This window comes from Ignavibacteriota bacterium, from assembly GCA_019637995.1.
In the GTDB taxonomy this organism is placed as follows: Bacteria; Bacteroidota; Ignavibacteria; order Kapaibacteriales; family UBA2268; genus JANJTB01.
Window position 1 is genome coordinate 1326443 of record JAHBUQ010000001.1, and the last position, 57671, is coordinate 1384113.

Below are 57671 nucleotides of genomic sequence, written 5' to 3' on the forward strand. Positions count from 1 at the left end.
TACTTGCTATGAAAACTCTTGATGCCGGAAGACTTGGTCTTGGAGCTGCTTGTCTCGGGGCTTGCAAAGAACTTTTGGAAATGTCCACTAAATATGCAAAAGAGCGCAAGCAATTCGGTGAGCCAATTGCAAATTTCCAGGCAATACAATTTATGATTGCAGAAATGACTACTCTAATTTACACTGCCGAATCACTTGTTTACCGTACTGCAGTCCTTTACGACAAGCATGAAATGCTCTCACGCCAAAGTGCAATGGTTAAATTATACTGCTCCGAAGCCCTTGACAAATGTGTTGATTATGCTATGCAAATTCATGGCGGTATGGGATTTTCGCGAGAATTACCTATTGAAAGGTTCTATCGTGACGCTCGTATAAACAGGATTTTTGAAGGAACAAGTGAAATTCAAAAGCTCGTAATAGCAAGAGATATTATCAAGCGAAATGGTATTGTTTAAGAGTACTTTTGAAATAGCTTGAATTATTAAATTGAATTGGTTTGCTCAAAAAAAATTATCTAAATAGTTTATTTTATCTGAGCGTTGTTGAAATGTCCTTTCAGACATTCTTCGACTTCGCTCAGGATAAACTTAGTGAAGCATTCGGGGCGTTTCAATAAATTCTTTTTTGCAGAACTCCGAAAGGTATTTGCAGAACTCCGAATGGTATTTGCAGAACTCCGAAAGGTTTTTGCAGAACTCCGAATGGTATTTACAGTACTCCGAATGGTTTTTGCAGAACTCCGAATGGTTTTTGCAGAACTCCGAATGGTTTTTGCAGAACTCCGAAAGGTTTTTGCAGAACTCCGAAAGGTTTTTGCAGAACTCCGAAAGGTTTTTGCAGAACTCCGAATGGTTTTTGCAGAACTCCGAATGAGTTTCGCAGAAAAAAATTGTAATTCTAACTAAAATACTACACATTTTGACCTAATCGAAACTCTTTCAACCGAAATCTGAACATAATTCATTAGGGAAATAATTTCTTTCAATTATAAAAATATATATTTCGAGCAGAAAGAAACTATTATTTAGTATTTCAAAACATATTCTGAATAAAATCTTAATCAAATCTAAGAAATAGCAAGACAAATTTTCAGGGTTCGGAGTTAGGGTTTCGGAAAAGCAACGTAGTTGTGTACCATTAATAGCAAATGGTATCGGTGCTGGGGGTTAGGACTTTGAAATAACAACGTAGTTGTGTACCATTAATAGCAAATGTTATCGGTGCTGGGGGTTAGGGCTTTGAAATAACAACGTAGTTGTGTACTATTAATAGCAAATGTTCTTGAAACGTTCCTATTTTTCTTTTAACTCTGAAAAAGTTGCATGTTTATAGAAAATATATTGCGGATAACTATGCGACCTCTTCGAGGTCGAATTGACGCCCTAAAAATTATTCTATAAACATCTGACCTCTTCGAGGTCAAATTGATACCCTAAACTTTATTTCTATAAACATCTTACTGCTAATAAGAATACTGCGAGGAAAATTATTATCTTTTTCATGTGCGTTTCTCCTATATTTTCTGTACTTTGTAAGTTAATGTATTGCTTCCCATTTGTAAACGTAGCATGTAGGTTTGTGGTGGTAGAGCTTCTATATTGATTTGTAGTAGTGGAGTATGGGGTATAATTCCATTCAGTATAACTCTTCCACTCAAATCAGTCAACTGCCATTGGCCATTGTAATATTTTTCATCAATATCAAGATTGATTGAGTTGATAGTGGGTTAGGGGTAGATGACCGGAATAATTGGATTTGGTTCATCGTCAACACTTACAACGTTCCAATCGAATTTGTAACCTTCAAATGAACCTGCAACATAGAGTGAATCATCAAGATAAAAAGGACCTGGTATATTTGAAAGTACAAAATCCAGTTTCTTATCATTAACAATATCATAAAATCTCTTATCATTGGAGGGAACCAAAGAATAAATAAAGTAATTATCATTTTGATTCAACAAAAAATAAAATACTCCATTTTCAACATTTGACATTTTAATATTCTTCACCACCTCTCTTTTGTCTGGGTCATATATTCGTATGTAAGAGTATGGTTTGTCATCTTCGGGTAATTTTATATTTTCAGAGTACGCCATCAGATTACTTTTATTAAAGAACTGATAAACAAGGAAATTGTTAACAGGTAATGCCATTTTCATTATCAATTCCCTGGTCTGTCTGTCGTATAAAAGAAAGTTGTTTTGAACAGCATCAGATGTTCTCTTAAAATGAAAAGCGAGGTATCTGCCATCATTTGAAAATACAGAACCGGGAGCTATGCTGTAAGCAGGTTCATCAGGTGTATTCGGAATTTTGTAACTCTCCTTCAATTCATTGGAATATATATTCCAAAAATTTAATGTATGAGTCTGTCTGACAAATTCAACTCTTGTTGAATCATCAGGTGCTATATAGCCATCAGTATAACGTCTGAATTGTATATCTTCGATATATTCAAGTGTGAATCTATCATATACTTTGCAAACTTCATCCTGATTATTTGAAACAAAGAATCTTTTTCCGGAATTATCAAGGTAGATATATTCCGGCATTTTGACATTGAATAATGTCTGCCCATTACTCAAGTCAATCAGAACATTATTACCGTTTACAACAGCAAGTTTGCCTTTCTTACAAAGCCATTGAAATGATAAATTTTCATTACTTCTGTCCCAAATCTTCGTGAGCTGAGCAAAAGAATCAGCAGTAGATGCGGCAAATAGTATTGCCACAAGCGATAAGAGCAAAGCTCTTGTTTTTAGTTGTTTCATGATATTCATGCCAGATATTTGTTAAATAACTTTTACTAAAATAACATATTTTATAATACCTAAACACTTCAAATACAAAAAAAGTTACAAATAATTTGCTTACTATAAATAATTAGTATTTTTTACTTTTTGGGGTCATCAAGTGGGAAATTCGAATTTATTGTCGAACACAAAGAGGACAAATTCTGAGAGAAAATGACGTGTTAATCAACAAAGGGCAACAGCCCTTTGCAACAAACAAAAGGGGCGATTTCTCGCCCCTTTAAGAATTAATATTAAAATCTATATTTACAGGATGTATTTACTAAGGTCTGTATTTTGGACAATATCTTTCAGCACATCCCGGACTTTTTCATCATTGATGATGATATTAAATGATTCGATATCATCAGGAGCCTTGAACATAATTTCTTCCAGCAGAGTTGACATAATTGTATGCAATCTCCTCGCTCCGATATTTGTAACTTCATCATTGACTTTTGCGGCAAGTGAAGCGATTTCTTTGATTCCTGTTTCATCAAAATTAAGCTCAATTCCTTCAGTCAGGATTAAAGCCTGATACTGTTTAATGAGTGCATTTTCGGGTTGAGTAAGAATTCTCACGAAATCCTCTTCAGTAAGGCTTTTAAGCTCAACCCTGATAGGAAAACGCCCCTGAAGTTCAGGCACTAAGTCTGATGGCTTGGAAACATGAAAAGCACCGGAAGCAATAAAAAGCACATGATCAGTATTTACCATACCGTATTTGGTATTTACCGAGCATCCTTCAACAATCGGCAGTAAATCCCTCTGAACACCTTCACGGGAAACATCAGGACCTGAGCCGGCTCCACTTCTGGATGCAATCTTGTCAATTTCATCAATGAATATTATACCTGAATTTTCGGCACGACGGAGTGCATCCCGAACAACAGCTTCCATATCAATGAGCTTGTCTGCTTCTTCTTTTTCGATTAAGAGTCGGGCTTCAGATACTTTCATCTTGCGAGCTTTTCTTTTCTTAGGCATCATATTGCCAAAAATATCCTGAAGATTCATCCCGATTTCATCCATACCCATCGGACCAAGTACGTGAAGATTCGGAGTCTGGTCAACCATCACTTCCACTTCAATAATTCTTTCATCCATTACTCCATTTTTGAGCATTTGACGAAATTTTTCACGTGTTGCAGAATTTTCTTCAATTTCATCTTCGCTTGCATTATCAAATGATGGAGATTTTTTCACAGGTGGAATTAAAATATCCAGTATGCGATTTTCGGCTGCTATAATTGCATCTCCTTTCTTTGATTCGAGGTGCTCATCTTTTACAATACCTACAGATTTTTCAGCCAAATCTCTGACCATAGATTCTACATCGCGACCAACATAACCAACTTCAGTAAATTTTGTAGCTTCAACTTTTACAAAAGGAGCGTTTGCAAGTTTGGCAAGACGTCGTGCAATTTCAGTTTTACCGACACCTGTAGGACCAATCATTATAATATTATTCGGCATAATTTCATGTTTGATTTCGCTTTCTACATTCTGGCGCCTCCAGCGGTTTCTGAGAGCAATAGCAACTGCTTTTTTTGCTGCATCCTGACCAATAATGAATTTATCAAGCTCTGATACAATTTGTTTGGGTGTCAAATATGATTTTCTGAGTGCTAATTTTTCTTCGTTATCGATTTTGTTCTCTATTAAATTTTCCATATCCGTTATTCTCATTTTTTAATTATTATCAAGTGTTTCAATAGTTAAATGACCGTTAGTATAGATGCATATTTCAGCTGCAATTTTCAGTGATTCTTCGACAATCTGTTTTGGCTCGTATCCAGTGTGATTCATTAAAGCGCGAGCGGCAGACAGAGCAAAAGGACCACCTGAACCGATAGCAATTATATTGTCTTCAGGTTCGATTACATCACCTGTACCACTTATTAGAAATACATCCTTATTATTCATTACAGCCAGCATTGCTTCAAGCCTTCTAAGGTAGCGGTCGGTTCGCCAGTCTTTTGCAAGTTCGATTGAAGCACGCTGGAGGTTGCCACGGTTTGATTCAATTTTTTCTTCAAACCTTTGAATTAGTGTAAAAGCGTCGGCAGTAGCACCTGCAAAACCAGCAAGAATAGTATTATTATATAGCAAACGCACTTTCTTTGCATTATGCTTCAAAACAGTATTGCCGAAACTGACCTGCCCATCAGAGCCCATAGCAGCTTTACCGTCTTTAAGAATGCCAATTACAGTGGTTGCATGTATTTGATTTAATTCAGACATTGTTATCCATAAATTATAATTCCAAAAAGGTATTGACGATTAAATATACATAATTGTATAAATTTATAAATAAAGAACCATAAATAACGTTTAATCATATTTAGAATTATAATTGAAATTATGTTTAATGAACAACTTATACACTTTAGAAAAACAATCTGAAAAATCCAAAGCCCGTGCAGGATTTCTCAATACTGACCATGGTATAATACCAACGCCGATATTTATGCCGGTTGGTACTGCAGGCACAGTCAAAGCCATTATGCAAAAGGATTTAATAGAACTTGATGCAAAAATTATATTAGGAAATACTTATCATTTGTATTTACGACCCGGCGATAATGTCATAAATCATTTCGGTGGCTTACACAAATTTATTAATTGGGACAGAGTTATACTTACAGATAGCGGCGGCTACCAAATATTCTCACTTCAGGATATGCGCAAACTAACTAAAGAAGGAGCCGAATTTAAATCGCATATTGATGGCTCGAAGCATTTCTTTTCTCCTGAATCTGTAGTTGATATCCAGCTTAACTTGGGTTCAGATATTTTGATGGTTTTAGATGAGTGTGTGCCATACCCTGCTGATGAGAATTATACTGCTAAATCAATGGAACTTTCACTTGACTGGGCTAAACGCTCAAAAGTACATTTCGATTCTTCCGAGCCCCTTTACGGTCACAAACAGTTTCAGTTTGGAATTGGTCAGGGCGGAATGTACCCGAATTTAAGGAAAGAATATATTGAGAGAATGATTGATATTGATTTTGATGGAAATGCAATAGGCGGACTTTCTGTGGGTGAGCCTACTGAAGTTATGTACGACCTTACCGATTTATCTACTGATTTTCTGCCTAAGGATAAGCCAAGATACTTAATGGGTGTTGGCACTCCCGAAAACCTTCTGGAGTGTATTGAGCGTGGTATTGATATGTTCGATTGTGTGCTTCCAACCCGCAATGCGCGTAACGGGCAGTTATTTACTTCACGTGGAAAGATTAATTTGAAGAATTCTCAGTATAAATTATCTGATGAGCCAATTGATGAAAATATTGATTCTTATGCAAGCAGAAATTTCTCACTCGGATATCTGAGGCATCTTTTCATTTCGCAGGAAATTTTGGCTTTGCAGCTTGCTACTATGCATAATATTGCTTTCTATCTGAATCTTGTCAGAACTGCAAGACAAGAAATTATTAATGATCATTATGAATCATGGAAGAAAGAAGCACTTGAAATCATGAATCAACCTAAGTAAATTATTATAAATAAATTAACTAAATCTGGCAATATATGAAAATCAACATTAGTATTTTATTTTATTCAATAATAATATTATCAGGGGTAATTTTCACCTCTAATATTATTAAAGCAGAGAATATTGAAGTTGATGATGCAATTCCAAAATATAAAAAAACAAGCGGAATTTCAGGCAATTTAAGCAGTATTGGCTCTGATTCAATGAATAATCTTCTTACTCTTTGGCTGGAAGGTTTTCAGAAATTCTATCCGAATGTACGAATTCAAATTGAAGGCAAAGGCTCGTCAACAGCTCCACCGGCATTAATAAGTGGCACTGCACAGCTTGGACCAATGTCAAGACCAATGAAAAAAGAAGAAATTGACAAATTTGAAAAAAAATTCGGTTATAAGCCGACTGAAATAAGGGTCGCTATTGATGCACTTGCTATCTATGTAAATAAAGATAATCCTTTGGAATCAATATCTATAGACAAAGTTGATGCTATATTTTCAAAAACAAGGCGAGGTGGTTTTAGAAGTAACATCTCAAAATGGGGAGAACTTGGATTGAAAGGGGATTACTGGTCAAACAGACCTATCAGTATTTACGGTAGAAATTCTGCTTCTGGAACTTACGGATTTTTCAAAGAGCATGCTTTATTCAAAGGCGATTTCAAGGATAATGTAAAAGAGCAACCCGGTTCGGCGTCTGTTGTTCAGGGAATAAGTTACGATAAATATGCTATCGGTTACAGTGGTATTGGCTACAGAACATCCGGTGTTAAAACACTACCGATCTCGAAAAGGTACAATTCCGAGCTTGAGGAACCAAGTTATCAGAATGTTCTGAAAGGTAAGTACCCGCTCAGCAGGTTTATGTTCATATATATTAATAAAGCTCCGAACAAAACTTTAGACCCGCTTGTAAAAGAGTTCCTGAGTTTTATTTTAAGTAATGAGGGGCAGTCAATCGTTGTTAAGGATGGTTTTTTACCAATGACTGCAAAAATAATTTACGATGAAATTAATAAAAAAATTAATTAAATGTTGCCTGAATTTAAAAATAAAAAATTTCTTAAGTTCAATTCACTAATTTCAGCTAAATTTAGTGATAAGTTTGCTACATTTATTATTTACTCAGGTGGCTTGGTCACAATAATTGCTGTAATCGGAATTCTTGCATTTGTTCTTTGGGAAGCATTCCCTCTAATTTCAAAAACAACCTCATCAAAAACTGCTGAAATTAAACTCCATAATTTCAGTAACAATCCAAAGGCACTACTTACCGGAGTGGATGAATACAAAGAGATTGCATATATTCTCAATGATAAAGGATACATTGATTTTTTTGATATGTCTGAAAATGAACTTATCAAGCGTGTTGAAATTGATAGTATTTACGGCAAGCAAATAAGTTCATGCAGCAAATCATTAAATGACAATTATGTCGCATTAGGAACAAGTGATGGATATATAGCTGCTATTTTTATTGCTTACAGTATTTCATTTGATGTAAATTCATTAAGAATTATTGAACCCAAAATTGAACTTGTTGACTATTTCCTTGCTGATACCAATCGCTTACCGATAAAAAAATCAATTTTCAGAGCACCATATCAGGATTTGAAAACTATATTTTATCAAAATTCTGATAACAAATTATTCCTGAAATCATTCAATATTGATAGAAATTTTCTTACAGGTGATGAATCAGTTGATATTTTCACAGCCGATATTCCCTTGAGTACAAATGACATTATTACATCTGTCAATATTGATGATATGAGCGAAAAATTGCTAATTGGAACTCTTAGCGGAAAAATTTTATATTATTCTTTGAAAAACCCTTACAATCCTCAATATATTCAAATAATTCACGATTTTAACAATCCAATTACTTCACTTACATTCATACTTGGTGACCAAACTTTTGTTGTAGGAAATTCAAAAGGAGAGCTTGAATCCTATACGCATTATCAGGACTCTGATAATCATCACGGATGGAAATTTGTGAAATTCAAGAAATTTCAAAGTCACAATGCCCCAATAACTTCAATTGCAGTATCTTCAAGAAATAAAAGCTTTATAGTTGGGGATAATATTGGAGATATTTTTTTATATCACCTTACAACAGGCGATAGAATTCTCGACCTTAACGGCAGAACCAATCATAAAGTTATAGATTTAGCTTTCGCTCCCAAAGCTGATGGTGCATCTGCATTACTTTCAGACGGCTCTCTTTTCAATTTCGATATCGAAGGTCAACATACTGAATTTACTTTTAAGACAGTATTTGGAAAAGTTCTCTATGAGGGTTATAAAGATGCTGATTATGTCTGGCAGTCCACAGGTGGTACTGATGATTTTGAGCCAAAGTTCTCGCTAATGCCATTGCTTTTCGGCACATTGAAAGGGACTTTTTTTGCCTTGCTTTTTGCTGTACCAATTGCACTTTTGGGTGCTATCTATACAGCACTTTTTATGAATAAAAAGGTTAGGGATTTTATAAAACCTACTATTGAAATGATGGCTGCATTGCCAAGCGTAGTTATTGGCTTTTTAGCGGGAATATGGTTAGCACCGATACTTGATAAATTTTTACCCGCAATGAATTTATTTATTATTATATCGCTTTTATTAACCACAATAGTCTTTATCATTAATTTTCTGCAGGTAAAAAATAATGAACGAATATTTATCAGGGAAGGTTACGAAATCGCAGCAATAATACCTGTAATTTTGATAAGTGGTTTTGCAGCATATTTATTAGGTGATTTTGTTGAAGTAGGATTTTTTGGTGGTGATTTCAAATTATGGCTTCTTAATAATTTTGATATTCAATATGAACAGAGAAACGGCATTGTAGTTGGGTTTGCTCTTGGTTTCGCAGTTATTCCGATTATTTATACAATAAGCGAAGATTCTCTTCATAATGTCCCAAAAAGTTTGACTTCGGCGGCTTTTGCTCTGGGAGCTGACAAATGGCAGACAGCACGCAGAGTAATAATTCCTACAGCCAGCCCCGGCATTTTTTCGGCTATAATGATTGGTTTTGGAAGGGCGATTGGAGAAACGATGATTGTACTGATGGCAACCGGAAATACACCGATTATGGATTGGAGTATTTTCAACGGAATGCGAACTTTATCAGCCAATATTGCTATTGAAATTCCCGAGGCACCTGTCGGTGGAACACTTTACAGAGTGCTGTTCCTTTCTGCTTCGCTGCTATTTGTTATTACTTTTATTATAAATACAGCCGCTGAACTTGTTCGCCAGAAACTCAGGAGAAAATATCAAAACCTTTAATTATGAATAACAAAATAAGTCATAGTGATATTTTTATTTGGTTTACCGGCATTGCGCTGGGTATTACTTTGATTATGATAGTCGGTATGCTGATTCTTATTATTGGCAATGGCTCAGATTATTACGTTCCGAAGCAGATTGTCAGTATTACTACTAATGACAATCAAGTTTTTCTCGGACAAATTATTAAGTTTCAAAACAGTGATTCAAAAAGTGGGACTGCCGAGATTGAGAATAATCATAGCAGGGTTCAGATTAGGGTTGCAAACCGTGATTATTACGGTTATGATTTCATTTGGCTGGATATGGAAGAAATTTTAGAAGTTGATTATACACCTGATGATGCATTTATAGTCGAGCGACTCGAATTTGGCAATTTCTTCGGTTATATTGAAGGTGTTTTGATTAATAATCACAAATATGAATATGGTTCAGAGCAATTTGAAAGCAAATTTGCCAAATATTTGGAATATTCAGAAAAGCTCAGAAATGAAATAAATCAAATTGAAAGCAATGAAATCAGCAGCGTAAATTTTCAGATTGATAAATCAAGAACAAAAATCAAAAAGCTGGATTATGAGCAGAGATTAAAAAATGTTGACAATTCTAAAGAAATTCGCCAGTTAGAAAATAATATCGAAATACTAAATAATAAATATTTTTTCTACAGAGATATAACTGATTCGCTTCTTAAAATAAGCTCGAATTATACTGTATTGCTGAGAGCTGCGAATGGTTATACAAAGTCACTGCCCCTGATACAAGTATTCAGGGCGTACCAGCCCAATATAATGAATTTTTGGGATAAAATTATATTTGCAATAGAAAAAATAATCAGTTTTATTTCAAGTGAGCCGCGTGAATCAAATACAGAAGGCGGAATTTTTCCGGCAATTTTCGGCACTGTACTTATGGTTATGTTGATGAGTCTTGCTGCTGTACCACTCGGCGTACTCACGGCACTGTATCTGCGTGAATATGCAAATCAGGTCTGGATGGTCAGGGTTGTTAGAATTGCCGTAAATAATCTCGCAGGAGTGCCATCAATAGTATTTGGCATATTCGGATTAGGATTCTTTATTTATACCGTTGGAGGAACAATTGACCAGCTATTCTTTCCGGAGAGTCTGCCTGCACCGACTTGGGGAACTGGCGGAATCTTATGGGCATCTCTGACTCTTGCACTCCTTACTGTACCGGTAGTGATAGTGTCAACCGAAGAAGCTTTAGAATCAATCCCACTTGGAATACGTGAAGCATCTATGGCTCTCGGAGCAACTAAATGGCAAACAACATACCGAATAATTTTACCTGCAGCTGCTCCAGGAATTATGACAGGTGTAATTCTTGCAATGGCAAGAGGTGCCGGTGAAGTTGCACCTCTAATGATAACAGGTGTTGTAAAATTGGCTCCGGCACTTCCTTTCGACTGGAATTTCCCTTTCTTTCATCTAGACAGAAAATTTATGCACCTCGGCTTTCATATTTATGACGTAGGCTTTCAATCGCCGAATATCGAAGCTGCCATTCCAATGGTTTATATGACTACTCTGCTTCTAATTCTGATAGTCTTGCTGCTAAATATCACTGCTATCACAATCAGAACACGCCTACGCCGGAAATTCAAAGGCATGGAAGAGATGAGTTAGAGTAATAACTGGTTTATATCATTCTTGGTAGTATATTATTAAAATAATTGTTATCTTTGCAATTATAAATTTTGACAAAACAAATATAGTTTGATCTATGGTAAAGTCAACAAGAATTAGTATGTATTTGCTTATACTTGGACTAAGTATCAGCTTGATTTCTTGTATTTATCCCGGTGTAAAATTAAAAGTTCCTGATTGCCCACAGCCCTCTCAAAATTGCTATCCACAGAAATGGAGCGGCAAACCAGAATACGACACTGTTAAAAATAATACCAGATCTACGGGATATTATTTTCAGATTGACAAAATAAAAGGTATCAATACTCCTGATGATGAGTGGCAGATTGCTTTCGTTAATGCTAATGAAGCATTGATTACTTTCAGCGAGTCGAATTTCAATAAAGTGATGACTGCCAGAAAAATTGCTGTAAATGAATTTGCTATCGAGAAAGGCATTAGAGGTCTTGAAGATGGGCATACAGGAATTTTTTCTATCAATAAAAACAAAGCCGCATATACAGTTTCTCCGAATAAAAATCCAAATTTTGTAAAAAAACATTACTATGATGAACTTGCCACTACTGAAAGTATTACCGGCAGGTCAAAAATATATATATCAAATTTTTCCGGAAGCAGACTCTCTGAAAGCTATGAATTTGATGACCCTGATTTGAAAGAGCTTGACTGGAACGGACATCCGGCATTGTCACCCGATGGCAAAGTGTTCTTTTTTGCATCAGATAAAGATGGCGGTGAAGGCGGTACAGATATTTGGCTTGCTATTTCGGACAAAAAAGGAGTATTTTACCGTTCATTCAATATTGGAAAAGTAATTAATTCCAAATGTGATGAGGTATCCCCTTTTGTTGCGTCAAATGGCAAGAGATTGTATTTTTCATCAGCCGGACATAATACTGTTGGCGGTTATGATATTTTCTATTCCGAAATTTACCCAAGTTTCTGGCTAGAAATTGACAAAATTGATGAGAAAACAGAATTTTCAAAGTATTTCAGTGTTCCTGTAAATTTAGGAACTCCTGTAAATACTCCTTATGACGAATTATTCCCAAGCAGTCCGGGCGATTGTAGCGAATTGCTGTACTACTCATCAAATCAGGCACAAAGTGCAAGCGGAATAATAGAATCAGCGGGCGGTTTTGACATTTATGTAATTCATAAATTGCCATTCACTACTGACAAAAAGCCTGAAACCAAACCAATTGATATTGCTAAAACTAATTTGGAAGAAACTAAAAAGCCTTTAGCGGAGCCGGAAACTATCAGTAAAAGTGAAATTACAGTTAAAGGTTCAGTTTATGACAAAAACACAAACCACCCGATTGATTCGGCTTTGGTAAGTGTAAGAAAAGAGCAATCTGATCAAGTTGAAATGGATATACATACAAACAGATTCGGTAAATTTGAATTTCCGATTGAAACGAATGTTCAGTATGAAATTACAGCCCAAAAAAATGAGTATTTTTTTGATTCAAAGCGTGTACTTTTACCTTCTGATTTTTCACAAGACACAGCAGATTTGAATTTTTATCTTCCTGAAATTGGTGAAATAAGGATAAATTTTCCGACTGATGAGTATAATAATCCTTACAAATATACACTTGATACAAATGGTATCGAAACAGGCAGATACTGGCTTGACGAGCTCAAACTTGTTGCCGGTAATATTATGCTTTCAGTTGACCGCATTGATAAAATTATACTTGTCGGGCATACTGATGATGTCGGAACTGATGATTACAATATGGGATTAGGTCAGAGACGAGTAAATTTTGTCATAGATGAATTAGTCAAAATCGGTGTTCCGAGAGAAATACTTTTTGCAAGGTCAGCAGGCGAAAGAGAGCCGCTTACTCGCAATTTGCAGGAAGACATAGTAACATTTAGAAAGAGACTCCGCCGCGTAACAATGGAAAAATTCTTCAAGTGATTTAATCTTTTTAAGTAAAGTATAATGGCACAAGTCAATTTCATTCTGACAGTAGCACCGAAGACTGTAAAAAGAATACCTCTGTCAATCTGTGATATCCTCGCCCCCAAAATAATGGGAAAAAATGATTTATTTATAATTATTTTGTAGAATGAAAGAAAATATTTTGTAATTTTGAAATGTGCAGAATAACAAAATTGAAAAAAGAATAAGGAGTAAAATTATGGTAGAACAAACCGCTGACTTTGCACCACGAAATGATGCAATGTACCCCCCTTGCTTTATCGGATTTGCCGGTAAGCTGCCTTTATTTAATTTTTTTCTTTATTAATTTAGGAGTTTCATTATGAAACACAAAATGTTTTTATTCGCTGTAGTTGTTTTATTATCAACTGCAAAACTTTTATCTCAGTTATCGCTTGAGGTGGTGTGGGAGAAACCACAGGCTGGGGTTATTGATGCTAAATTCTCACCGGACGGAAAGTTTATTTACTGTGCTATTGGTGCTGACATCAAAAAACTTGATGTTGCTACAGGGGAATTTGTTGCGACATTTAACAAGGGGGAATTAACAGATAAAAATATTTATCTTGAAATTTCTCCAGATGGAAAAACTATCATTACAGGTAACACAACTGGCAAAGGTGGTTTATATTTGTGGGATACTGAACTTGAAAAAGTTATTCGGGAATTCAAAGTAGATGGAATTTCAGAAAACCAAGAGCTTTATTTGGCTTCATTTTCTCAAGACAGCAGGCATATACTACTAACACTTTATACCAGATATCAGTATCCAAAATCACCAACCAATGAGATACTCCTTTTTGACTTGGTTGAAAATAAAGTAGTAAAAAAAGTACCCTTTGAGAGAATAGAGCAGATACAATATTCCAAAGACGGAAAATACTTTATTACAGGTACTGCTTATGAGCAATACCCAAGAATTACTCTTTGGGATGCAAAAGAAATGACAGTAATCAGAGAATACACAGACTTAGGAACAGACGATAACGGATTCAGAAAAATTCAATTATCCGACAACAATAAGCTGATTGGGCTTGCAACTCATAATTCTAATATTGTAAAAATATTAGAAACTGAAACAGGGAAAGTTGTGAAAACAAGTGACGATGGAACTACAAGTACCAATTTCAATTTGTTGCCAAATGATTATTATTTGATATATCAATGGCGAGGTGATGGTACTGTAGATTATGGGTTAAATATTTACAAGTATCCTGATATTTTTCAAAGTAGTGTGCAGCGTTATGGGTCAAATGTAATAATTTCAAAATCAATACAAAATGATGACGGTGATGAGAAAATTCTTGTGTTTCAAAGTAGTATGGCTTTATTAGCAAACTCAACAACTAATGTTAATGAGCCAGTAAACCACGAATATGTTATCACTGTTGAGCCAGAAAAAATATCAATAAATTTCGATAATGCTGACAGCATCAAAATTATTGATATTAATGGAAATATTCTTTTAGATAAGGTTGTAAGTGGCAATTCAACTTCCATACCAAACACTTATTCCCCAGGTACATACATTTGTGTAGTAAAATCAGGTAACAGAGAATATTCCCAGAAATTTCAGGTAGTGAGATAGGTTATGACAAAGTACATAATAATACTGTTGCTTTCAGTTACATCTCTAATAGCTCAGAATTTTGAACCCGGTCAACAATTATTCAAATGGGGACTGACCGGAGATTCTATATATATTTCGTCAGATTTGGAATATTTCCGGCAGACAAAGCCAATCTTAGGTTGGCATTGGGGTGGCTCTTATAAATTATCAAAATCATTACTCGTTAATCAAAATGATGCTTTTAGACATTGGGAAAACTGGGGTTTTACTATAAATGATTTCGTTGATAGTTGTCATATAATCCTGAAACCTGATGAATACTCGCATGCAGTAGGACCTGAAATTTTGAATGCCAGAGCGATTCAATTTGAGCCAACTTTGAGATTAGACCCCGCAGAACCAAATAAATTAGTAATAAGATCAGGTGATACAACAAGGCCTATATTTGGTTTTACATACATTCGAGGTCAAATTCTAAGTGACCCTACCCGTACAAATTTCAATCGGCTTATCATTGATAGTACTGCACTGATTGGTCAGGTAATTCTTGATAAACCTTGGCCCCCACACCAGTTTACAAGGTTTGGATGGAGTAAACCAAATGGAGTTAATGCTCAAAAAGTAAGAGACTCTTTCCTTTTAGACAAGATGTATCTATCTATCAATTTACGAAGAAGCTCTTTTGGCTATTCAGGAGATACTGTCCTAAAAATTGAATTACCATTTACAATGAAAGAAGGTCCAAGTGGCTTTTTAAGATTCGCGACTGTACCATCTAATACCATAACTGATACTTTGGAATTACAAAGAGGATGCTACAGAAAAGATGTTGTTGCACCAAACAATAACACAAGAGCATTAATTATCACTAAAAATATGATTCCTCAAGGTAATAAAGATATTACAATATCAGCATTGATTTTGTTTAATAATGAGATCGGTCCAGAACCAGAGCAAATTGGAAATATCCAATTAAACTTACATCATCCGGAAAAGGAACATTGCGACCCCAACTATATAGACAGCATAGGTATCAGAGTTACGTATATATCAGACAATCCTGTTATGATAGACTGGATACGACTTGAAAGTCCTCACGCAAAAGAGTTTCTGAAAGGAACTTTTGATAACAGCATTGCCACTCACGTTCAAGAGGATTTGAATAAGTACCTTGATAACTCTTATCAGAGTCGGGGGATTAAATTGTTCAGATATAATACCATAGTAGAAGGCGGTTTATTTAACTGGATTACAGAAAAATATTTTAACCGGCTAATCGGTAATATCGGCACTAACGAAGTAGGAGTATATTATCCATCGCATTATGAATACTATGTTAATCCTCCTGACAGATGGATTGGTTCATATCAAATGGCACCTAATGTTGCAACTTCTTACAGCCGAAAAAAATATGGTAAAGATGCTAATTCTGAAGCTCGAACTTTGGGGTTAATAAATGGATACAATGGCATAAATGATTCGCTTACTAACATATCATCTTATGAAACTTTTTTGCAATACTATAGCGATTCATTGTATATTTTACCAATTACATATTTTCTTGATAATATGGATATGACAAAATATGAGGGAGCTATAATTGGTTCTAATGGATGGAGAGCATCATTCCTTGGTCACTGGGAAGGACAGTTATTTAAAAATTATTTCAAGCCAGAGACAAACGGATTGTTGTTCTCAAATCTCATCTGGTGGTCTCAAAATTTTATTTTAAATGGAACAAAGGAGGATGTATTTACAAACAATCATTTTTACTTTTACCGTCCTCAAACTGCAGAAGAATTAAGACTTGCTTGCTTAACAAATCTAATTATAGGAAGCAAGGGGCTTATTTACGACGGTCCGGATACAGATACTAATGGTTACTACTTTTTTAAATTATATGATGGAAACAATCTTTCAAACTCTACAAGGGATTCATTGGAAGTTTTAAGCGATATGGAATTTCTTGATTCGGATGTTACAGGAAGTGATTGGATAAGGGAAGTAGGAGAGGTTAATCGTCTAAATGACTATATAATGCCTCTTGATACAATAGCATTATATCTTGAAAGACCAAAAGATAAGATTTATTTTGGTAGACGTACTCAAAGACTTGAATTAAGAAAAATACACGAATTTGTAAGAAATAATGAATATACGATAATGAAACTTCGACTACAATGTTGGTGGGCAAAAGGTTTCAAAAAGTGGTATATGCAGGATTCAAACATAACATATAACTTAATTGATAAGTACATTGATACGAACGCAATAAGAACAAGAGAAATTACAAATAGTGAACCGGAAGGTACTGCGCTTTATAATTTTATTGACAGTTCTTTTTACGATATAACTATTTTGAAATATGATACATTATCATTAAATGATGTGTTTTATATGGGAACAGTTAATCGAAGGACTTCTCCATTAATTTTAGAAAATGATACACTCAGGTTTTACAGCGGTGCAGAATTTGATAATTTTATGGATTTTGGTGGTACTTCCTTGACAGGTGAATTCAAACCCACTGATTACTGGCAGGATTTATACTGGAAACGTCAGGGCTGCCGAGAAATCACAATACCTACAAATATTATTGACCCATCAAAAAATATTTATTATAAAATAGAGGAATTAGCATATAATGAAGATTATTCTGAATCTCTTCCTTTCTGGAAAAAAGAGCAAATCAGAAACCGTGTCAAAATTACTATTCCTCAGGGTCAATCATTTGCTACTAAATATTTGCCGGGTGAAGGCAAGATGTTTAAAGTTAATATCATCAACGATAATACAGCGCCATTCGCAGGTGAGCTTGCTTTTAGCAATCAGACAAAAATCATTGCATATCCTGCGAATCAGACAAGCAATTATGATTTTGAGAAAGATGGTGATACATTAAATTTTTTCAAAGATGATTCGATGTATTATCATATCGTCTATGACCGGGCAATGCCAAATAATTTATCCAGAGTATATTACCGCCGCTCAGCCAAAGCTTATGACAGGACAGTAAATACAAAAATAATTGAGTGGGGACCGGAAATACTTGTATCGGATAAAATAGTATTTACAAAAGCAGACCACTTGCCAAGTATGCAGAGTGATACGGCTCTTAGTGTTGCAGGTATAGATATATCCTGTAAATACCCGTCAATAGTTGTAAGATATGATGATACGACACGTGTTTATATTGTATTTGGGTGCTCAATGCCTGCATATACTGACACGAGCCGTGTATTCATTGTAGAAAGTGTATTTCCTGCAGACACAAATTTTGTTTTTCCGGTAGGTCCGAATAATCTAAAGCCAATAACCTACGGATACACAGATGGAGATGCTATAGAAGCATTGGATAAGTGGGGTCCGCCAGCAATAAACGCAAGTTTTTTTGTGAACTACTACAGCTGGAGTGATTCAATATATGGTATAGGAGTAGGGTGCAAAAGTCCAGATGACAGAGGACTAATCACAAATAAGAAGTATATTAAATATGATTTAACAGGCGATTGCTGCCAGCCATCATTAAACACCTATTCCCGGTTAAATATTGAAGAAAATGAATGTGCATTGGTATTTAAGGAGCATAGCGAAGGACAGGACAGAATTATTTATAGCCGGCTAAGGATAGCAGCAAATGATAGCATAGATAACTATGTACCACTTCAATTCTGTGATACTGAGCCTTTTCATCAAATGTGCTGGTATGGACATGATAATAAAACCTCGCTAATCAATTTTTTCCAAATTCCACCTCAATTCAATTCTGAATATCCTGTGGTATATCGTCCGGTTGATTTTGCACGTCGTCCGGGTTTTGAAGTATCTGATTCACTTCGTTATTTAGGAGCAAGCTGGGACAGAGTTTACTGGCAGGCAGACGTGGCAGGTGATTATGGTTTTCAAAAGAGGATATTGCTGAAAAATATAGATATAAATGATAATCTGGATTGTTGGTATATGCTACCTTCATTACACTTATATATGCCATTCTATAGCTTGAACCATGCAAGTCCGGGTCCCGGCGCCCCATCAAGTAAAAAAGATTCAACTTTTCATCGTTTTGCATTATTTGACAGTTCTTTTGTGTTGAATTTTGTAAAACATGAATTATTTTCTGAGCCAAATTACAATTCTGATATTTATCAAGTAAATTTCAGTGCATGGTTAAACTATCTTGAAAGATGGAATAAAGAAGGTTGGGTACCATCTGATGGAGAAGTAGATTTACACTGGTGGTCATCTGTCGGTCAGGGCATATACCCGCATACGACACATACCCCCGTAATAACAGAAAATAAAGACTGGTTTATTCATAACCGAATATATCAGGCGACTAATAACGAAATCCGCACTAGTGCGCTATTATTTCTCAAGGGGGTTCAAGATAGAAAAACAATTTACCCAATGTTAAGGATTTCCGATTCTTCTTCTGTTTCAAAGCTATCTGAAATTTATTCTGTCAATAATAAAACCGGAAATAGATTTCAAACGCTGAAAATAAATGCCTTTACTAAAGACAAAAATGGGAAAATAATCCCTAAAGAAAGCATTGAGAGTGAATGGTTTAGAATTGATGATATAAAAGAACTCGCTTATTATACCTCAATTCAGGATACCTCTCTGTTTAGCATCGAATTAGAAAGATACGACCGTGGAAAATCAGTAAAAATTCCATTAAACAGGGATATGCAAGAGAAACTGAATTCCAAAAAGATAACACTTCTCAATGGCAAAAATCACTTGTACAGATTAAAACTTACAAAGAAAGACAAAAATGTCAATACTTGGGTAGATTTGGTCTTTGATGATTACCGTGACATCATGAGTGAATTTTCGGAATTAAGTACAAAAGAGCTTGGAAAAGTAAATAATGATGTAGTTGATTATACGCATCAAATAATTGATTTGTCTGAAAAGGATATGAATAATGACAATCCAATTCAACTTCAAATCTATCCAAACCCTGCTGATGATGCTTTTTATGTTGTTTCTACAATTTTGACTGAAGAAAATAACAATACTTTAGTAAAATATTCATTATTTAACTCCACAGGCGAAGAATTAATAAAATTTAGTGGTAAACCTGATGAAGTATTAATGATAAACAGCTCAAGCTTAGCAAACGGAATCTATTTTTTACGTGCTGAAAGCCCGTTATTAGAATCATCACTTCAAAATAATCACATAATAACCAAAACAATAATAATACGAAGGTAAAAATAATTGGAAACATTTATAATCCGGCAGATTACAATTACTGTAATTCATTATCTGCCGGAGATATTTCCCTCCGAAAAAGTTTAATAATATCATTTCTCAAATATCAATCATTTAACAATAAACTCCGTTTTAACCCCTGTAAATGTTACAAATTTCCCTTTTGTTTTTGATATATTATTTTCAGAAGATTATTGAATATTGTTCTTTGAAAATCGATTGATTTTATATGGAAAATCAGGATTTTCTGAATGAAATTATGGCTGATTTAATTGAGTTTTTAACTCTTACAACATCGGAAATGCCTCTTACAACGTCGGAAATGCCTCTTACAACATCGGAAATGCCTCTTACAACGTCGGAAATGCCTCTTACAACATCGGAAATGCCTCTTACAACGTCGGAAATGCTTCTTACAAGTAGTTCGTTTAAGCAAATTCTCTGTTTGAAAAGATATTATCTTTGTTTGTTTAAATAAAAACTCTGTACGAAGTGAGTATATGTCGGTATTTCTTCATAAAAATGATATTTGTTGTAATTTTGAGTGATTTTGTCCTTTTGAAATTTGTCTTTGTTCTATTGAAATTTGAGAGTATTTTGTAAAAAAAAAGCTGTTTCAAAAGTATTCTATTACTTATGAAACAGCTTTTAAAAAATAAATTCAATATTTATAAAATATTATCTCTTTGGGAGACTGTTTAAATATCTTTCCCACAAAGCGAGTTGCTCATCATTCAAAAGTTCAGCGATGGCAGCAAAAAATTCCTCACGACAGAGAATTAAGCCCTCACGAACTTCAATATTAATCGGATGGTTCTTTAATGCTTCCCTAACTCTTGTATTTAATTGATTAATAAGTCTTTCCGCTTGCTGTCTTGTAATTTCGCCTTCTCTGACCTGTTGCATTATATTGCGTCTCTCTGCATTAGCTCTTTCGACTATAGAACTGCGAACTGCATTGAGTTTTCTGAACCACTGATTTTCACAACTAATATGAGCAATCATCAAAGTGCGAATAGCAGCTATCTGCTCTTCATCAAGCTCCATAAGTCTGAATACGCGGGACAGTAATACTCTTTCTCTTACTTGAGGTGGTAATTTTCTCCCCTCAACATCACGCTCAGGACGGAGGTTTTCTTCGCTGAAAATACTAATATCTTTGTCAGGTGTTGCACCATCAAATGAAAAGTTGTCAAGGTTGTAGTCATAGACTATAAAAGACATTTCGCTGTCAGTATCTGTATTTGAAACACTTCCGTCATTACTGCATGATTGAAAAATCATCATTACTGCAAGCAAACTTACGATTGCTGAAATTAATTTAAACTTCATCTAAATCTCCAAAAAATATATTTTACAAACTTCTTACTACAAACATATACACATCAACATGAAATCGGTTGCAAAACTTTTTTAAAAGTGTAGGAATAAATTATATTCATCATTTTTAAAAAGGATTTTGTTACTTTATGACAATAAACGGATAAGTAGTTCTGCTATGACCTAATATTGCATTTGCGATATATCTTCCGGTATTGTTGATATTAATATTGAAATTATAAATCCCCGGCTCAATAAATCCTTGATGAAGTTTGAGCACTTCCCTACCTTCTATTGAATATATCGAAATTTCAGCTAAACCTGCTTTGAGAATTTCAATAGTCAGAACAGAATGACCAAAAGATGGATTAGGAGAAACATTTATTGATGACATACCGGGAATTGCATTCCTGACTGAGGTTTTCCTTGATTTGAGAATACCAAGCGGCAAGAATTGCTCACCAAATGTATTAAGTGTATCTTGTTTTTCAGCACCAAGCCATGTTTCGAGAAAATCAGCATAGATACGTCTGAAATCATAATCATGACGAATATTGCCATATTGGTCAAGGTCATATAAATCAGGTTTACCGTCAACTCTGTAATAACCACCTTCGATATTCTCGTCAGAGCCTCCAAATACAAACTGCATGGAGCCGGCACCATGGTCGGTACCACGGCTTCCGTTATCATAAGCTCTACGACCAAACTCTGAAATTGTCAAACCAGTAATCCTTTTGTGGAAACCCTGACGGACAGCGTCATCTAAAAATTCCGAAACAGCTCCGGCAAGTCGTGAAAGAAGTGTTGCATGAGCGCCTTTGTAATCTGACTGCATTTGCTGAGCGTGTGAGTCAAAGTTACTTAAATTCACATAGTAAATTTTGGTTTTAAGTCCACCTGAAATAAGCTGAGAGATAAGTTTAAATCTTTGCGACAGACCCTGTGAATAATTAATTGTAGGTTTATCCTTGCCATTCTGGAATGCATCAAAAACAGCTTTTGAATATAGCTCACTCTGGCTTGCAATAACATGAATAAAGTTGAACTCTTTTTCATTATTAGTATTTTCAGGTACATTGTATCTGTTGATTTTTGGAGTGAGTCCTTTTCCTAAAGTTGAAAACGTTTCAGGGGAGTTCAACGCGATACCCATGTGTCCAATATTTGATTTAAACAATAAGGGTACGGACGAACCTAATGCAATTGCAATTGGATGCTCAGGGATACCATCAGGATAATTTGTTAGTTTGCTTGCTACATATCTTCCAATCCAACCTTCAAGGAGTTTTTCATTTGGGTCGGAGCTATTAATACCACTGTGCCATATATCCCTTGAACGGAAATGAGACTGTGTCGGAGCATCGTAACCAATTCCCTGAACTATCGCAAGCCTTCCTTCATCAAGAAGCCGCAGGAAGCCGTCATTATGTACATCATCAACAAGTGCGGAATTCAGGTATAAATCTGATGTCCCGTAGCGGGTTGAATGTTCCTGAGGTATGAACAGATTTGTACGCAATCTTCGGTATTCATCTTCCTGCTCGTATGGAATGATAGTATTCAAGCCGTCATTACCTCCAAACAATTCGATGATAATCATAATATTATCATCATCGTCGGAAAACAACTCGTTATTGTCATAAGTTTTATAATCCGGTTTACCTCGGAGAATTGAAGGGGCTATTGCAATAGATGCAAGACCGGCAGCTGTACTTTTTATAAATGTTCTTCTTTTCATTTTTATTCTCATCTCCAGGATTAACACAAACTAAAATCAGGTACTAAAAATATTGACTTAATAATTTCTCGAATTACCTCAGCAGATTTTGCAGATTCCGAATCAATTTCAGACTTCCAGTTGCTTCCTCCCAGCGATTGATTAGCTATATCACGATGGAATGAAATTCTTTCATCATTAGGTATTACAGGCATCAAAAGCTGATAAAGCCCTGCAATTACGCCATCAATATTATCATAATTATTGAAATTTTTAATGATTTTGAATAAATTGGAATCACTTGTTCCGTTTAAAATATCGTTAGCAAACTTAATTCTCAATGGATAAGTTGTTGTACTTGTCCATGTACGGTATCCAATCCAGGAGCCGACATTTGGTGGGTTATAAAGTTCCATTTCAAGTTGATTGCAGGCATCTCTTGAAAGTAGAGTATTACCACTTCTGTAAACAGTATCAAGTGCACGTTGCAATCCAATGATATACTCCGGGGGTGTCTTAATCTGGCAACCCAATATTTGCGAATCATAAAAGTGCTTACTTGAAAAAAGCTGTCTGAAAACAGCACGAAGATTGAAATTGTTTGAAATTAAAGTCTGTGACATTTGTGAGATAACATCATCGGGTACATCACCGGGAGAACTGTAAACAAAATATCTGTAAATTTTATCACAAATAAATCGTGCTATTTGCTGAGGTCTTTGACTAAACAAAATATTTATTAAACCTTTAATTTCCTGCTCTTTTACCTGAAATTCACTATTGTCAAATTCGCTTCTTGCAGGAATAGTAACACCCATAATTTGTTTTGATTCAGTATCATGGTCAGCAGGTGAAAAGTATGAATTAAAAATGCCGTTAGGAGCAGGTTTGTACCTGTATGCAGCAGTTCTCCAGCCGGTCAGAACCCTTGAACCCTCGCGAATGTCACCCTCAGAATAATGCCCGATTCCCATTGTAAAGAGCTCAAGAAGCTCTCTCATAAAATTTTCATTTGGAAATTTTGCTGTACTGTAATTCAGGCTCTGATACAGAAGCATAGCGCCATCGAGTGTCATTTCGGTAGCAAGTTCTTTATAATTTCCGGCTCTGTATTTCCTCAGAAGCATATTGTTTCGATATAGCAGTGGTGGTGGTATCAGTGACAAAGTATCATACTCAAACTCAATACACCAAACCGTAGAGAGAAATAGAGTAAATTTCTCCTGAAAATAATCCTTCTCATTTCTCATTGTATCAAGCCACCAATCAACAAAATTGCGGTAGCGGGAATGAAGTTTTCCCTCAATATCGAATCTTATATCAAGTGGCAGACCATCGAGAGGGTTTTCCTCCTGAGTATCGAGCCAGCTCAGTGAAGATTCTCCATTATTAAGTGGGTCAGAATCCTCACCCAAAATTGTATCAACAGCATCAATTGCAAATTTTCCTTCAAAACTATCAAGCAGCTCGGGTGTGGGTCCAAGAGTTATACGTCTTAGAAGGTGAGCTGCCATATATCTGTCCAGAGGTTTTTCGTATTGGCTTAAATCGCCTGCAATTTCGGGAGGTTTTTCAAAATTTGAAATTGGTCTTCCGGTAAAAGACCTTCTCAAAAAATCTCTTCTATCCATAATTGACTCGCAAAGAAAATTAATTAGAACATATTATTATTTTATTGACGCAGAAATTTGGCAATATTGAAATAATTTAAAAAATATTTTTTTTATTTCAATAATAATCCGTATATTTGTAAGTGTCTAAGTATGTAATTTGAAATATTGATAATTTTTAGAATATTTTTCCGCCCTATACAAGCGTAATAATACCTGAATTAATCCTATATCAGCCATACAGCAGAAATTTCTGCAATTATTAATTTTATTTTTTTCGGAGTATCTTTTGAATATCTACGTAGGTAACCTTCCTTATGCTACAACAGGACAGGAATTAAACGAAATCTTCTCAGAATATGGAGAAGTGGCATCAGCTAAAATCATTATGGATCGCGAATCAGGCAGATCAAAAGGTTTTGGTTTTGTAGAAATGAGTGACGATTCTGCTAACAAAGCAATTGAAGACCTCAATGGCGCTGAGTACTATGGCAAACAATTAACAGTAAACGAAGCAAGAGAAAGAAAACCAGGTTTTGGTGGTAACGGCGGCGGCGGTTTTAATCGTGGCGGCAATAGCGGTGGCGGCGGTAATCGTGGCGGTGGCGGCGGTAACAGACGTTCCTGGTAATAAATATATCTATAGTGAATTACTAAGAGCCGACTTTATGTCGGCTTTTTTTATTTATTAAAGAATATAATTTTAATTAAAAAATTTCGTTCATACGTTTTTACATTTTTTGAGAGAATAAAACTATGAAGAAAATTGCAGTAATTCTAATTGCATTATTTACACTAAATATTTCTTTTTCATTGCAAGATGACAGATTAGACGAATTTTCATTCGAATCTTCCGAACTCAAACACGAAAGTACCCCTTATTTTGCTATAGCCGGCGGTGTTACATTTACATTCAATTTTGCAAATTTTGAAGAAATAAACAATCAATTAAAGAAAATTGGATTCGGTGTCGGAGATTTCAGCGGACAAGTCAGCCTTTGGGGTGGCGAAGGTTTCACAGGAATTGTTTACGTTCCTAATATGCGTGTTGGTTTCTTTAGTTATGGTGGTTCTTCATTCATCTCCAAAGATTTTCCGGCTGGAGATGAACCGGGTTTCAACCGTGAAGTAGAATATCAGGTAGGTCTTTCAGGATTATCAATTGAATATGCTTACGTTCCTTTAAAATCTTTTGCCATCGTTGGTGGCTTGTCGCTCGGAAGAGGTGATTTGACTATCAGTTCTTATGATACAAGAAGCGAATCAAACTGGGAAAATTTCTCACCTGAACCGGGATTAAATAATTCCCTTAATATGGCTTCTTCAAATTTTTGGGTGATCAAGCCAAATCTATATTTTGAATACGCACTTACAAACTTTTTGATGTTCAGAGCCGGCGCCTCTTATAATTACACATTAGGATATGACTGGAAACAAAATTACAACGCAAATCTGCAAGGTGTTCCGGACGGTTTGAATGCAAATGCACTACAACTTCAAGCAGGAATATTCCTCGGATTATTTAATTATTAAAATATTAAAAATCATTTTTCTATTTGAAAAAAAAGTATTATTTTTGTAATCTGTTTTTTTTACAAAAACAAATTCTAACCTCAGGGGGCCTGTAGCTCAGTCGGTTAGAGCAACGGACTCATAATCCGTTGGTCGGGGGTTCAAGTCCCTCCGGGCCCACAGAAAGCCAAGCATTAAGCTTGGCTTTTTTCTTTATATCCCGTGATTATACCTTGTTTTATAGTTAATTCTTTTATTTTGGTTGTTACTTTTTACATTAAATTATAGTTCTTTTTTTTATATTATTTTGTCCATATTTTGTCCATCAAAATATCATCTATCAAGTTTCAATGCTCATTCTTGAATATGATGCTTGATTACTTTTGCTAATTCTTTCAAACCTCTTTCTTTTCTGTAATGACCTTCCCTAACAGCCATAGAATGACCTGCTAAATCGCATATCACATCAAAGGGTAACATCAGTTCATTTTCCCACCAATATTCAGCTGTTGCTCTAAAAGTATGTATAGAACGAGAAACTCCGTTTATATGTTTGGGAATATTCAGTTTTTTCATTGCCTCGTTAAGATGAAACTGAGGTTGAGCTGGCGAATTCCATCTGAATACTTTTTTATTTCCAATTTTCTTAATTTCTTGAATTAAACTTAAAACCTCGGGGAAAAGAATTGTTCTATCATCTGGATTAACAATAGGAAAATATCGTTCAAAACCTCCTTTTCCAAGAATTTTAAATCCCATATCGTTAATATCATCCCACTTCAGATTTAATGCTTCCCCAATTCTTAGTCCGGTTTGAGATAGGAATTTAAATAAAAATCCATATTCAATCATATGAGGTTTTAAGAAGAAGTATTGAACAACAGCTTCAACTTCGTTCTTTTCAAATATTAACTTGTTAATCTTTTTGGGTACTTTAGGTATTCCTATAATATCAATTGGGTTTTTATCAATAAATTTTCTTTCTTTACAAAATTCAAAAAATCTTCTTAACTGGACAAGGTATTTTTTTCGTGTACTTGTCTTTAGTTTTGAATTGCTATTTTTTTGAACCAGATATTGTAAAATCTTTTCATATTCAAGAATCATATCGGAAGAAAAAAAATAGTTAAAAGTTCTCCTGTAAACCACTTTTACATTTATTGAATAATCTTTAAAGCGTGTATTTTTAAATTCTTTTATTGCTTCAAACAAAGTTTTGGGAGCTATAATTTCAGGTTCAATTTCAGTAAGTTGTGGATGTAAAAATATTTTTATTCTTTCCTCAAGAATTGCAATTGCTTCCTTCTTGTTTTTTTCAACCCATTTTAAATGAGTTGTTTGTCGCTTACCGCAAATCCGAGTTTGAATAATTCCATTTCTTGGCTCTAAGTATCCTATGTTATACTTGGAGCTTGTCCATCGTTCTTTACTTTTATTTACGGGTCTTGCCATAAAGTATCACCAAAAATCAGTTATATCAGGTTCGTTTTGAGAATCATCAAAACCATTCTCCAATAGTTCTGCTGACGATACAGTGCTTTCAGTATTACCATAAATAAGTTCAAACAGATGGCATTGAAACTTGAAGTGAGCTTTATGTAAAACTCCTTCAGCTTCAATGAAATCTTTGGTATGTTCTTTATAAAGATTTCCAATGTATGCAGGTGCTTCCATTAATCCATCGAAAGGATTGATTCTTTTCGTGGTTGCTTTAACAGAATCAACAAACCACCTTAGTAAGTCATCTTTTTTACTATCACTTTTAATTTCCACATCAAAATCTACTCCAAACGACTTACTTAATGCTTTATATCTTTGGACATAGTAATCAAAGAAAGGGTCGCTATCTTTGTATATAAGATAGTACTTATATGATTCAATCAAGTCTTTGTATGTATATGTTTTCATAAATATCCATTAATCTCAATGTTTCAAAACAATTCAAATTGCTACCTTAATTCTACCTTTTTCGGAAAATAGGAAGCTTTTATAACTAACAATTGCTGTTATACAATTATTGAACCAAACTTTTATGCACTGATTTTATCATATTTAGTGCATATCGAAAATACTTGCACTAATTCAGTGCATATCAATCTTCCTATTTGTTTTGTATTGGAACCAATTCAATCTTTAACTCCATTTTGAGAGCTTTGGCAACTTTATTCAGAAAACTTAGTGATGGAATGGTCTTTTTTAGTTCCATTCTGGCTATTACTGACTGTGTTGTTCCAATCTTATCGGCAGGTTCCTGCTGGGAATACCCGTATTTTTGACGAATTTGGTACAACTGCAGAACTATCCTATTTGCCAAGTCCAAATTAGAATATAACTCAGTAACTGCTTTATTGTTAAGCTGATAGAGCTTGATTTGGTTGATTATTTTATCTGCTTTTTTCATCGTTTTCTCTCAATTGTTTACATTACCTCACAATTTCAATAGCAATATTGTTATAATTTAGTTGACTGCTAAGTCATTGTAATATCATTGCATTATGACGATTTGTAAGCCAAAATATTCTTTACAATATACACATTTTATGTTCATTTTTCTTTTGTATTTCATTATAAAACACACCATTCAACATTTATTTCAATGGACCTAAAGGGTTGACATTAAATATCAATATTTACGCATGTTGTTTAATTTTTAGTAATCTAATAACTCTCCAAAATCTTTAAGCCATTCTTTTGCTTTTTGATAATTTGGCAATTGTATTGAAACAATATCCCAAAACTTTTTTGTGTGATTAGTTTCAATCAAATGAGTCAGTTCGTGGACAACAATGTAATCAATCACAAAAGATGGTGCTTTTATCAATCTCCAATTGAAATTAATATTATTTTTGGGTGTACAAGAACCCCAACGGTACTTCATATCCGTAATCATTAAACTATTATACTGGACACCCAAATTCTCAGCAAAATATCTAATCTTAGGTCTGATTTTTTCTTCAGCCTTGCTACGATACCAACTTTGTAATAATTGTTCGGCTGATTTCAAAGATTTTTTTGAAATGAAAAACTTACTTTTAAAATAAATGCAATCACTCTCATCATCAACTACTTCTAATTTATAATGACGTCCTAAATAGTAAACGGAACTCCCATTGATGAATTCTTTCGTTTGCTTTTCTTTATATTTTTGAGAATGATTCAACTTATTATAGAGCCAGAGCCTTTTCTGATTGACACATTTATCAATATATTCAATACTTGCATTTGGAGGAGCTTTAACAATAATTGTTTTGTCCCTCTCTACCGAAATAGTGATGTTCTTTCTTTTACGATATTCTATTTTATATGTTATATCCATTAATCTTCAGTTATAATTGTAAAATGATTATCTTTTGCCCAAAGCATCAATTCCGTTATAAACTTATTTCTTTCATCAAAAACTCTTTTAAAAATTTCAGGATATTTTTGTTTAAAATCTGGCGATATTAAAATATCTTGAATTGAAGCTTTTAGTTTATTCTGAGGGATTGTACTATTCCAAAATCCCTGTAACCTAATTTCTGATTCGATTTTGATAAATATTAATTGAGTTAGATTTACAATATAAGCTATTGAATCTTCTTCAAGGTCTTTATCCTCAAAGAATAAGGATTTAAGCTTTCTAAAAATCGGCATTTCTTTTCTAATATGAAGACCATAGGTTGGTTCTTTTTTTGCATTCTTCATTCGCTCTCGCAATTCTTCAAGTTTTTTATAAATCATTTCCCAATTGTTTTTGAATTCTTCAAGAATACTTGATAAAGATTCTGCAAATGAAGCGTGAAGATCAGGATCTTCATTGTAATTAATATTTATATGATGTCTAATTGCGTGTTCAATTTCAGAAGCTTTAGTTTTAGCTCGTTTTTTCTGCTGAACATGCTCCATGAATCTGTCGTCAAGAATTTCGATAGGTTTTATCTTTTGATAAATACCTTTTGAAACAAGATACTCGTCAGTGATTATTCTCAACTTCTCTGGAACTGATTTCATACTCAAACGATCATCTTTAAAATGAGCACCAGCTTGGATATTCACAGCTGAAAATAATTTAAAATCATCGTAATATTCCAAAGCTTCTTTTCTTGGAAACACAGAGTCCAAATTTTTACTGAATTTTTGAAATGCCAACATAAATTGAAATCTTATATCTTCATCATAAAACAAATCGTATATCGCATCCATATCAGATAAATCATTTATTCCGTGCTTTTTAACAAAATCCCATATTTCAGAATGTGCTTGCATTAAGTCGTTCAATTCACTCTCTTCATTCCCAAAAGTATCAATGATTTCCTTTTGTTCTCTTTCATCATAGTCGTCTAAGGCTTCTTTCAGATGATGACCAATTCCTACATAATCAACTATGAATCCTTTGGTTTTATTTTCTTCAATTCGGTTCACTCTTGCAACAGCTTGTAATAAATTGTGTGCCTTTATTATTCTGTCGATATAAAGAACTTGTTCTATCGGAGCATCAAAACCTGTTAAAAGCATGTTGTTGACAACAATTATTCCAATATTACCATCAATATTCTCTTCCTTATTTATTTTGTTATAAGGAATTTTAAAACTTGCAATAGATTTCTCGTGATAGTTATTGCTTGTAAAAGGTTTAATATGTGGTTTATCATTGAATAATCCGGAAACAACAACAGCAATTTCAAGTTTTCTTAATGTATCAATATCAATACAATAAGGATTTGAAAGATGTAATTGTTCAATTTCTTTCTTAATAGCTTGTTCCAAAGCTGATTTATATCTGGCGGCGGCATCTCTGGAATTTGCTACAATTTGAGCTTTAAATCCATTAGGAAAAACCTGAAATATATAATGTTTAATAATATCTGAAGCCTTGGCTTCAATTGTTGTTTGAGCTTCAAGGTATGCATCTCTAGTGCCAAAGCCAAGAATTTGAAGACGTTCCTCTATATTATAATCACTAAATACGTCTTCAAACCTTTTGTCAGCATCAGGTTTATTATCTATTTGAGCTTTATGTGTTCTTCCTTCATATACAATTTCTAAAGTAACCCCATCATCAATAGCTTGCCTCATTGTATATTTGTCTATATAATCCTTAAACTCCTTTTCTGTTTTATCTGTTGGGGTTCCTGTATATGCTATTCTTGCGGCATTAGGCAAAGCTTTATCCAAATTTGCTCCTAACTTTTTGTAAATTGACCGATGAGCTTCATCAATCATAATTAGAATATTTGGACTTGGATTGAGAATTGGGAATACGATTTCTAAATCTGAAGGTTGAAACTTATGAATCATACCCATTACCAAATCAGAGCTATCCGTTCTTAGGTATTCTTTTAATTTTGATATACTATCTGCTACATTTACCGTAAAACCTATACTCTGACTTGTTGTATTTAATTGGTCTTCGAGTTGAGTTCTATCAGTAATAAAGAGAACTTTATACTTTCTTAGTTGTTCATGATTGTACATTTCACGAACCATGAACATCATTGTGAGGGATTTTCCAGAACCTTGCGTATGCCAAATGATTCCGCTTTTTTCTAATCGGTTATTACCATTTAACATTTTTTGAACTGATTTCTTCACTGCTCGAAATTGTTGGTATCTACCAACAATTTTGATAGATTTTCCTTCACTATTCGTGCTAAATATTGTAAATGATTTGATAATACTCAGTAGATTATCATGCGACAACATTCCAAGTATTAATCGTTGCTGTTCATTGGGTGATGAATCGCCATGTTCCAAGGTATCAATACTGTATGGATATGGATCTGTCCAACGATAAAAATACTTTTCTATTTTTGTTGTAATTGTGCCAAACTTCGCTCTGTTCCTATCGGTTGCCACTATAAACTGATTATAATAAAAAAGTTGTTGATTACTTGACTTCTTATATGATTCCCCGGATTGACCTGAATAATCCATCAAGTCCTCAATTGCTTCACCAATAGGGTTGTTTTTCTTTGGAGATTTACATTCAATAACCACCAATGGCAAGCCGTTTACAAATAAAACAATATCAGGATATATAAAATTATCTGTTCCCGGAACTCTGAACTTCATTTGAGAAACTGCAAGAAATGCATTATTGTCAATATTTTTAAAATCAATATATCTGACTGTTGGGCTTGCTTCTCCGGTTTGTCTGTTCACATCTGTTGAAGTATTCTCGATTAATAATTGCAGAATTGATTTATTTGCTTCAATTAATGACGAAGTTCCGAATGATGTAATTCTTCTTATCAATTCCGGCAATTGGTCTTCTTCCAGCCAAGGATTTATTGCAACCAATGATTTTTTTAGTTCAGGTAATAATACCACATCACTGAATGATTCCCTAAATGAATCTTCCGGCTTTTGATTGCTTGTAAGTCTTTTAACAAGCCATTTTTGAGTTTCGAGTTGGGAAAGAAACGGTTCCTCAACAAACTCTTTCTCGTGTAAATCATAATCTTGCTTCGTCATAATTATTCCTTAATCTTTATTTTCAAAATAAATGATACCCTTTTTAGTTGTTATATACTTCTGATTTTTGCTTTTTGGTTTATCTAAAAGGGTCATTTCAAGTAATCCATCTTTTATAAGAGGTTCTATATGATTTTTGAAATTTTTGTATTGATTTGATAAACCCAAAGAATCAAATATCTCTTTCCGTGATTTTGGTTCTTTGCAAAAAATTAATATAAAAATATCTTGGTTACTATCTTGGTTACTATCTTGGTTACTAATCGGATTGATAAAATCTAAATGAATGGGAATATCTACAATAAAAAACATTCTTCTATCTCCGTCAGTATCAAAGGATGGTAATGGTGAACCGTTCTTCTCAAGTTCATTTAAGATGGTTGGGATACCTGTTCCCCTGCCTTCAGTTAGTTTTAATTCTTTTAAAAATTCACCTACCCGTCTGTTTCTATATCTTCTTGCCCTAATTATACCTTTTGTCAAATCATCAGGTCGAATTGATGGTTCAACCCCGCCTTGACTAATTATTTCAATTGAGTTTGGTAAAATTCTTACTTCAATTGGTTCATTTATCTCATAATTTCTATGATAAACAGCATTTGCCAGTGCTTCTTCCAATGCTTGGTAGGGATAATTCCAAAATCTTATTGATTGGGCTCTGTTCTTAACTTTAATTATTTTTTCCTTGATAATATTGCTTTTAATATATGCCAATGCTTCTCGCAATTGGATGTGAATAGGACCTGTGAAAGATTTTTCAAAAAATTTGTTTGAAGTGATTCCGTTTGGAAATTCAATGATATCTATTCGGCAATTCGGAAAATAATTCTCAGGAGCATCGCTAAACATCATCAATGCAATATTCTTAGGATAAAGATTTTCTGAAGTTCCTTCCGATAGGTTCATTTGTTTACAAATTTCCTCTATTGTTAATTTCAAACTATCATTATATAATTTACTTCGTATTTCATACAAGTGGTTTTTAATTAAAGTAAGACTCAAATCTTCTATTTTACCATTTCGATTAATTCTATCATCAAATGGGATATTTGCTGTAAGTGAAATCAGCTCTCTTTGTTGTTCGATATTAGCAACAATTGTACTTGAATATTGCCTTATGTAATATTCCCAAACTTTATGTTTTGAAGTTACATCTTTAGGTACTTTGTATGGCCTGTTACTACCAGCCGGTACCCATAATACAAGCAAATTTTTATTCTCAAATTCTTCGAGTGATATATGTGGAAAATATGCCGGACTCATCAAATTGCAATAACCTATCAGTTCTTTTTGGATTTTGTCAAAATCATCAATAGGGAACCCTTCAATCGGGCGTTTTATCATACCATTGATTTCTTCTATGCCAACAACTATATATCCGCTTCCAAGATTCTCAAAATCATTGGCAAAGCCGCAAACGGTTTGCATTATCTTTGAAGGGTTCCAACCTTTTTTAAATTCAATCCGTTCATATTCAACTACTTTACCTGAAAGTAATTCGTTTACATTTATTGGTATTGACATAATTATCCTTCTTAATAATTTTTCATTTGTTTTTTTTATTTCTAAAAATCATAAATTCAATCCATTTTTTCATTAAATAACTCAAAAATTCCTTTAAATTGCTTTGTATTGCCCTAAAAATACTTCATTTTGCCTTTAAAACAATTCACATTGCCTTTAAAACACTTTGTTTTGCCTTTATAATACTTTATATTTCCTTTTTTTTAACTCTCAATTATCCATTTTCAACTTTCAATTCTCCATTTTCAATTTTCAATTCTCCACTATCAACTTTCAATTATCAACTACTTCCACTTTTCCACTCAAAAGGTCATTCATTAGCCCGGCTTTAAGACGTTTGAGCTTAGAAAGGGTTTCTGTTTCTACAAAAACCAAAGAATCAATTTCACTTAAATAATCACATATTCTATTTTGTTCTCTTTCATCAGAAGACAAAGGAAATATCATTTTTTTTATATCTCTTATCACAATTCTTTTAAGAGCACTTCCAGATATAAATTTTATTAGATTTTTATTGAAGTATTGAGATTTCAATAAATATGATAAATATAAAGAAGAATATTTGTCCGATGGTCTCAATATAGCGATTGATGACAAGATTACAATTTTTTTATCTTTATTAAATACAAATACTTTGCCTATAGTACCATCTTTAGATAAAAGAATATCACCTTTCAGAGGCTGACAATTTTGTGAAACAAGGACTTCGTAATCTCTGATAGAAATTTTAGTACAAGAATTATAATTAAAATCAAATTCTTCCATATCTTTTACATTGCCAATAACAAAACCTTCTTCTCGTGCTTTAGGGCTAAAATGCGAGCCATCACTGACATAAATACAAACCTCTTCCAATCTCTTCACTTCCCACTCAACAGGTATTCTGCCAAGTGGCGAATCTTTGAATTTATGAGTTGCTTCAGAGCGTATATTTCCGTTTTCATCTATACCTTTAGTAAGCAGGTCTTGCATCATTCCGGTTTTCATTCTCTTGTATTTAGCAATTAGCTTTTCGCTTTCTTCAATTGCTTTATCAGCAGTAGTGAGTATTTCAGCTATTCGGGATTGGATGGATTTATCTATTGGAAGAAAACAAAATTCTTCGAGATATTCATTAAATTTAAAATTAATAATCCCCGTTGTCTGTTGTTGATATTTGTTTAATCTCCCAGAATGATAGTTATTAAGGAAAAAATACAAAATGTATTTACTATCATATTTATCATTTATCTTAACAATTTCAATAAAATTGGAACAAGTTCCTTCAAAATCTTTATCACAATAAACAACCCTACCAGCAGGTTTTTTATCACTTCCACCAGATTTTTCAACAAGCAAATATCCCTTTTTAATTCTTTTTTTATTAAGAATACTTTCTGGTACAAATCTACTCGCAATATCAGAATAATCAATTACTCCAAAATCAGTAAAATTTGTTGAACGCAGTACCAGTGAAAATTCACTTTGCTTTGGTTCATAACCCCATTCCCCAGAAATTGTGAATTCTATTATATCCTTTAACTTTACTTTTTCCCACTTGCTCATAATCTTTTCTTTTTTCCTAACTTACACTTGTAATTTTAAAATCAAGTCCATGAATTTTTTGTGAGCATCAAGCATCATTTTATAATGGTCAACCTTATTAATCCCTGTTGAACCAATTGTTGCATTGAGCTTTTTATCAAATTCTTCAACAGCTAACAATTCTGTCATACCTTTCATACACTTTGAAGAATACAGAAAAGAAATATCTCTAAATAATTCATATTTCAAGTCATCATTAATTTTTGCCGAGAAAATTCTGGTAAGTACAACATCGAATCTGCCTATAACAAAATATAAATCTTCAAAGAATACATTGTTTAGGAGTTCATCATGATTATCAGAAGCCCTAAACAAATCTGCAAAAACCTCAATTGAAGCTCTTTGTGAAAATTCAACAACCATTTCTGTATTGTTTTCCTTAACAGTAGGGTAGAACTTTAAATTTTCTATCATTTTATATAAACCACTAATATCTGATTGTATTGATTGTTGTGTTTGTGATTCTCGCATCAATGTATTTGCTTCAATTTGTCTCGAGTACGCCAAATATACAAATATTAGAGATATTAAAGTAATTATTGGTGCAATAATCCCACCAATACCACTACCAATTTTCGCAAAATCATCTAAATTCATAAGATTCCCTTTTAAAATTTTCATATTAATATCGTTCTTGATTGTCAAACATACTTTAACTCTTTCAAAAATTTATATAGCTTTTCAAGAGTATCATTCCTTTCTGCCTCAATCTGTTTTAAAGGAGTAGAATACTTATCCCATAGATTTTCGAGAGCAGAGATTAAAGCTCTTTTCTCGAAATTGAGGTATCTTAGCAATTCGTTATTTGCCGTGTCGAATAGCTTTTTAAGAATTAGCTCTTTAGCTTGTTCCTCAGTAATTTGACCTCCTATTTCTTTGAAAGTAATTTCAATTTTCTTTATAGCTACTTCGATAATAAGTTTCTGGCTTTGCATTTTGTCAAAGCTCTTTTTAAGAGTTTGGAATATTTTCAGATTTGATTGATAGAAACCATTTTTCTGATTCTCGATTTTATCCTTTGATTTTTTTAGCTTATTGATATTGGATTGAATAGCTTTAATAATTTCTTCCAAAGTAGAGTTTTCATCAAAATCCAATTGGGCATTGGAAAGAACTTTTTTCAATTCTTCGTTAAACTTTGAGAGTTCAGCAAGAGCTTCATCATAAGCAGATTGATAGTCTGCAATAGAGTCATCAATACCATATTTTTTAAGTTCAATTTTTAGAATCAAGTCTGTGTTTTTAGTCTTAAATAGTTTATTGAGTTCTTTCAATTCTGATTCGGTAGCTTTAATGCTATTCAATTGCTTTTGGTATTTATTCTTTTCTACCTTAGCGCTCTTATCTTTTAATTCTTCAAGGTCATTGATTTGATTTTGAAGATATTCTTTAATGGTTGTTAAAGTAACTTTTTCATCTTCATCCGGCTCATAGTCAATATCTTCAATAATTTCATCAAGAACCGACTCTTTTTCTGAAATTTTAGCTTCAGTTATATTTATTTCTTCCTTTTCAAGGGCAAAGAATTTCTCAATAATGTATTCATCAGGAATAATGTTTGGCTCCCACCCAGATGATGAAACTGTTTTTAAATCATATTTTATATTCTGCCACCAATTTACAAACACACCGGCGGCTTGAAACTCGTCTAAAACTGTTGATGTCAAAAGATTTTTCTTTAGTAAGTACATCAATTCGCTTCTGATAGTTGGAATATTTCCATTGCTAATTGTAAGGTAATCTGCAATACCTTCAGCAACGACACCATATCTAATCTCATTATTTTTGACCTCATTTTTAAAATTATCAAATTTGGTTTTAGCTTCCTCCCACCATTCTAAGATTTTCTTATTAAGAATTCGATATGTATTTATGATAGATTGATGTGATTCTATTAGTTGTTTAATACTTTCTTTTGATTGAATTATATCTTTAAAAAGTTGATAATTTTTGTCTTGCTTGTAGAATACATCTTTATAATCAAAGTCAAATTTATTGAAAAATTTCTGATAACTCGAAATCTCGATTAAAGGAATTCCTCCGATCAAATGAGCTTTAACATCTTCGGGTTCAGGCTCTGGAGTATTATCAACATATCTGCGAATATTTAAGTTGAAGTCATTTTCTTCAATTTCTGCTATGTCAACCAGTCTTGAATATTTAGGAATCTCAAGTTTATTATCAAATACAAATACTATTTTTTCTATGTCTTCAGGTCTAAGTTTATTTTGCCTTTTACCTTCAGCAAATTCAGCATCAGCATTTATAAATAGGATTTTATTTTTTCTTATTTCCGGTTTGTTTTTATCAACAATTAAAATACAAGCTGGAATACCGGTTCCATAGAACAAACCAACAGGCAAACTAATAATTGAATCAATAATTCCATCCTTGACAATACCTTCCCTTATAACTTTTTCCTTACCACCTCTAAACAAAACACCATGAGGCATAACAGTCGCCATTTTACCGATACGATTCAAACTATAAATCATGTGTTGAACAAACATCAAATCAGCTTTTTTGCCTGTTTCAGGAGCAAAGCCATACTTGAATCTCTGTGGATTTTGTATATTTGCTTTATTGTAGTTAAGTGAAAACGGGGGATTAGCAATAACTCTATCAAAATCATCTTTAGGTCTTCCATTCTCGTGTTTGTGCAAAGGTTCGAGTATAGTATCTCCATTTTCAATTCTTGGGTCTTTGATTCCATGAAGAATCATATTGATTTTACAAATAGACCATACAGTACCATTTGATTCTTGACCTAATAGAAGTAGATTATCTGGATTCTGCCCTTGCTCCTCAACATACTGCATAGATTGAATCAACATACCTCCAGAACCAACAGTAGGGTCGTAAACAGACATTCCTTCTTGAGGTTTTAAAATCTGTACCATTAATCGAACTACTTCATTAGGAGTATAAAATTCGCCTCCTTTTTTCCCTGCAGAATCGGCAAAGAACTTAATCAAATATTCGTAAGCCGCTCCAAGTAAATCAGGAAACTCGAAATTCTCGTTTATCAATTTCGGAAAATTATTAAAATGATTTATAAGGTCAATAAGCTGCTGTTTTGAAAGAACTTGCTTGTTGTTAACAGTCTTGTTGAAATTTATATTATCTGCCAAAACGCCACGCAATGCATCATTATATTCTTCCAAAGAAGAAATAGCGATATTTAACGATTCTCCAACATTTTCCTTCAAATCTTTAATTTCTGACCATCTTGCCCTTTTAGGAACAAAGAAAGTATCAGAATAAGAGGAGGGAATTTCTAAAATATCCTCTAATTGCAGTTGTTCGAGAAAAGAATACCTTTTTTTTAGTTCAAGATATTTAACTTCAAATTCATCGGACATCCTTTTAATAAACAACATCCCGAAAATATATTCCTTAAATTCCGAAGCATCAAGTTTGCCACGAATTTTATCAGCCGAAGAAAACAAGAAATTTTCAAGTTGGCTTAATGTTATTTTCTGTTTACGCATAATCTTTTTTCATCTCTTTTCTTAAATTCGTTTGTATTCTATTACCTTGTGACTCCAAAATATTAGTCTGTATTAATTGAACCCAAGATTTCATTTGTAATATATTTTTTTAAATCTTCAGAATCTGTATAGAATGTAAATCCAGCCTTATTCAAAATTTCTTCAAGCTCTTTTTCTTCATTTAGAATAAAAGCTACAGGTTTACTTAAACCTGTTTGAATACCGTCTGGCCATGCTAAATCTATTATAGCAGTTTTGTTTTCACCAAAGATAAGTTCAAACTGAAATTCTCCAGCAGGTAAACCCTTTGATAAAATCCATTCATTAATGTTTTTGATAATTGATTCTTCTTCTTCATCTGCAATACCACCTAAAATATCAGTAGTGGTGATAACTTCTCTATTTGCAAAATCCTGAATTTCACTTTCCTTAACAGAGCCAGAGTATAATTGATTCAAAAAATCATTAGCTGCTTTAGCAAGTAATTTCTTTCTTGCTTCCATAAAATCGAGATAATTTTCAATCTTCCATAGATATTCATCAGTTGGTATCCAATGAGACTCGAGTACTCCAGGATTTTTATCAGAAAATTCTTTTAGATAATCTGATGGAAGTCTATCCGATATATAAAGATTTGTATCTTTAGTAAGAAAAGTATAATTAGATAGAGCGTTAACCTCAGCTCTTGAATAATTCAATTTATAAAGCTGTGCTTTTGGAAAAATATGATGTACTTCGAGACTACTCATTTTGCCTAAAAGATGATTTGTTAGTTCAATATTAGTCATTAAATCTCGAGTATGGCAAACTCTGGTTAGCATATAAAGAAGAGGATAAAACCTTGCTCCAGTGCTCCATCCACTAAAATCTTGAGGTGATAGTTTTAAATCTGCCCTGTTTTGTCTTAGCATCTGGATTAAATCATCAATTGATTTGTTCTGAGATTCCACAATATTTAGATCCTGAGATAAAACACTTTCTGTAGAACCTGCATAACGCCCCCAAAGAAAAGTATGAATATACCAATACAAAATTTTATCTAAGCTTTTCAAATCACTTTTTAATTTAGGATTCTGTTTAATAAGTCTTAATATTAGAGGAATAGAATAACGACTACCAAGCACTCTATCATGATCAAGGCCAAGCCTTGATGATATAAGATTAAGAACGAAATCAATTGCTTTTTCTGATTCTTTTAACTCGGATTTAAATTGTTCTGTTTTGATGTCCTTAAGTGCAGAAAAATAAGCATCTCCGGTAGCATGAGTTGTAATGTTTCTTAAAAGCCATTCCAATTTAAAGTTAAAACCTGCCTTAGTCCATTTACTTAACAAGTTCTTCATTTCATTTCTTGCATCTGACCATTCACCACATATTTTAGCAAGAGCTAAGTCACCTTTGCTAAGTTTAGTTCCTCCGCTATTTACATTATTAAATATGTCAACAACAACATCAATGGTCTTGTCTTCTCCTACAACATCCTGAATAAACAAGTCAATGTCTTTGATCCTGTCTAACTGATTAAGCCTATCAATGTATTTCTGAATATCATTTTGAACGTCAGGTAGAGAGTAAATTTTACCGATAAATACACCAGAACCTGATTTCATTAACTCGGTAACATTTATCCAAAATGGATTGTCTTTCATTTTCAAAGGTGAAAAGAACTCGAATTCCTGCTCTTTCAAATTAAAATAAAGACCAGTAAATGCTGTAGAGTTACCATCAAAAAATTTTGGAGGAACTCCACGAATAATGCCATATAAACTGGTTATTCTTTGCTGACCATCCAGAATCAGTTTGACAGTTCCAGGATAAACAGCTCCGTCACCCCTGACAGTAGCTCCATCAGTTTTTGTTGTCCAAACCAACAAACTTCCTATTGGATAACCTTTATATAAAGATGTTATCATTTTTCTTACTTGGTCACGATTCCAAACATAACCCCTTTGGAACTCAGGCAGTGCAAAAGTACCAATATCTATTTGAGCTAAAATTGTTTTAATTTCCATTTAAATAACCTATAAAGTTATACATAATCCGACTTAAATTATTACACCAAATCAACATACTTTTCTTATATAATTACAACAACATTTCATTATTGAATCTTTGTCAATTACTATACCAGCTTTTGATAATGTCTTCATTTCTTTATATTCCTAATCTTATTGAATTTTCAAAAAATTGATGATATTTCATCATCCCCAGATTGAGTATAACAATGTTAAATCTTGCTCTTGTTATTGCGGTATATACAAGTTCATCAGTAAGGAATTTCTGGTCTTCTTCCTGACCATCAAGAATCAAGAATAATGTATGAATCTCCCAACCCTTGAAACTATGAATAGTTGAAAGTTTCATCGTTCCGTCTGTTTTCATTCGGAAATTCAACTTCTTACTTCTCCTAATGGTTTCAAGTTGGTCAGTAAGATAGTTATATGATTCAGCCAAATTCTTTAAGTACTGAATTTGAGTTTCATACTTTTTCTTAATCATTGAAGGTAGAACTTTAACTGCTTTGTTGAAGTCGAAAACAGTTGATTTTTGAGTTAGTTTCCTAAATGATGTAGCAATTTCAGGTTTCAAGTTATCTTGCAAAATCTTGTTATTTAACTGATGCCAGTCAGGATAGAAATGTTCAAGAGTGATTTTACCTTGTGCAATCAAATGCTCTGTAACTTCAAATTCTTCTATACATTTTCTAAAATCATTTGAATTTCTTTCACCACTTAAAACTGTTCCCTTTGCTTCACTTAAATAATGCTCTTTCAACTTTTCATATAATTCATTTTCGTTTTGAGTATATGAAGCAAGTGCCTTTAAAGAAGGACAAAATTGAATCATAGGTTTGAAAAACTTATCAATTCTATTCTCAATAGGAACGATTTGAGTATCTGATAGAAGCAACCTCCACCATTCCTCTTTAGATTCGGACATAAGGGTAGTTTTTTCGCCGTCCATATTTTCAAACAGAAATGATAAGTCTCGGATATATTCAACCCTCGAACCTAATATTCCAATATCGTGTGGATGAACATTCAATTCTCTAACTTTTTGATGTATATACTTATACAAATCATAGGTGCTGTTGTTACCTCTTAATAAAAGTTGATAATTGACTGTATTCGTTGTAGTACCAAATGCATTTGAAAAATCTATGGATACTGATGTCTGCTTTATTAAATCTTTCCTATACTTATTGCCAAGGAAAGTTTCCTGGAATTGTTGGGCTAACTCTCTAATGGTATCTGAAAGTCTTGCCGTTTCTTCCAATATGTTCCAATACTTACCCGGTACGCCAGTATAAGGTCTTTTGTCATCTTCGGGATTCATTGGTCTATCGTAAATATTCTGTTTTTCATCTCCAAAAACCGTATAAGAACCGCCTTCTGCTAAAAAGAACTTTTTGATTATTTCTACCCAATGCTCTTTATAATCCTGAATTTCATCAATAAATATAGTATTGTAACGAGTAATTTGGTCTTTCACTCTATCAAAAAAGTATCTGTTCTCGAAATCTGATATATATTTGATTTGAAGATTGTATTCCATTGCCTTGTACTTAAAGAACTCATGGTAATTTCTAATTTCAAAACCATCCCAGGAGAAATCCGAAGGAATTCTGTTAATTTGCTCATAGATGTAGTTTCTTAGAGATAAGTTATATGTAAGAATTAAAACCTTTCTTTGAGTCTTAACATATTCATCTACAGCCATTTTGGCTAATAAAAGAGTTTTCCCTGAACCAGCAACGCCTCTTATTTTCCTAAGTTTTGCATTATTTGGATTGCGAAGAATCTTTATTTGTTCATCGGAAAAGTTGATGAATGTTCCATTATCAATACGATGATAGGAAGGTTTCAAGTATCTGAAAAGCTGTTTATAAAGTTCATCGGAAAAATATTTACTCTTAGTTTGAAAACCGCTTAATTGAAACATTCTATAGAATCTTTCTTTAGTTAAGGTATCGTTTGTAACTACTTGAGTATCAAATAATTTCCAAGACTTTTTAGATGAAAAGTTTGAGCTATACCATTTTTCAAATTCATCGGAAGAAGTATTATGCAAGTAAACTACACTATTGATAATCTTCCTATAATGGTAATCTTTTAACAATTTCTCGAAAAGTTCTTTGAAATGTAAATTTATAAAATGAGTTCTAAGTGTGTCAACTTTTGCAAAAGGTGAAACAAGTTCAATTTCCCCATCATTGCTTTTCTTTTTAAGATATTTATTGTCAATTTCATAATCAAAAATATTATCAGTAAATACTTCAAAAATAAACAGACCGTAAGATTTCTTAACCAAAACAAAGGTTGGGATATCACCATTAAGAAAAGGTTTGTAGAACAATTCATAGGAATCGTCAAATTTATTGACGAGTTCGATAATCCTTAATTCTGCCTCAGTAGGATTTTCTTTAAGTAATTGATTATATTCTGGATATAGTTTTGCCATATCAGTTTAAGCCTCTAATTATATAGCTACCCAACTTCAATATACCAAAAATTGAATCGGTCAAAGTAGCGAAGAAGAATTCTAAAAATGAATTGATTGAATATTGATTTAATCTCATCTTTTTATCTCCTTAACTACTTGAGTTACAACTCCTAATATTTTAAATTCATCTTCTTGAACTTCAACTTTGTTGGAATTGTCTTTACCAGACATTAACCAGACCTTACCATTTTTTTTGTAGAACTTCTTTACTTGGATTTTAGATTGATAATTGACAACAATATTTTGCCCATTCAATGGATTACTTTTTTTCCTAACAACAATACCAAAAGTATCGCTATTTACATCATCAAACAGATCATTTCCCTTAACTTTACAAAAGAAGTAATCACTTTCTGATTCAAAGCAACTTTCTATAACTGTAGGTTCTTGATCTTGGAGACCATTCTTTCTGCTTAAAACTACAGGGTGGTTAAGTATTTTATGAATGTCACCATTTAACTTATTGTGATTAAACGGTAAAGTAGTCAAGTGCTCACTGAAAACATTTTGAAAATCCTCGTTTGCTTGAATATAAAGAGCTATTTCATTTAAAGCATCGTTTACAAAAGAAGCGTTCCTACGAGATGCTTCCTTTTGCAACAAGTCTAATATTTTGCTTGATTTAACATAACCTTGATGTTCCTTGATTAGAAGGTTCTTGGTTAAATAATACAAATCATTATCATCAGCTATCTTTATATATTCATCATAAGTCATCTTTAGCTTCTACCATTTATTTTCTTTAAGTTATAAATTACAACACCCAGAACTTGAAAGTTATCTTCAGGATTAACAACAATCGGGTCATAATCCATATTTTGAGAAAGCAGAATAGTTTGACCATTAACAGGCTTATAAGTCTTGATTAGAAAATCACCATTAAGATATGCTACGATAATATCACCCTTCTGAGGTGGCAAATCGTGGTCAATTAAAAGTTTGTCCCCTTCGGTAATAACAGGTTCCATACTTTTACCTGTGGCTTCAATAACATATCCATCTTTTGCTTTATTTGCAACAGATTCAGGAACATCGTGGAATTCATATCCATCGTCATAAGGACTCCCAAATCCACAAGAAAAAGCAGAAATAAGTGAAGGTAATTTCACAAAATTTTCAATAGGTTCTGCATAAACTACTAAAGTTTCCATTTATTCTCCATTTCTGATATTTTACATTATTTGATTTTTTGACCTGCAAGAGCTTGTTGCAGTAGTTCCTTAATGTCTTCACGCAGAAGTACACGAAGGTCTTTGACGAAAGGCACTTGAACCATTTTCTCATAGGTAATAGAATGGATTTCTTCCTGTTCGGAATCCGGCATATTTAGTTTTTCACGGATTTTCTTGCCCGATTCGTTCATAGCAAGCATTTCACCGTTCCCGCTTATTAGCCAATCAATTGAGCAACCAGCATTGTAAATCTTTTCTACAGATTCCGCACCGGGCACTTTTTTGCTTGCAAACCACATAGAGACAGTGCTTGGACTAACGCCACAATCAGCAGCGAAATCTCTTATTTCATCGTAGGCAGCTACAACGAAAGTCTTTAACCGTTTCCCAAATTCCATTTCCATTTTGTCTTAAACCTAATTAATTCAAAAAAAGTTCAAAAAAAATTGAAAATTTTGAAAAAATCTCTTGTAATTTATCTCAAAATTAACTATTTTTGTATTAGTTAAATTTACATTTTTGTAAATTCTACTTATTCAAAAATAGTAAAATTTTGGAACTATTACAAGAACAAAATGAGGTTGATATGAAAAATAATATTGGAAGACCCAAAGGTGAGAAAAAATATCACGTTATGCTCTCGATGAACAAGAAAGAGCATGACATGCTTGTTGCCTTTGCAGAGCTTGAGAAACGCCCCAAGGCAAATGCGGCTGTAATGCTAATAAGGGATTCTTTGCAAGCCTTATTTTCAGGTCATAACAAAACAACTTTGAAGAACTGTTAATTTGTCTATACTTTAATCGATTAAATAATGAAACAACTAAGACATATAGAATCCGAAACAGAGCTTGGACCTTCTGAAGTAGCCAAAGTCTTAGAAGTAGCATATTCCAAAGCTAAAAAACTTATGGAGACAAATGAAATCCGCTCGTGGGTTGATACAAATGCAAGCGATGGCAGGAAGTATCTAAAAACCCTATATCGTGAAGTTTTAGCTTACCATGAAAGGAAACTTGAATTGCGTGATTTGGAAATCAAGAAGCCAAAGCAAAATAAATTGGTAAGAAGCAGACAAGAATCTGCAGTATTGTCAAATAAATCAATTGAAGAATTTTTCAGAACTGAAATTTTTGCCTCATAGAATAACTATGAGCTATTTATAAATAATATAAGGATAAACTTATGCAAAATGCAGAAGCAATTGAAAGGCTTACCGAGATTAAAGAGCAAATGCTTGAATTACTCGAAGAAGCTAAAGACCTTCTACCAGAAGGTATGACAAAAGAACGTGCTAAATGTTATTGGTACGCTCATATCAAAACAGCTATTCTCAAAGAACACGAATTTTTAGGTGGTTCTTTGCTAACTGTTGATGATACAATTTCAGAACTTGGCGAAGATTCTGAGGAGGATGAATAATGCAACTAATCTTCACTTGCAACTCGAATGAAGACTTTGACAAGATGAAACTTATCATCAGTAAATCAAAGTTCAATGCTGATGCCTTGAATTATGAATTTCGTTCCTTGTATTTCCAATGCCGAGATAGGCAGGATGCAAATGCGTTGGAATTTAACCTTCTCCAAATAGTAAGCGAGAATGATATTTCAGGTTACTTTGAGTTGGAGGAAAAATGAGAAGGTTATTTAGTCAAACCGATGAACCATCAACTTGGTTTTCAGAAGAAGCAGATTGGAATACTCCAGACGGTAAAGTAATAGCAGTATGGGAAGGATGTATTTTAAAAGAAGAAGAATTCTCCGATTTTATTAGCTTTGTCAAAAATGAAATTGATTCAGATGTTGAGCCAATTGGAAGTTTCAAGACAGCAGAAGATAGGTCAGTTTTTGTTTTCTTGGTCAAAACCAATGTAGCACGATTCTCTACTTGGCGATTCAGATTACCGGGTATGCGTTGGTGGTTCGATATGTTTTGGGATGTAAACGGCGGTAGGAGTGTTTCCGAAATGGAAATAGTCCCTATCATAGCAAAATTAGGTTTGAAAATCAATGGAGTAACCCAAGATGTATATGATGAAGTTGAATCCTGAACAAGTATCAGATATGTATGAAATCCGTGAGAACCTGCGTGAGCAAGGTATCAGAAAACCTATAACTTGGCAGGTAAGAGAAGCAATCGCAGATTACATTAGCAAGAATAAAAACGAAAAAATCCCTTTGAATGGTACTCAAAAGGATTTTAAAAATCATTATAATTTTCAACTACAAAAATAAGGAGAATTTTCCTATGGAACAAACAAATTTTTCTAAAATTGACTTGGGTTCTTTGGTAAAAGAGCTTGAGAGTCAAAAGCTAAGGAAGAAGGACTTAATTGTTCCTTCTACTTCACTCAAAATGATAGAAGGGAAACTTGCTTTGACTGATTCAAAACCAAACAAAGAATTATTCAACCTTTTATCAAATTCGGGAATCACAATATCGAATGATTCGCAAACCGACTATTTCGATATTACAGATTCTTGCCACGCTCAAATATCAGACAAACTTGGTATTCCTGGCAGATATTATGAAAGACTTCGTAAAGAAGCAGTTGATATGCTCGACTATAATGTTACTGAGTGGCTAAACCGAAAACCTGCTAACTACTTCCTAAGAAGCTTTGTAGATAACAACGGAGGTAGTGGTATAGCAAGAGCTTTCTTATCAGACAGATTCAAAGTAATTGACCATTTAGACATATTAATAACAGCTCTTGAAGCTATAAGACAATCCGACCAGAAAGTAATTATTGATAGTGCAGATTTGACAGAACAAAGAATGTATGTTAGGTTTATAGCACCGGAAATAGTTAAGTCAGCACCGGAACTACTCAGAAATTATAAAGTTCCTTACGGTTCAAACAACGATAGTGGTTTTGGGGTTTGTTCAGGTTTTATCCTCTCAAATTCTGAAACAGGGCACGCAACATTCACAATAGCACCACGATTAATGGTATTAGCTTGCCGAAATGGAATGATCCTCCAAAAGGATAAAATTGCCGAAAGACATCTTGGAACTAAAATGGAAATCGGCAGTTTTGATTGGAGTGAAAACACGAGGCAGAAAGAACTTGAACTAATTCAATTCCAAGTAAAAGATGCCGTGAATGCTTATCTCTCAGAAAACTACCTTGGAAATGTTCTTGATGATATGTCATTGAAAGGATCAAAAGTATTGGAACATCCCGTAGATGCTATTCAAAATATCAGTCTATCATTGAACTTTTCAGAAGAACGCAAGAATGAACTTTTGAACTACTTTATTCAAGGTGGTGATACAACAGGTTTCGGTGCAGTTCAAAGCATTACATATCTTGCTCAAAAAGTTCAACCTGATACCAGATATGAACTTGAGACTGCTTCGGTGAGTATTCTAAACAATATAGAAACCTATGACAGACCAGCAGTTAAGCATTATCAACAGCTAACAATGAATTAGGAGATTGAGATGAAACCTTTGAAATTAAAGAAATTCAATTACTTATCTCCATTTGAGAAAAGAACACTCGACAAATTAGTCATAACAGGCTTATATATAGCAATAGCGTTGCTTTTAATTTCAGTTTTTTTAATAAAATCAGGAGTAAATTAATATGTTTAAAATAGTTAAATCAGACGAACCCTTAATCGTTGAAACAGTCAACATTCTTATTTACGGAGAACCTGGTTCAGGTAAAACCAGCTTAGTAAATACGGCTGAAAGCCCTTTAACATTGGATTTTGACAAAGGCGTTCACAGAAGTGATTTCAGGAAGGATGTTCTTGTTATCGAGAGCTGGAAGCAGATAAACGATAATATTGGAGAATTAATAAAGACATTCGGCAGTTACAATACTGTAATCCTTGACACCATTGACACCCTATTAGACTATATGGGTGCTTGGATAATTGACCAAGAGCCAAAACTTGCTCGTAACAAATTGCAATTTTATGGCAAACTGAAAGATGAGTTTTCACTGTTTGTTGGTAAACTCAAAACACTTGGCAAAGACGTTGTTATGATAGCTCACGTAAGAGAAAAGGAAGAAGGTGATTTGAGAATCAAGCGTCCCGCCATCACAGGCGGGAGCTATGACAGAGTTCTACAAACAGCTGATTTTGTAGGGTATCTATTCATTAAAGATAATAAGAGAACGATAGATTTCAATCCAACTGACTATTGGATTGGCAAAAATTCTGCTAAATTCAGTGCAATGACTATCCCTGATTTCAACAACAATCCGGATTTCTTTGCAGGATTAGTTAAAGATATGAAATCTGCAATAAACGGTCAAACTCAATCACAAGCAGACACGATAAAACTGATCAAAGAATTATCTTTAAAAGTTCAAGGTATGAGCAGTTTGACAGATATAAACACTTTTTTACCAGAGCTTGCAAGTATGAAAAACGGAGTAAAAAAGCAAATTTGGGACAAAATCCAACTCCGTGCAAAAGAACTGAACTTAGAGTTCAATAAAGATGAAAAGAAGTTCTATCAAATTCAAACTGAAGCACCAGCAGTTGTAGAAATAGCAAAGACAATCAAATCAACATCTAAAAAGGAATCTATAGAAATTGAAGAACCAGACTTTAATTTCGGATAGGAGGATTTATGATACAAATTGATTTCAGAAAGCAATTGCCACAATGGTCGGGCAAGTCAAGATTGAATACTTTAATTTCAGTATTTACTCGTGAGATAATCTATTATATTCATTCTAAGCATAAGGTAAGTAATCCATTGTTAAAACCTTCTTATAAGATTTTCTATGACGAAGAAAAGATGTCAGAGTACATAAGTATCCTCTGGTTTGTAGATGACAAGGATTCTGTTTGCAAAACCAAAGTAATTTGGCTAAATACTGTTAATCCTAAACCAATGGTGAAAAGGTATCTTGGGAATAAGAAACGGAGGTATTGTTATGCTTAAAGTAGCTGTAACTACTATTGAATCATTTAGGAACTATTTAAACGGTTCAATTGAACTTGAAGACCTTCTCAAAAGGGTACGTGGAGAATTTACTCCGTCAAGGTATATGGATCTTGGTAGTGCATTCCACGATATTCTCGAAAAAGCAGAAGAAAGATTTATTCCCGAAAGGAATGTATTCAAAGCAAAAAATGGTATTGAGTTCGATTTTGATATTATATCTCCTTGCTATGAAAAAATCGTTCAAGACGCACCATTTGAAGTTAAGATAACAAAAATCTATAAGATTGGAGATGAAGAAGTTGAAGTTGTAGCCAAGGTTGACCAGTTATATGGCAACCACATAATTGAAAACAAAACCTGCTGGGGAATGTTTGATTTTGAAAGATACTTCAATTCTTGTCAATGGAAATACTATCTTGACATTTTTGAGGCAGAACGAGTTTATTACAATGTATTTTGTTTGTCAGATAAAGTAAATGGAATTGAATTAAGAAATATAGAACAGTTTTCATTTAATGCTTATCCAGACTTGAGTGATGACCTATATGAGCTCTTAACAGATTTTGTTAAGTTTATTCACAACCAAAAGCTCGAAGAATATTTCACTCCGGACTATAAGAGTGAGCCAAAACAACAAAAAGTTATTCAATCATCAAATCAAATTGATTCTACAAATAATCAAAGGGACTTAGATATGAAAATCCAGAAAATCAAAATAGCAAATCTTCTTGGAATAGAAGAATTAGAATTTGACCCCGGTAAATTTACTTTGATAGAGGGCAGAAATGGTTCGGGTAAAACATCAATCCTTGAATCTATTAAACACGCCTTAAACGGTGGTCATGATGCAAAGCTCCTCCGAAACGGAACAGATAAAGGTGAAATTGTTCTTGTTCTCGATGATGGAGTTCAACTAACCAAGACTGTTACCCTAAATAAGTCTGATGTTAAAATATTAGACAAAGAAGGTAACAGAATCAATAAGCCACAAACCTATATTGACAAACTTATTGATATGTTATCAGTCAACCCAGTGCAATTTCTAACTGCAGATAAAAAGAATAGAGTTAATTATCTGCTTGAAGCAATTCCAATGAAATTAACAAAAGACCATCTTGAGAGTTCTTTAAACGGTATGAGTGGCAGGGTTCGAGATGATTTAAACGGACACGCTCTTGAAGTAATCGGCAGGATATACAAACAATTCTATGATGAAAGAACAGGTGTAAACAGAGCATTAAAAGAGAAATCTGCTACTATGACACAACTTAAAGAATCTATAGCAGAACTGAATTATTCTCCCAATGAATTGCTTGAAAAGATTAAATCTTTGGAGAATAAAAAAGGTGAAATGGAAGGTAAAAAAAGTATGTTCTTAGACCAAGCAGTTAATATCAGAATTAAGAAACTTGACAACGAAGAAGAAAGATTTCAAGATGAAATGAATAGGATTCGGCTCGAACACGAGAGCAGCAAACAAGAAATCTATGATTGGTTTGAAAACCAAAAAACCGAGATTCATTCAAAGTTTGAAGATAAGTATTTACCGCTTATTACAGAATTGTCTATGCTTCAGGAGCAACACAAACAATATCAAAACCAAGAGAAAACACGTGAATTAGTTGAGCAGTTTCACAATGAATGTTTAATGCTTAAAGAAGAAACAGATAAGTTAAGCAATGCATTAACAGGTTTGGAAAAGCTCAAAGAAAATCTCTTAAAAGAATTACCAATTAAAGACCTTGAAATCAAAGAAGGCGAAATCTATTGCAAAGACATTGTATTCGACAAACTGAATACTGCCGAACAAGTAAAAATTGCAGTTGAAGTAGCAAAAATAAGAGCAAGCGAACTTGGAATTATTTGTGTGGACGGAATTGAACGACTTGACAAAGATACTTTTAACGAATTCAAGACAAAAGCAATTGATTCTGGATTACAGATGATAGTTACAAAAGTAGGTGATTCTGACTTAAATATTCATACAGAACTTGTTGCATAATGAATGATTGCCCGGCTATTTTAGGTATATTCTTCCTCTTATATGCCATTCCCCCTAATAGTCGGGCTGTTATTTAATAATGGAGAAAACTATGGAAAATAAAGAATCATTAAAAATTAAACTAAGCATCAATAAGAATATGCTTAACAAGGCAAATCCTTCAACTTATGGTTGGAGAAACATAGAATATACAGGTCAAGAACTCGCAAGCCATATTCAAAAGGGCTTAGCATTTTCTCCAGGTATATTAAGAGCAAATGCTAATGGTAGGAAACCTTCAATAAAGGACATTGATTCGGCACAAATTCTTGCTATCGACATTGATAATGATATAAAATCTTATAACAATGTTACTAAGAAATATGATAAAAGAATTAAGTCCAAAGAAGAAGGATACATAAGCTATGAAGAAGCACTTATAGACCAATTTGTGATAGAGAATGCACTTTTTGTTTATACCACACCAAGCCATCAAGAACTGTTTAATAGGTTTAGAATTGTCTTCGTAATAGAACAGTTTATCAATAAAGCAGAAGTTTACAGAAATGCAATAACACCACTGATAGAGAGATTTGGTGGAGATAAATCTTGTTCTAATATTGACAGACTATTTTACGGTAATAGTAATTGCCGTTTAGAATATTTTGGCAATATCTTAAATCAAGATTTTGTAATAAATAACCAGTTAATGTTATGAAAGAAGCATATTATTTTTCTCACGACACAAATGCAAGGAATGATGAAAAGATTCTATGCCTAAGAGCTGACTACGGTATCACCGGTTATGGTGCTTTTTGGATATTGATTGAAATGATGTTTGAAAATCAGGACACTCAATTAAGCCATAAGCACGTAAAAGGTATTGCCTATAGTTTGAATATGGAAGTAGAACTTCTTACTAATATCATCAATTCTTGCGTTGAATACGGTCTGTTTGTTAGTGATGGAGATAATTTCTGGAGTGAATCACTTCGCACAAGGAAAGGAACATACATTAACAAACGGGAAAAGAAAGTTGAAGCAGGTCTCAAAAGTGCTGAAGCAAGAAGACTGAAAGCATTAGAAAACTCAGAACAAACTTCCAATTTTGCAGAACAAGATAGTAATCTTGCTCAAACAAACGGCAATTATGCTAAAGCATTGTTAGAGCAAAATAGTAACACTTCTGATGTTATGTTTGAACAAAACTTGAACAGTGTTTCAACAGAACTTAACAGCGAGCCAACAAAAAGCAACAAATTAAAGGAAATTAAAGTAAAAGAAAAAGAAATATTTAATTCTTCTCCTCCGAAATCGGAGATTTCGGAAGAAGGAAAGGAATATGCAAACTTTTTCAAGGGGCTTTTGCCACCCACTCAAAAGGTTACTGAAGCAGATTTGAAAAATTGGGCGGATACTTTCGACAAACTTGTGAGGATTGACAAGCGTTCAAGGGATGAAGTCTATCAAGTAACCGAATGGGCAAGGAAAGATTCTTTCTGGGGTGAACAAGGTAATTTTCTTTCTGCTTGTAAGTTACGAAACAAGTCAAAAGACGGAGTACTTTACTACGATATGTTTTTGCAGAAATTTAAGCAAAGGAGTAAGAGCAATGGCACAAGTCAGGGACAACAAGTCCAAAGACCAGATTGGGTCAAAGCAAAAGAGTGAATTCTTGGCAATTATGGATTCACTTTTCCCAGACCAAGATTTGCTTAACGTGAGCAGTAAGTTTCGGAAAAAAGCAGATTTCACTTTTGAACTTATGCAGAAACAAAATTGGAATCAAGAAGAATTTGAGAAGACAATGCTTGAGTTTTCAATGAAATGGGTTTATAATTCTTGGATGCCTGCTAATGTTCTTGAATTCAAAAAGAAGTTGTTCGCTGATAATGATATGGTGATATGATGAAAGCTGTTCAAACAAAAGCACAAAAGTATATCGAAATTGATGGTCTTTATCAAGGCAAACTGTTCTTTAGTATTGACTTCTATGAATTTGAAGAGCGTGCGGCTATACTTGAATTTGATTTCGGAGTTGAATTCAAAGAAGCCGCAAGGCTCTCCTTTAACGAATTAATTAAAAAATATGCATATTTGAAAGGAAAAATAAAATGATTAAGATAACTGGATTATATAAATCAATATCTAAAAAGGGCGATACTTTCTTATCAGGTAAAACAATTGACGGAGTTAAATACTTTGTTTTCAAGAATAACAAGAAGAAAGATAACCACCCTGATTACAACTTGTATATGGAAGACAATGATACAAATCCACCAAAGCCTAAAATCGAAACAACTGATGATTTTCTAAATCAACAAGTAGATTCTGATGATGACTTACCCTTTTAGGAGAAAACACTATGTCTGTTAAATTTGAAGATTTTGGTGTATATGGAATAGACAAAAACAGATTTGGAGAGCAAAGAACAACCTGTCCTAAATGTTCTTCAACTCGAAAAGCTACTCATAAGAATATTAAGTGCCTTTCGGTAAATCCCGACAAAGGAAATTGGTTCTGTCATCATTGCGGTTATTCGGGTGGTTTATTTGAAAAGAAAGAAGTAAAGTATTTCTTACCTAAACCTGTTTCAACTAATGCCATATCTCCAACAGATAAGGTCTATGATTGGTTTACTTCTCGAAAAATAACTAAAGAAGTTATCAATAGAAATAAAATCACTATTGAAAAAGTATTCTTATCTCAATTAGGCAAAGAAGATTGGTGTATATGTTTCAATTACTATGTTGGCGAAATTCTTACTAACATCAAATACAGAAATTCTCAAAAAGTATTTCAACAAGTAAAAGGTGGATCGAAGGTTTTCTACAAGCTAAATGACTTGGAGAATCAAACCGACTGTATTATAACCGAAGGAGAAATTGATGCTCTATCATTTGAAGTTGCAGGATTTCAAAATGTAGTTTCGGTTCCAGATGGAGGTATTAATCCTGAAGTAAAACAAATTCAGACAAAACTTGATTATTTGGACAATTGTTCTGAATATTTCAAGAATATGCACAGAATATATTTGGCTACGGATTCTGATGCTCCAGGAATAAGACTTCGTGAAGAATTGGCAAGAAGGCTTGGAAAGTCAAGATGTTGGATTGTTCGCTATCCTAATGGCTGCAAAGATGCAAATGATGTTTTAGTAAAGTATGGCTCTAATAAGCTCAAAGAATGCATAAATAATGCAGAACTTTATCCAATTGAAGGCATTCATTATGCAAATGACCGCCGTGATGAACTCAAAGACTTATACGATAATGGATTTCCAAATGGTGCTAAGTCAGGATATTCAAACCTTGATGAACTTATTACTTTCTACGGTTCTCAATTGACTATTATTACAGGAATTCCATCACACGGAAAAAGTAATTTTATGGATCAGTTGATGATAAAACTGGCAATTAACCATAATTGGCGTTGGGGAATATTTTCACCTGAGAACTCAACCATTGAAATTCATTTATTACGGCTTATTGAGATTTTGGTTGGCAAACCATTTCTAAAAGATTATAACAACCGAATGACCTTTGATGAAGTGGAAACTGCACGTGATTTTATCAATGACCATACTTATTTCATTTTGCCAGATAATGAAGAATATCGTTTGGAGAGGATTCTTGAAGCTGCAGGTGGATTAGTTCTGAAACATGGCATCAAAGGATTGATACTCGACCCTTGGAACACTCTTGAGCATCAATACGGCAGTGATTCTGAAACTATATATACGGGTAAGGTTCTGAATCAATTGAAGTATTTTGCAAGGATTCACGATATTCATCTATTCTTGGTGGCACACCCACGTAAAATGGCACGCAAGAAAGACAGCAAACTTTTTGAAGTACCAACTCTTTATGATATTTCTGGGTCTGCCAACTGGTTCAATATTGCCGACAATGGTATGGTAGTTTATCGGCAGTTCTCCGAAGATTTTACTGAAAGCTATCCTATTGTTTATGTTCAGAAAGTAAAACATAAGTTTATAGGTAAGACTGGATTTGCTAAGTTCGACTTCGATGTTTCCTGCCAAAGATATATTGAAAAGGACAGGCATAACATTAAAAATGAACTTGATGCTTATGTTGATATATGTCCAGGAGGATATCCAAGTTCTTGGATGAATGACTGGGAAAATAAGAATGATGATGATGTTGGGTTCTAATTTGAACTCTTCTGAATCAGTGACTGGCAGACCTAAAGTTCTGTCAGTCTTACTATGGAATAATCTTTAATAAAATAAATGGAATTAAATTATGAGAAATGAAGATATTATAGAATTGCTTGAAGAACAGGATTTGCCTGAGCATTTCCAAATTGTTGCCGAAACTTGTGGAATTGAAACTGCAAGAATTCTTATCAAAGAACTGGGTGGAATTACTGTTAGTATTCCAATGGTGAATTCTTTACGCTCTTTGATTGAACGTTATATAAAAGAAAACATAAAAGAGATACCAATTAAGAAAATCGCAAGGGAACTTGGAATGAATGAAAGAGCTGTAGCAAATATAATGAGAAAGAAAAGCTTAAAAATAGACAACGGAAAAAAGTTTTAACTTCTGAAATATTTATTTTTTTGGTTCGTCTTTATAAACTATGAAAAAAGTAGCCTTTATATTGCTTTTAATTATAGGATTCTTGTTTTTGCACTCAGAAACTGGAATCTTGAAAGATTGTGCAGACCATCATGAAGGACATGATGTTTGCTCTATTTTTCAAAATTCAGATAAAATAAGGACTTCATCACTTGCTTCATTCAATAACATTAATCAATTACTAAATACTGCATTTATTATCCCATTAATAAATATAAGCAATTATCTTATAATCCCAAATACAAATAATTCTGATTTCTATCCTCATAGACTCAAGAACAAAAAGTTAATACACTTTCTAAGCTCACTCCTAATTTAGTAGATTTTTCCCTATCAATTTTTTATAATATTTTATAACTTTTAGGAGAAAAAATGAGACATCTTTTTGTCTTGTTCTTCATATGCTGTACATTCAGCACTATGTTTGGGCAAGAAAATAAAATTAAGGGTTTAACTCTACAAAATGCACTGGATATAGGTTTAAAGAACCATCCTGAAATTCAGGCAGCTCATGCGAATATAAGTGGCTCTAAAGGGAGGTACTTAAGTGGAATTTCCTTACCTCAACCGGAGATAGCATATGATAATCAATTTATATCCCCTACCAATGGGTTAGGTAACGAAAGAACTATTTCTGTTTCTCAATCCTTTGAATTCCCGTCAATTTACTTTTTAAAAGGGAGTAAATACTCTAAAGCTGAAGAGATTACTTATTTTCAGCTCAAACTTATTGAGAGAAATCTCACTACTAAAATAAAGACTGCATACTATAAAGTACTTGCAAAACAAAATCAATTAAAAACAGCCGAAGAAAATCTATTAATAACAGAAGACTTCTTAAAAAAATCAGAAATAAGACAAAATGTCGGTGAAGGTACCAACTTAGAAAGACTTACTGCAAAAGTTCAATTTTCTGAAGCACAAAACAACTTAGAAATTTCAAAAAATGAACTAAAAACTGCATTTGCAGAATTGAATTATACTCTTGGATTTGGAAATCAAACAATAGATTCCGTATATTCTTTGCAAGATTCTTTACATTTTGTTGACTACTCATTAAATACGAGTCAATTCAATAAAATATTTGAAATAAATAATCCACAAATTAAGATTGCCGAGATTAATTATGATATATCAAACGTAGAAAAAAGTCTTGCTGTATCTTCTTATTTACCAAAAATAAATCTTGCATATTTATCTCAAACACTTGACAATAAAAGTGGATTCCATGGCTTTAATGTTGGTGTATCTGTTCCACTTTGGTTTATGTT

General features: G+C 33.5%; 51 protein-coding genes and 1 tRNA gene (2 of these 52 running past the window's edge). 32 read left to right on the forward strand and 20 right to left on the reverse strand.

Annotated features, from left to right (window positions below; all coding sequences use genetic code 11):
- Together KF896_05180 and KF896_05185 are read left to right on the forward strand one after the other, a co-directional pair.
- Positions 1 to 458, forward strand: partial view of an acyl-CoA dehydrogenase family protein gene (locus KF896_05180; GenBank protein ID MBX3043090.1) — the final stretch only. The gene continues 685 nt to the left of window position 1, outside the view; only the last 458 of its 1143 coding nucleotides appear in the window; its start codon lies beyond the left edge, outside the window; its stop codon occupies positions 456 to 458.
- A gap of 135 nt (positions 459 to 593) precedes the next feature.
- The gene (locus KF896_05185) at positions 594 to 908 is read left to right on the forward strand and encodes a hypothetical protein (GenBank protein ID MBX3043091.1); all 315 of its coding nucleotides are present in this window, start codon (positions 594 to 596) and stop codon (positions 906 to 908) included.
- Between the two features lie 821 nt (positions 909 to 1729).
- Here the strand turns inward: KF896_05185 and KF896_05190 are convergent.
- From KF896_05190 to hslV, 3 genes are all read right to left on the reverse strand, one after another.
- Positions 1730 to 2776: a hypothetical protein gene (locus tag KF896_05190; protein ID MBX3043092.1), complete on the reverse strand. Its 1047-nt coding sequence runs from the start codon at positions 2774 to 2776 to the stop codon at positions 1730 to 1732.
- Positions 2777 to 3064: 288 nt separating this feature from the next.
- Complete coding sequence (gene hslU / locus KF896_05195) at positions 3065 to 4471, reverse strand: ATP-dependent protease ATPase subunit HslU (GenBank protein MBX3043093.1); 1407 nt, start codon at positions 4469 to 4471, stop codon at positions 3065 to 3067.
- Between the two features lie 18 nt (positions 4472 to 4489).
- Positions 4490 to 5041, reverse strand: a complete 552-nt coding sequence (hslV, locus tag KF896_05200) for an ATP-dependent protease subunit HslV (protein ID MBX3043094.1) — start codon at positions 5039 to 5041, stop codon at positions 4490 to 4492.
- A gap of 127 nt (positions 5042 to 5168) precedes the next feature.
- On the opposite strand from hslV, the gene tgt reads away from it, so the two are divergent.
- The 8 genes from tgt (at position 5169) to KF896_05240 (ending at position 20487) form a co-directional block, all read left to right on the forward strand.
- Positions 5169 to 6302 carry a tRNA guanosine(34) transglycosylase Tgt gene (gene tgt / locus KF896_05205; protein ID MBX3043095.1) on the forward strand — a complete coding sequence of 378 codons (1134 nt, stop codon included), beginning with the start codon at positions 5169 to 5171 and terminating at the stop codon, positions 6300 to 6302.
- Between the two features lie 35 nt (positions 6303 to 6337).
- On the forward strand, positions 6338 to 7330 hold the full coding sequence (locus KF896_05210; GenBank protein ID MBX3043096.1) for a phosphate ABC transporter substrate-binding protein: 993 nt from the start codon (positions 6338 to 6340) through the stop codon (positions 7328 to 7330).
- Entirely contained in the window at positions 7331 to 9595 is a 2265-nt protein-coding gene (locus KF896_05215; protein ID MBX3043097.1) for an ABC transporter permease subunit, read from the forward strand. It abuts the gene before it with no gap.
- Positions 9596 to 9597: 2 nt separating this feature from the next.
- The gene (pstA, locus tag KF896_05220) at positions 9598 to 11244 is read left to right on the forward strand and encodes a phosphate ABC transporter permease PstA (GenBank protein ID MBX3043098.1); all 1647 of its coding nucleotides are present in this window, start codon (positions 9598 to 9600) and stop codon (positions 11242 to 11244) included.
- Between the two features lie 97 nt (positions 11245 to 11341).
- Positions 11342 to 13195, forward strand: coding sequence for a PD40 domain-containing protein (locus tag KF896_05225; protein MBX3043099.1), 1854 nt, complete (start codon positions 11342 to 11344; stop codon positions 13193 to 13195).
- A 346-nt stretch (positions 13196 to 13541) separates the two neighbouring features.
- Complete coding sequence (locus KF896_05230) at positions 13542 to 14807, forward strand: T9SS type A sorting domain-containing protein (GenBank protein ID MBX3043100.1); 1266 nt, start codon at positions 13542 to 13544, stop codon at positions 14805 to 14807.
- A gap of 3 nt (positions 14808 to 14810) precedes the next feature.
- The gene (locus tag KF896_05235) at positions 14811 to 20009 is read left to right on the forward strand and encodes a T9SS type A sorting domain-containing protein (GenBank protein MBX3043101.1); all 5199 of its coding nucleotides are present in this window, start codon (positions 14811 to 14813) and stop codon (positions 20007 to 20009) included.
- 229 nt (positions 20010 to 20238) lie between these two features.
- The gene (locus KF896_05240; GenBank protein ID MBX3043102.1) at positions 20239 to 20487 is read left to right on the forward strand and encodes a hypothetical protein; all 249 of its coding nucleotides are present in this window, start codon (positions 20239 to 20241) and stop codon (positions 20485 to 20487) included.
- Positions 20488 to 20687: 200 nt separating this feature from the next.
- Here KF896_05240 and KF896_05245 read toward each other — a convergent pair whose 3' ends face one another.
- The 3 genes from KF896_05245 to KF896_05255 all read right to left on the reverse strand — a co-directional run bounded on the left by KF896_05245 (position 20688) and on the right by KF896_05255 (position 24680).
- Complete coding sequence (locus tag KF896_05245; protein MBX3043103.1) at positions 20688 to 21341, reverse strand: hypothetical protein; 654 nt, start codon at positions 21339 to 21341, stop codon at positions 20688 to 20690.
- Positions 21342 to 21471: 130 nt separating this feature from the next.
- Positions 21472 to 23070 carry a DUF1501 domain-containing protein gene (locus KF896_05250; GenBank protein MBX3043104.1) on the reverse strand — a complete coding sequence of 533 codons (1599 nt, stop codon included), beginning with the start codon at positions 23068 to 23070 and terminating at the stop codon, positions 21472 to 21474.
- Between the two features lie 20 nt (positions 23071 to 23090).
- Complete coding sequence (locus KF896_05255; GenBank protein MBX3043105.1) at positions 23091 to 24680, reverse strand: DUF1800 family protein; 1590 nt, start codon at positions 24678 to 24680, stop codon at positions 23091 to 23093.
- Positions 24681 to 24948: 268 nt separating this feature from the next.
- On the opposite strand from KF896_05255, the gene KF896_05260 reads away from it, so the two are divergent.
- From KF896_05260 to KF896_05270, 3 genes are all read left to right on the forward strand, one after another.
- Positions 24949 to 25290, forward strand: a complete 342-nt coding sequence (locus KF896_05260; protein MBX3043106.1) for an RNA-binding protein — start codon at positions 24949 to 24951, stop codon at positions 25288 to 25290.
- 125 nt (positions 25291 to 25415) lie between these two features.
- Positions 25416 to 26192, forward strand: a complete 777-nt coding sequence (locus KF896_05265) for a hypothetical protein (protein MBX3043107.1) — start codon at positions 25416 to 25418, stop codon at positions 26190 to 26192.
- A gap of 85 nt (positions 26193 to 26277) precedes the next feature.
- Positions 26278 to 26351, forward strand: a tRNA-Ile gene (locus KF896_05270).
- Positions 26352 to 26525: 174 nt separating this feature from the next.
- On the opposite strand, the gene KF896_05275 is transcribed toward KF896_05270, so the two are convergent.
- From KF896_05275 to KF896_05340, 14 genes are all read right to left on the reverse strand, one after another.
- A complete protein-coding gene (locus KF896_05275; GenBank protein MBX3043108.1) occupies positions 26526 to 27623 on the reverse strand; it encodes a site-specific integrase in 1098 nt (365 codons plus the stop codon).
- Positions 27624 to 27629: 6 nt separating this feature from the next.
- Positions 27630 to 28079, reverse strand: a complete 450-nt coding sequence (locus KF896_05280; GenBank protein MBX3043109.1) for a hypothetical protein — start codon at positions 28077 to 28079, stop codon at positions 27630 to 27632.
- A gap of 193 nt (positions 28080 to 28272) precedes the next feature.
- Positions 28273 to 28572: a helix-turn-helix transcriptional regulator gene (locus KF896_05285; protein MBX3043110.1), complete on the reverse strand. Its 300-nt coding sequence runs from the start codon at positions 28570 to 28572 to the stop codon at positions 28273 to 28275.
- 249 nt (positions 28573 to 28821) lie between these two features.
- A complete protein-coding gene (locus KF896_05290; protein MBX3043111.1) occupies positions 28822 to 29487 on the reverse strand; it encodes a M48 family metallopeptidase in 666 nt (221 codons plus the stop codon).
- Positions 29487 to 32624, reverse strand: a complete 3138-nt coding sequence (locus tag KF896_05295) for a type I restriction endonuclease subunit R (GenBank protein MBX3043112.1) — start codon at positions 32622 to 32624, stop codon at positions 29487 to 29489. Before KF896_05295 ends, KF896_05290 begins: the two co-directional genes overlap by 1 nt.
- Before the next feature lie 9 nt (positions 32625 to 32633).
- The gene (locus KF896_05300; GenBank protein MBX3043113.1) at positions 32634 to 34148 is read right to left on the reverse strand and encodes a putative DNA binding domain-containing protein; all 1515 of its coding nucleotides are present in this window, start codon (positions 34146 to 34148) and stop codon (positions 32634 to 32636) included.
- A gap of 273 nt (positions 34149 to 34421) precedes the next feature.
- On the reverse strand, positions 34422 to 35693 hold the full coding sequence (locus KF896_05305; GenBank protein ID MBX3043114.1) for a restriction endonuclease subunit S: 1272 nt from the start codon (positions 35691 to 35693) through the stop codon (positions 34422 to 34424).
- A 21-nt stretch (positions 35694 to 35714) separates the two neighbouring features.
- The gene (locus tag KF896_05310; GenBank protein ID MBX3043115.1) at positions 35715 to 36353 is read right to left on the reverse strand and encodes a hypothetical protein; all 639 of its coding nucleotides are present in this window, start codon (positions 36351 to 36353) and stop codon (positions 35715 to 35717) included.
- Between the two features lie 20 nt (positions 36354 to 36373).
- Positions 36374 to 39223, reverse strand: coding sequence for a type I restriction-modification system subunit M (locus tag KF896_05315; GenBank protein MBX3043116.1), 2850 nt, complete (start codon positions 39221 to 39223; stop codon positions 36374 to 36376).
- A 62-nt stretch (positions 39224 to 39285) separates the two neighbouring features.
- On the reverse strand, positions 39286 to 41235 hold the full coding sequence (locus tag KF896_05320; protein ID MBX3043117.1) for a DUF262 domain-containing protein: 1950 nt from the start codon (positions 41233 to 41235) through the stop codon (positions 39286 to 39288).
- A 142-nt stretch (positions 41236 to 41377) separates the two neighbouring features.
- Positions 41378 to 43684, reverse strand: a complete 2307-nt coding sequence (locus KF896_05325) for an AAA family ATPase (GenBank protein MBX3043118.1) — start codon at positions 43682 to 43684, stop codon at positions 41378 to 41380.
- A 114-nt stretch (positions 43685 to 43798) separates the two neighbouring features.
- The gene (locus tag KF896_05330; GenBank protein ID MBX3043119.1) at positions 43799 to 44443 is read right to left on the reverse strand and encodes a hypothetical protein; all 645 of its coding nucleotides are present in this window, start codon (positions 44441 to 44443) and stop codon (positions 43799 to 43801) included.
- A 2-nt stretch (positions 44444 to 44445) separates the two neighbouring features.
- On the reverse strand, positions 44446 to 44877 hold the full coding sequence (locus KF896_05335; protein MBX3043120.1) for a S24 family peptidase: 432 nt from the start codon (positions 44875 to 44877) through the stop codon (positions 44446 to 44448).
- A 26-nt stretch (positions 44878 to 44903) separates the two neighbouring features.
- Positions 44904 to 45296 (reverse strand): helix-turn-helix transcriptional regulator, encoded by a 393-nt coding sequence (locus KF896_05340; GenBank protein MBX3043121.1) that lies wholly within the window; start codon positions 45294 to 45296, stop codon positions 44904 to 44906.
- Between the two features lie 155 nt (positions 45297 to 45451).
- Here KF896_05340 and KF896_05345 point away from each other — a divergent pair, with 155 nt between their 5' ends.
- From KF896_05345 to KF896_05435, 19 genes are all read left to right on the forward strand, one after another.
- A complete protein-coding gene (locus tag KF896_05345) occupies positions 45452 to 45685 on the forward strand; it encodes a hypothetical protein (protein ID MBX3043122.1) in 234 nt (77 codons plus the stop codon).
- A 27-nt stretch (positions 45686 to 45712) separates the two neighbouring features.
- The gene (locus KF896_05350) at positions 45713 to 46042 is read left to right on the forward strand and encodes a hypothetical protein (protein ID MBX3043123.1); all 330 of its coding nucleotides are present in this window, start codon (positions 45713 to 45715) and stop codon (positions 46040 to 46042) included.
- A 41-nt stretch (positions 46043 to 46083) separates the two neighbouring features.
- Positions 46084 to 46320, forward strand: coding sequence for a hypothetical protein (locus KF896_05355; GenBank protein MBX3043124.1), 237 nt, complete (start codon positions 46084 to 46086; stop codon positions 46318 to 46320).
- Positions 46320 to 46538: a hypothetical protein gene (locus KF896_05360; protein MBX3043125.1), complete on the forward strand. Its 219-nt coding sequence runs from the start codon at positions 46320 to 46322 to the stop codon at positions 46536 to 46538. Before KF896_05355 ends, KF896_05360 begins: the two co-directional genes overlap by 1 nt.
- Positions 46535 to 46951 (forward strand): hypothetical protein, encoded by a 417-nt coding sequence (locus tag KF896_05365; GenBank protein ID MBX3043126.1) that lies wholly within the window; start codon positions 46535 to 46537, stop codon positions 46949 to 46951. The genes KF896_05360 and KF896_05365 overlap by 4 nt, the downstream gene beginning before the upstream one ends.
- A complete protein-coding gene (locus KF896_05370) occupies positions 46932 to 47135 on the forward strand; it encodes a hypothetical protein (GenBank protein MBX3043127.1) in 204 nt (67 codons plus the stop codon). Before KF896_05365 ends, KF896_05370 begins: the two co-directional genes overlap by 20 nt.
- Positions 47136 to 47148: 13 nt before the next feature.
- Positions 47149 to 48339: a hypothetical protein gene (locus KF896_05375; GenBank protein ID MBX3043128.1), complete on the forward strand. Its 1191-nt coding sequence runs from the start codon at positions 47149 to 47151 to the stop codon at positions 48337 to 48339.
- A 9-nt stretch (positions 48340 to 48348) separates the two neighbouring features.
- Entirely contained in the window at positions 48349 to 48492 is a 144-nt protein-coding gene (locus KF896_05380; GenBank protein ID MBX3043129.1) for a hypothetical protein, read from the forward strand.
- 1 nt (position 48493) lies between these two features.
- Positions 48494 to 49486 carry an ATP-binding protein gene (locus KF896_05385; protein MBX3043130.1) on the forward strand — a complete coding sequence of 331 codons (993 nt, stop codon included), beginning with the start codon at positions 48494 to 48496 and terminating at the stop codon, positions 49484 to 49486.
- Between the two features lie 8 nt (positions 49487 to 49494).
- Positions 49495 to 49812 carry a hypothetical protein gene (locus KF896_05390; protein MBX3043131.1) on the forward strand — a complete coding sequence of 106 codons (318 nt, stop codon included), beginning with the start codon at positions 49495 to 49497 and terminating at the stop codon, positions 49810 to 49812.
- Positions 49805 to 51817: a hypothetical protein gene (locus tag KF896_05395; GenBank protein MBX3043132.1), complete on the forward strand. Its 2013-nt coding sequence runs from the start codon at positions 49805 to 49807 to the stop codon at positions 51815 to 51817. The genes KF896_05390 and KF896_05395 overlap by 8 nt, the downstream gene beginning before the upstream one ends.
- Positions 51818 to 51956: 139 nt before the next feature.
- A complete protein-coding gene (locus tag KF896_05400) occupies positions 51957 to 52514 on the forward strand; it encodes a hypothetical protein (protein ID MBX3043133.1) in 558 nt (185 codons plus the stop codon).
- A complete protein-coding gene (locus tag KF896_05405) occupies positions 52511 to 53467 on the forward strand; it encodes a DUF4373 domain-containing protein (GenBank protein MBX3043134.1) in 957 nt (318 codons plus the stop codon). The genes KF896_05400 and KF896_05405 overlap by 4 nt, the downstream gene beginning before the upstream one ends.
- On the forward strand, positions 53409 to 53705 hold the full coding sequence (locus KF896_05410) for a hypothetical protein (GenBank protein ID MBX3043135.1): 297 nt from the start codon (positions 53409 to 53411) through the stop codon (positions 53703 to 53705). The genes KF896_05405 and KF896_05410 overlap by 59 nt, the downstream gene beginning before the upstream one ends.
- A complete protein-coding gene (locus KF896_05415) occupies positions 53702 to 53914 on the forward strand; it encodes a hypothetical protein (protein MBX3043136.1) in 213 nt (70 codons plus the stop codon). Before KF896_05410 ends, KF896_05415 begins: the two co-directional genes overlap by 4 nt.
- A complete protein-coding gene (locus tag KF896_05420; protein ID MBX3043137.1) occupies positions 53911 to 54150 on the forward strand; it encodes a hypothetical protein in 240 nt (79 codons plus the stop codon). Before KF896_05415 ends, KF896_05420 begins: the two co-directional genes overlap by 4 nt.
- An 11-nt stretch (positions 54151 to 54161) precedes the next feature.
- On the forward strand, positions 54162 to 55970 hold the full coding sequence (locus KF896_05425; protein ID MBX3043138.1) for a toprim domain-containing protein: 1809 nt from the start codon (positions 54162 to 54164) through the stop codon (positions 55968 to 55970).
- A gap of 91 nt (positions 55971 to 56061) precedes the next feature.
- The gene (locus KF896_05430; GenBank protein MBX3043139.1) at positions 56062 to 56361 is read left to right on the forward strand and encodes a hypothetical protein; all 300 of its coding nucleotides are present in this window, start codon (positions 56062 to 56064) and stop codon (positions 56359 to 56361) included.
- A gap of 411 nt (positions 56362 to 56772) precedes the next feature.
- On the forward strand, positions 56773 to 57671 hold the 5' portion of the coding sequence (locus KF896_05435; protein ID MBX3043140.1) for a TolC family protein. 352 nt of this gene lie beyond the right edge of the window; only the first 899 of its 1251 coding nucleotides appear in the window; its start codon is at positions 56773 to 56775; the stop codon falls past the right edge of the window.

Excerpts from the sequence above, each read along its gene's own strand:
- KF896_05385 (MBX3043130.1), top strand. The coding sequence starts at position 48,494 with ATGTTTAAAATAGTTAAATCAGACGAACCCTTAATCGTTGAAACAGTC.
- KF896_05305 (MBX3043114.1), bottom strand. The coding sequence starts at position 35,693 with ATGAGCAAGTGGGAAAAAGTAAAGTTAAAGGATATAATAGAATTCACA.
- pstA (MBX3043098.1), top strand. The coding sequence starts at position 9,598 with ATGAATAACAAAATAAGTCATAGTGATATTTTTATTTGGTTTACCGGC.
- KF896_05235 (MBX3043101.1), top strand. The coding sequence starts at position 14,811 with ATGACAAAGTACATAATAATACTGTTGCTTTCAGTTACATCTCTAATA.
- KF896_05210 (MBX3043096.1), top strand. The coding sequence starts at position 6,338 with ATGAAAATCAACATTAGTATTTTATTTTATTCAATAATAATATTATCA.
- KF896_05315 (MBX3043116.1), bottom strand. The coding sequence starts at position 39,223 with ATGCGTAAACAGAAAATAACATTAAGCCAACTTGAAAATTTCTTGTTT.
- KF896_05250 (MBX3043104.1), bottom strand. The coding sequence starts at position 23,070 with ATGAAAAGAAGAACATTTATAAAAAGTACAGCTGCCGGTCTTGCATCT.
- KF896_05425 (MBX3043138.1), top strand. The coding sequence starts at position 54,162 with ATGTCTGTTAAATTTGAAGATTTTGGTGTATATGGAATAGACAAAAAC.
- KF896_05355 (MBX3043124.1), top strand. The coding sequence starts at position 46,084 with ATGCAAAATGCAGAAGCAATTGAAAGGCTTACCGAGATTAAAGAGCAA.
- KF896_05310 (MBX3043115.1), bottom strand. The coding sequence starts at position 36,353 with ATGAAAATTTTAAAAGGGAATCTTATGAATTTAGATGATTTTGCGAAA.
- KF896_05265 (MBX3043107.1), top strand. The coding sequence starts at position 25,416 with ATGAAGAAAATTGCAGTAATTCTAATTGCATTATTTACACTAAATATT.
- hslV (MBX3043094.1), bottom strand. The coding sequence starts at position 5,041 with ATGTCTGAATTAAATCAAATACATGCAACCACTGTAATTGGCATTCTT.
- KF896_05350 (MBX3043123.1), top strand. The coding sequence starts at position 45,713 with ATGAAACAACTAAGACATATAGAATCCGAAACAGAGCTTGGACCTTCT.
- KF896_05405 (MBX3043134.1), top strand. The coding sequence starts at position 52,511 with ATGAAAGAAGCATATTATTTTTCTCACGACACAAATGCAAGGAATGAT.
- KF896_05240 (MBX3043102.1), top strand. The coding sequence starts at position 20,239 with ATGGAAAATCAGGATTTTCTGAATGAAATTATGGCTGATTTAATTGAG.
- KF896_05370 (MBX3043127.1), top strand. The coding sequence starts at position 46,932 with ATGATGAAGTTGAATCCTGAACAAGTATCAGATATGTATGAAATCCGT.
- KF896_05360 (MBX3043125.1), top strand. The coding sequence starts at position 46,320 with ATGCAACTAATCTTCACTTGCAACTCGAATGAAGACTTTGACAAGATG.
- KF896_05295 (MBX3043112.1), bottom strand. The coding sequence starts at position 32,624 with ATGACGAAGCAAGATTATGATTTACACGAGAAAGAGTTTGTTGAGGAA.
- KF896_05290 (MBX3043111.1), bottom strand. The coding sequence starts at position 29,487 with ATGGATATAACATATAAAATAGAATATCGTAAAAGAAAGAACATCACT.
- KF896_05245 (MBX3043103.1), bottom strand. The coding sequence starts at position 21,341 with ATGAAGTTTAAATTAATTTCAGCAATCGTAAGTTTGCTTGCAGTAATG.
- KF896_05410 (MBX3043135.1), top strand. The coding sequence starts at position 53,409 with ATGGCACAAGTCAGGGACAACAAGTCCAAAGACCAGATTGGGTCAAAG.
- KF896_05280 (MBX3043109.1), bottom strand. The coding sequence starts at position 28,079 with ATGAAAACATATACATACAAAGACTTGATTGAATCATATAAGTACTAT.
- KF896_05415 (MBX3043136.1), top strand. The coding sequence starts at position 53,702 with ATGATGAAAGCTGTTCAAACAAAAGCACAAAAGTATATCGAAATTGAT.
- KF896_05340 (MBX3043121.1), bottom strand. The coding sequence starts at position 45,296 with ATGGAATTTGGGAAACGGTTAAAGACTTTCGTTGTAGCTGCCTACGAT.
- KF896_05225 (MBX3043099.1), top strand. The coding sequence starts at position 11,342 with ATGGTAAAGTCAACAAGAATTAGTATGTATTTGCTTATACTTGGACTA.
- KF896_05335 (MBX3043120.1), bottom strand. The coding sequence starts at position 44,877 with ATGGAAACTTTAGTAGTTTATGCAGAACCTATTGAAAATTTTGTGAAA.
- KF896_05395 (MBX3043132.1), top strand. The coding sequence starts at position 49,805 with ATGCTTAAAGTAGCTGTAACTACTATTGAATCATTTAGGAACTATTTA.
- tgt (MBX3043095.1), top strand. The coding sequence starts at position 5,169 with ATGAACAACTTATACACTTTAGAAAAACAATCTGAAAAATCCAAAGCC.
- KF896_05230 (MBX3043100.1), top strand. The coding sequence starts at position 13,542 with ATGAAACACAAAATGTTTTTATTCGCTGTAGTTGTTTTATTATCAACT.
- KF896_05190 (MBX3043092.1), bottom strand. The coding sequence starts at position 2,776 with ATGAAACAACTAAAAACAAGAGCTTTGCTCTTATCGCTTGTGGCAATA.
- KF896_05390 (MBX3043131.1), top strand. The coding sequence starts at position 49,495 with ATGATACAAATTGATTTCAGAAAGCAATTGCCACAATGGTCGGGCAAG.
- KF896_05215 (MBX3043097.1), top strand. The coding sequence starts at position 7,331 with ATGTTGCCTGAATTTAAAAATAAAAAATTTCTTAAGTTCAATTCACTA.
- KF896_05330 (MBX3043119.1), bottom strand. The coding sequence starts at position 44,443 with ATGACTTATGATGAATATATAAAGATAGCTGATGATAATGATTTGTAT.
- KF896_05400 (MBX3043133.1), top strand. The coding sequence starts at position 51,957 with ATGCTTAACAAGGCAAATCCTTCAACTTATGGTTGGAGAAACATAGAA.
- KF896_05300 (MBX3043113.1), bottom strand. The coding sequence starts at position 34,148 with ATGTCAATACCAATAAATGTAAACGAATTACTTTCAGGTAAAGTAGTT.
- KF896_05325 (MBX3043118.1), bottom strand. The coding sequence starts at position 43,684 with ATGGCAAAACTATATCCAGAATATAATCAATTACTTAAAGAAAATCCT.
- KF896_05430 (MBX3043139.1), top strand. The coding sequence starts at position 56,062 with ATGAGAAATGAAGATATTATAGAATTGCTTGAAGAACAGGATTTGCCT.
- KF896_05375 (MBX3043128.1), top strand. The coding sequence starts at position 47,149 with ATGGAACAAACAAATTTTTCTAAAATTGACTTGGGTTCTTTGGTAAAA.
- hslU (MBX3043093.1), bottom strand. The coding sequence starts at position 4,471 with ATGGAAAATTTAATAGAGAACAAAATCGATAACGAAGAAAAATTAGCA.
- KF896_05285 (MBX3043110.1), bottom strand. The coding sequence starts at position 28,572 with ATGAAAAAAGCAGATAAAATAATCAACCAAATCAAGCTCTATCAGCTT.
- KF896_05275 (MBX3043108.1), bottom strand. The coding sequence starts at position 27,623 with ATGGCAAGACCCGTAAATAAAAGTAAAGAACGATGGACAAGCTCCAAG.
- KF896_05420 (MBX3043137.1), top strand. The coding sequence starts at position 53,911 with ATGATTAAGATAACTGGATTATATAAATCAATATCTAAAAAGGGCGAT.
- KF896_05365 (MBX3043126.1), top strand. The coding sequence starts at position 46,535 with ATGAGAAGGTTATTTAGTCAAACCGATGAACCATCAACTTGGTTTTCA.
- KF896_05255 (MBX3043105.1), bottom strand. The coding sequence starts at position 24,680 with ATGGATAGAAGAGATTTTTTGAGAAGGTCTTTTACCGGAAGACCAATT.
- KF896_05320 (MBX3043117.1), bottom strand. The coding sequence starts at position 41,235 with ATGGAAATTAAAACAATTTTAGCTCAAATAGATATTGGTACTTTTGCA.
- KF896_05380 (MBX3043129.1), top strand. The coding sequence starts at position 48,349 with ATGAAACCTTTGAAATTAAAGAAATTCAATTACTTATCTCCATTTGAG.